The following is a 55198-nucleotide window of genomic DNA, read 5'->3' on the forward strand; positions in this document are numbered from 1 at the left end:
CTGCTCCGACCCTGATACCGGACATCAATTCGATAAATTTATTTACGTTTACCCAACAACCAGAACTCGACAAAAAGGAAAAAGCCACGGTTATTGTGGCTCTTAAAGACTTGAAAAGTAATCGCCCTGTCAAGGTATCCGGTACTTTTCACCCTGCCACTTTTCCACGAACGGCAGGCTCCACTTTTGACACCGCCGAGGAATTCGTTCGCGTTGCATTGTCGAAGTTGATCGCAAGCGATGCCTTTTCCAGTTTGAAAACCAAGTATCACTTACCCTCCGACGCTCTTGTCAGTGTCGATGAACACGCTGTTCTCTGGGTACTGAAGGACGGAATCTGGATTGACCTGACTCACGACGGCGAATCATCTGCTCTGCAAGATGAACTGCAAATGCTCGCCGAATGCACGCTACAGACAGGCGGCTGTGTTTTTTCGGGGCCGGTCATCGGTGTTGAACAATGGCTGCGTTATCACCAGTTCGATATACCAGTCACCGATGATGAGACGCAAAGCCTGATCGATTTCCTGGAGTTCGAAATGCCTTCCGCCCCTGCGACCGGGGACTATCACGAATTATTGATGGAACCCCCGGAGTCTGCGTTTCATCTGTCGACTGCAGACCGGCAAACCATCCGCGACGTGATTGACGAAACAACCCACGGACAGACAAGCCTGCTGCATTACATTGCCCTGAAGAACTTCAGTGCATTCCCCGACGCTGTCAGACGTGAGCGTGCCGGTGGCTATCTGAAAGACTTTCTGAAAAGGCCGAATGTCAGGGCACTGGGCGAAATGTTGCACAAACGTTTGGAATGGCACCTGGATACCGACCATCCTGACGTCGCCACGCGCCAGCTCGATTACCTGGTGGTCACTGCCCTGATTCTGGACCTGGTATCGGACGTCGACAAACCCGGCAAAGCCGTTGCCGGTCTCGCGCTGTACCAGCCTGCCAATGCCTCGCGCACCGCATCCGACATTGTACTGGAGGTGGAACAGCACCTCGTCGCCAACACGTTACTGGAACCGCACAATGCTTCGTTGGCAGCGCATCTGCTGCTGTCGGGGGTGGCTCCCGAATTTCTCGTGCAAGGCGTGCCTGATGAACTGACCATCGACAAACCGGGCTGGGTGGTGCTCACCCAGGCTGTAGCGCTGATCGAAGCGGCTGCACCGGGTACATCCCGGTTGATGAAGTACAGCGACATCATGGCATTCTCCGATCTGGCGCCTGTCAGCAAGGCGCAGCGCCTTCTTCACGAGGTGACGGCCATTCGACCGATCATCCACTGGGCCATGCTCAACGAACTGATTCCTTATATTGCCGATACGGACTACGACGTCGCGACTTTCAATACCGCTGCCTCTTACTTCACCCAATACGCCGAAGCGTTGAACCAAATGGAATCCGGTCTATCGGTCACTCCACCCAATAGACGCAAGTTGGCGCTGGAGGCCTTGAAGCGCGTCATGCCGGGAGGAGACTATCTCGAACAGCGTGTTTACAAGATCAGATACGTTGCATCTTTAAAAGAGCGAAACTTTCTGGATCTGGTGCTCACGCAGATCCCGTTAAATATTCCCAATATTGTGGAGTCACTGGCTCATGAAACTGGAGTGGACAGCCTTGTTTTCTCTAGAGTATTGAACCTTCGCGCTTCGATTCTCGATCTATACATGTCTGACGATCTCGAAGTTGGCGGGCAATTCAATAATAGCTTTGTGGCCACTACCAATCTCAAACTTCCGAAAGGGGCTTTTTCAAGATTGAGCAAACTTGAGTCCGTGGATGAATTGTTCGATGCGGCATTTGATCAGTACTATCCGACGCTGCAAAACGGCCTCGCCTCTGTCATAAAAATGGCAATCACCCAGTTGCCCGAGGAAGACAGAAAGTTCCTGATCAATGGTTCCACCACTCTCTATACCGTGCGCAATGAAGTGAATCCGCTGAATGCATTTCAGGAGACTCAGCGCCAGCGCAATGCCGCCAAGGGACGCTACGGGATTATTCTGGGCAGTCGCAGCGATGGTGAATTCCGTTGTTATGAGTTGTTCCCACTTAAAGGACTGTGCCGCGCACGACCGGATCTGGCTACCTTGATTCAATCGCGCGGGGTGATCGACGACACCCCGGAATTATCTTACGTCGGTGCTGAGACGGACTTTCAGGACAAACGGTTCGAGCAGCCATGGCCGCTCGACTTTGCAGCCTATCTTGACGGCAGCGAGCCCAGGTCAGACGTCAGTTCCAGAGTCGTGGTGGAAAAGCTCTGGCACTTCACTTGCCAATCGAATGATGCGCGTCCCGTGCCTTTATTCTTCTCCGTTGCACTCGATGCCTTGGCGGAAAGCGTTTTGAGCTGTCATCCAATGGCCACCCGCGAGGAACTGTACACGCTGCTGAACACCAGGACCGAGCTGCAACAGTTGCGTGACTACAACAATGCATTGGATACATCCCTCGTTAATGTTCTCGTGCCTTTCAAGAAGTGCATCGAAGACATCAACTCCGGCGATGCCGAGCGCGTCACCGAGGGCGTCGGTGGCTGTGTCCTGGATGGCCTGGCGCTACTGGGATTGATTATCGGCTTCGGCGCCTCGGTGGCCGGCATCGTTGCCAGAACGGCCTCGATGACCAGCAAGGTGCTGAAGATTGCCAAGGCCAGCGCCCATTTTGCCTTGTCACTGGTCAATCCATTGGACGGTTTGCCCACGCTGGTGTTGAAGGGTGCCCGTCTGACCAGACGCGGCGTCCTGTTGCTGACCGGTCACGCCATTGAAGCGGTGGAAACGGCCACCGGTCAATTGCGCCGACTGGCAGGTAGCGCGCAATCCTATGACTTGATCAAGGCCGCGCAAAAATCCGATCTGCTGCAAGGCACCTGGAAAGCCGTCGGTGACCTGGGTGAGTCGAAGAGCCTGATCGCCCTTGAGAGAAACAGCGACTGGCGTGCACTGAACCTCAGAACAGGTGGCCCATGGGGGCCTGCCCTGAAAAATTTCAAAGTGGCGGCAACCTCCCCTTTGCGCAAGCTATTCAACCTGATCAATCCGTTCAGCTATACCCGCACTTATGTGAGTAAAGCCATTCCACTTGCCAGAACCAAGCTCGACAACGCTATCGCGCTGCTGTCGAAGGCTCCCGACGATGACGTTCGATCGATTCTGAAGTATGTCTTCGGCAGTGATTCCGATGAGGCCCTGAATTACTTGCTCGCGAATCTGAAAGTCATGCGCAAGGATCTGGACTCGGTCACCCTGGCCAATATGTCCTTCAAGCGCGGTTCGGAAGCGGCAGCGGCATTACGTACCAATGCCTATAAACGATGGAAAACCAGTGTGCTGGCCGGCGGCACCGTCCAGGACAGCACCGAGCACTTTCTGGTGATTTACAAGGATGGCCTGGACGATCTCTACAGAATCTCCCGCTACGACGAAGCACGGATTGCCGATGCGCTGATCCATGAAATGTCCCACGGTGCGCCGCAGACCCTGGATTTCTACTATGGCTATCCAATAACTTCGGGCTCCGGAGCCGCCCCCATCGATGCGGCGGGCCTGATCGACTTTGCGAAGGACGCCAAAAGCGCCCATCCCGATAATCTCGTCAATCCGCACTTCAGCTCAGCTCAGCCACCTTCATTTACCGAGTTCCAGGCAAGTATCAACAGTCAGCCCGATATCGTTCGCCAGCATCCGGCGCTTCGCAATGCCGACTCCTATTCGTTGGCGGTGTCCCTGCTGGATCAGAGTCGAAGCAACCCCCGCGAGCTGATGTTCAATCTGGCCTATATAAAGGGCTCACTGGAGGCAGCCGATAAAACGAAATACAAGTTCATTCAGGGAACACTGCCGATTCAACTCGCCAGACCCAAACCCTAAGAACGACAAACCGGGCACTGCCCGGTTTGTGCTTTAATGCGCGCCCTGTTTTTTTCATGTTTCAAGGAATCGCCCTCATGTCCCAGCCCGAAACCAACGTCCTGGTCATAGGCTATGTCTGGCCGGAACCCCGCTCTTCGGCGGCAAGCGGACACGTGATGCAGATTCTCGAGACGTTTCTTGAACAGGGCTGGCAGATTACCTTCGCCAGTCCAGCAGGCCCCGGTGAACACCGCGCCGATCTGACTTCAATGGGCGTCCGCGAAGTCCCTATCGAACTGAACAACAGCAGTTTCGATGTGTTTATCAGCGAACTTGCACCGGACATTGTGTTGTTCGACCAGTTCATGATGGAAGAACAGTTCGGTTGGCGCGTTGAAAAGCACTGCCCGAACGCCCTGCGCGTGCTGGAAACCTCAGACTTGCAAAGCCTGCGGCATGCGCGGCATCACCGCCTCAAGGAGCGCCTGAAAGCCGACGCCGATCAGAACGACTTCCGCCAGTTGTATGTTCCGGCGTTGCGTGAAGAGTTTGAATTGATGGCGTGTTCTGATCTGGCGAAACGGGAGATCGCATCCCTGTACCGCTGTGATTTGAATCTGATGATTTCCGAAGTCGAGATCGAGTTGCTGGTGTCTCAGTTCGGGCTGCCGCGACAATTGCTGCACTGGTGCCCGTTGATGGTCGAGATTCCAGACGCGGTCTTCCGTCCGTTTGATGAGCGCGCGCATTTCCTCAGCATCGGCAACTTCCGTCACGCTCCCAACTGGGACGCGGTGCTGTGGATGAAGACCACGGTCTGGCCGCTGATTCGCGCTCGATTGCCAGAAGCCCAATTGCATGTCTACGGTGCTTACACACCGCCCAAAGCCACGGCACTGCACAACGCGGCCCAAGGTTTCCATGTCATGAACTGGGCGGAAGATGCGTTACAGGTGATGTCTCAGGCCCGCGTGTGTCTGGCGCCGCTACGCTTTGGTGCCGGCATCAAAGGCAAACTGGTTGACGCCATGCTGTGTGGCACGCCCAGCGTCACGACACCGATTGGCGCCGAGGGGATGCACGGCGAACAGGCCTGGCCTGGGACCATCGATGCAACCGCCGAAAGTCTCGCCAATGCGGCGGTGGCTCTTTACCAGGACGAATCTTTGTGGAAACAGGCCCAAGTCCAGGGACGCACTCTACTCAGTGATCGATATTCAAAACGGGTACATGGTCCAGCGCTGATCGAAAGACTGCTGAGCTGCCAGAAAAATCTGCAACTTTCAAGAAACACTAACTTCATCGGAAGCATGCTTCGCCATCATGCACACAAAAGCACGCAGTATATGTCGCAATGGATAGAGGCCAAAAAACAGATCAAATAAATCCGATGTTGAAAACTTTAAACACATCAACCAATAACTTGCATCAGACCAAAATTAGACAACCAACCAATTAACCATTATAAAAATCCCTGCAAATGCCGAACAAACAATTTCACACTTCGGCATCACCATAAAACTTCAATGCAGGACTCAACCGTGAACAATATTGACAACAACTTTGAAACTCGTACCTGGATGGCAGCCACACCTGCCATCAATATGCTTTCGATCAGCGAACTGACACTCCCGGGCACTCATAATGCGGGCAGTGACTGGCTTGCCTCCTATCCGTTTTACGTGCCACGGCATTACGTGGCATGTCAGCATGCCTCCTTTTACTCCCAGCTTCTCAATGGTGCCCGGGCACTCGACCTGCGTTTGATCTACGATGCAAAAGCCGAGGGTGCCCGAAAGTTTCAAGCGCATCACGGTGGAGTTCGAAGTTCCCGCACTCTTCATGATCTGATCATTGATATAGAATCGTTTTTACAGTTGTGTCCCGATGAATTCATCGTTCTGGACTTTCACGAACTCGACGGCAATAACTTCGATTACGAGCAATTCAATAAAACAATGATTCAATTGCTGGGGCATCGTCTCATCCCCAGCAAGAACCTTCCCCTCGGTCTCCATCAACTTAAACAAGCCAGCTCTCAACAACGCGTATTTGCAGCCGCCAAATCACACTGGCAGCTGGATTACCATGTATTTAACAATTACATCAGCCATAAATGGTCGGGCATTGACAGAACCGACCCCGATGAGTTGAAACAATTCATCGAACGTGTCATGCAGGTACCACCAGGCAGCTGGGCACCATGGTCGTTGTCTGCAACCAGTTACACGGCGCGGAGGGGGCCGGCCAGAATCCCACAAGAACTCAACGCCTGGTTTGATCCGGCCAAAAGTGACTGGGCGATGAAGTGCAACATCATCAACGTCGACTTTATTGAAGACAGCCGGATCGTTTCCTATTGCCGAACGGTAAACCTGGAAAAGGCTCGCCGAAAGGTTGCCCGCACCACCGAACAGAGCATGGTGGCGTAACAGGCGTGGAAAAAGGCATGATCGGTCGGCTATAACAAGAAAAGTGCCCTGCCATGACCCGCACAGCCCGCGTAACCGACCCCTCCTACGAACTGATGGATGACCATAACGGGTTGTCCATCATCTATCGTCAGCACGGCTTCCCCTGCCCGCTGGTGCGCTGGCATTTCCACAAGGAATACGAGCTGCACCTGATCGTCGCCAGTTCGGGCAAGGTATTCATCGGCGATTACATCGGCAATTTCTATCCGCAGACCCTGTTTCTCACTGGCCCCAATCTGCCGCACAACTGGATCAGCCAGGTGGCCGAAGACGAAGTGGTCGAGAAGCGTGACATGCTGGTCAACTTCACCGATGAGCTGTTTGAAAGCGGCCATCAGGTATTCGCCGAACTCAAGACCCTGGCGCCGCTGCTCGAACGTGCGCAATACGGCATCGAGTTCCGCTCCCCGCAGACAATCCGTCAGGCCATGACCCTGATGCAACGTATCGCCGATTCAAACGGCATCACCCGTCTCGGGCACTTTTTCATCCTGATGGAGTTGTTGGCGGCCTGCGACGACTACCAGTTGCTGTCCGGCGCGACCACCCCGCAACTGGCCGACGAGCACAACATCGACCGCACCAACCGCGCAGTGGATTACATCTTCGCCCACTACGCCCGCGAGTTGCCGCTGGAGGAAGTCGCCGAGCACCTGGGCATGAAACCCACCTATTTCAGCCGGGTGTTCAAGCAGGCCACCGGGCGCAACTTCATCGAATTCGTCAATCGCCTGCGCATCAGCAAGTCCTGCGAACTGCTGGCAGACGGCGACAAACCGGTGACCGAGGTGTGTTTCGAGTCGGGTTTCAACAACATTTCCAATTTCAATCGGCGCTTTCAGCAGCTCAAAGGCATGACGCCTTCGCATTATCGGCGGTTGGTGGTGCAACGCCTGACCGAGCAAAATCACGGTTGAGCGCGCAAAACCTGTACGGTTTCATGCCTGCCGCCGTTCTGAAACGCCCTTCCCTGCGTTTGCCGCACCAATCCCGAGTGCAAAAAAGTATCGATTCAAGTGCTAGGGATGATTTGTCAGCCCTGCGTCAGAAGGCTGTAATCAGTGCACATTCTTCCCCCGCTGGAAGAACACAAAAACAATAACTGTCCTTCTGCCCCCGCCGGGTGCAGAAAAGGAGTGCACGATGCAACCCACTGCAAAAGCTCTGCTGGCCCTCACCTGCATGACCCTCAGCAGCGTCAGCCTTGGCGCCCAGACCCTGACCATCGCCACCGTCAATAACAGCGACATGATCCGCATGCAAAAGCTCTCGAAAACCTTCGAGACCGAGCATCCGGACATCAAGCTCAATTGGGTGGTGCTGGAAGAAAACGTCCTGCGTCAGCGCCTGACCACCGACATCGCCACTCAGGGCGGGCAGTTCGACGTATTGACCATCGGCATGTACGAAGCCGCACTCTGGGGTGCAAAAGGCTGGCTTGAACCGATGAAGGATCTGCCGGCCAGCTACGCCCTCGACGATGTGTTCCCGTCGGTGCGCGAAGGCCTGTCAGTCAAAGGTTCGCTGTACGCCCTGCCGTTCTACGCCGAAAGCTCGATCACCTACTACCGCACCGACCTGTTCAAGGACGCCGGCCTGACCATGCCCGAGCGTCCGACCTGGGAACAGATCGCTGGCTTCGCCGAAAAACTCACCCACAAGGACAAGGAACAGTACGGCATCTGCCTGCGCGGCAAGGCCGGCTGGGGTGAAAACATCGCGTTGATCACCACCATCGCCAACGCCTACGGCGCACGCTGGTTCGATGAGCAGTGGAAACCCGAATTCAGCGGTCCGGAGTGGAAAAACGCGCTGAACTTCTACGTCGACACCATGAAGAAATCCGGCCCGCCGGGTGCCTCCAGCAATGGTTTCAACGAAAACCTCGCGCTGTTCAACAGCGGCAAGTGCGCAATGTGGGTCGATGCCAGCGTCGCCGGTTCGTTCGTTACCGACAAGACTCAAAGCAAGGTCGCCGATCACGTCGGCTTTACCTACGCGCCGCATCAGGTCACTGACAAAGGCTCGGCGTGGCTGTACTCGTGGGCGCTGGCGATCCCTACCAGCTCCAAGGCCAAGGATGCCGCCAAGGAATTCAGCGCCTGGGCCACCTCAAAAGAGTACGGCGCACTGGTCGCCAAGACCGACGGCATCGCCAACGTACCGCCGGGCACTCGCGCCTCGACCTACAGTGACGCTTACATGAGCGCCGCGCCGTTTGCCAAGGTCACGCTGGAATCGCTGAAAGCGGCTGATCCGAGCAAACCGACCCTCAAGCCTGTGCCGTACATCGGCATCCAGCTGGTGACCATTCCTGAATTCCAGGGTGTAGGCACCCAGGTCGGCAAGCTGTTCTCGGCGGCGCTGATCGGCCAGACCACGGTCGACCAGGCACTGACCGCCGCGCAGCAAACCACCGAACGCGAGATGAAGCGCGCGGGTTATCCGAAGTAATCCTGCGCATTTCCATGTGGGAGCGAGCCTGCTCGCGATAGCGGTAATCCGGTCTCAAAAATGTGGCGGATGGGCCACCCTCATCGCGAGCAGGCTCGCTCCCACAGTGGATCGAGTCTGCCTTTTAAAACGGTTGTGATCACCATGAATACTTCAACTGCCAAAGCCCACATCGACCTGTCGCAGCCCCGGCGCAAAAGCCGCGTGGCCAATCCCGGCTGGTTTCTGGTCAGCCCTTCGGTGGCCCTGTTGCTGCTGTGGATGATCGTGCCGCTGGGCATGACCGTCTATTTCTCGATGATCCGCTACAACCTGCTCGACCCGGGCACCAACGAGTTCGTCGGGCTGGAAAACTTCACCTACTTCCTGACCGACTCCGGCTTCATGCCCGGCGCCACCAACACGTTGCTGCTGGTAGGCAGCGTGCTGCTGATCAGCGTGGTGTTCGGCGTGTTGATCAGTGCGCTGCTGGAGGCCAGCGAATTCTTCGGTCGCGGCATCGTGCGGGTGATGCTGATTTCGCCGTTCTTCATCATGCCCACCGTCGGTGCGCTGATCTGGAAGAACCTGATTTTCCATCCGGTGTCCGGGATCCTCGCCTACCTCTGGAAACTGTTCGGCGCGCAACCGGTGGACTGGCTGGCTCACTACCCGCTGCTGTCGATCATCATCATTGTCTCGTGGCAATGGCTACCCTTCGCGATCCTGATCCTGATGACCGCCATGCAGTCCCTCGACCAGGAACAGAAAGAAGCCGCCCGCCTCGATGGTGCCGGCCCGATCGCGATCTTCTGGCACCTGACTTTGCCGCACCTGGCGCGGCCGATTGCCGTGGTCGTGATGATTGAAACCATCTTCCTGCTGTCGGTGTTCGCCGAAATCTTCACCACCACCAATGGCGGCCCCGGCTACGCGTCGACCAACCTCGCCTACCTGATCTACAACCAGGCGCTGGTGCAGTTCGACGTCGGCATGGCCTCGGCCGGCGGCCTGATCGCCGTGGTCATCGCCAACATCGCCGCGATCATTCTGGTGCGGATGATCGGCAAAAACCTGACTGACAAAGCCTGAGGCCTGCCATGACTCTTCAACAATCCCGCCGGCTGCAAAGCCTGCTGCTCGGCACGCTGGCCTGGGCCATCGCGATCATCATTTTCTTCCCGATCTTCTGGATGGTGCTGACCAGTTTCAAGACCGAAATCGACGCTTTCGCCACGCCGCCGCAGTTCATCTTCACGCCGACGCTGGAGAATTACCTGCACATCAACGAGCGCAGCGATTACTTCAGTTTTGCCTGGAACTCGGTGGTGATTTCCTTCAGCGCCACGGCTCTTTGCCTGCTGATCGCGGTGCCGGCGGCCTACTCGATGGCGTTCTACGAAACCCAGCGCACCAAGGGCACGCTGCTGTGGATGCTCTCCACCAAGATGCTGCCGCCGGTGGGCGTGCTGATGCCGATCTACCTGCTGGCCAAGAGTTTCGGCCTGCTCGACACGCGCATCGCGCTGATCGTGATCTACACGCTGATCAACCTGCCGATCGTGGTCTGGATGGTTTACACCTACTTCAAGGACATCCCCAAAGACATCCTCGAAGCCGCCCGCCTCGACGGTGCCACCCTGGCTCAGGAAATGCTCCGCGTGCTGCTGCCGATCGCCAAGGGCGGCCTCGCGTCGACCGTGCTGCTGTCGCTGATCCTGTGCTGGAACGAGGCGTTCTGGTCGCTGAACCTGACCTCGTCCAAAGCCGCGCCGCTGACCGCGTTGATCGCTTCCTACTCAAGCCCCGAAGGCTTGTTCTGGGCCAAGTTGTCGGCCGTCTCGACCCTGGCCTGCGCGCCGATCCTGATCTTCGGCTGGATCAGCCAGAAACAACTGGTGCGCGGCCTGTCGTTCGGTGCCGTGAAATAAGAATTCGCATGAGGAGCGCCACCATGGCCAACCTGAAAATCAAGAATCTGCAAAAAGGCTTCGAAGGTTTTTCCATCATCAAGGGCATCGACCTTGAGGTGAACGACAAGGAATTCGTGGTGTTCGTCGGCCCGTCTGGCTGCGGCAAATCCACCCTGCTGCGCCTGATCGCCGGCCTTGAAGAAGTCAGTGGCGGCACCATCGAACTGGATGGGCGCGACATCACCGAAGTCAGCCCGGCCAAGCGCGATCTGGCGATGGTGTTTCAGACCTACGCGCTGTACCCGCACATGACCGTGAAGAAAAACATGTCGTTCGCCCTCGACCTGGCCGGCGTACCGAAAGCCGAAGTCGAGAAGAAAGTCGGCGAAGCGGCGCGCATTCTGGAACTGGGCCCGATGCTGGAACGCAAGCCGAAACAACTGTCCGGCGGCCAGCGTCAGCGCGTGGCCATCGGCCGGGCGATCGTGCGCAACCCGAAAATCTTCCTGTTCGACGAGCCGCTGTCCAACCTCGACGCCGCCCTGCGGGTGCAGATGCGCCTGGAACTGCTGCGCCTGCACAAGGACCTCAAAGCCACGATGATCTACGTGACCCACGATCAGGTCGAAGCCATGACCATGGCCGACAAGGTGGTGGTGCTCAATGGCGGCAAGATCGAACAGGTCGGCTCGCCGCTGGAGCTGTATCACAACCCCGCCAACCTGTTCGTCGCCGGTTTCCTCGGCACACCGAAAATGGGCTTTCTCAAAGGCCAGATCGCGCGTATCGACGGCGCGAGCTGCGAAGTGTCGCTGGACGCCGGCACCCGCATCACCCTGCCGTTCAACGCGGCGAACCTGAGTGTCGGCAGCGCCGTGACCCTGGGCATTCGCCCGGAACATCTGGAGCTGGCACAAGCGGGCGACTGCACTCTGCAAGTCATCGCCGACGTCAGCGAGCGGCTGGGCAGCGACACCTTCTGCCACGTCAAGACCAACGCCGGCGAAGCCCTGACCATGCGTGTGCGCGGTGATCTGGCGAGCCGTTACGGCGAACAACTGAACCTGCACCTGGACGCTTCCCACTGCCATCTGTTCGATGCCGACGGCGTGGCGCTGACCCGCCCGTTGCGCGCGGCCGCCTGATTTCGAGACTGACCCGATGAAACTGAACAAGCAAAACCTCAACCGCCTGGCCGCCGAAGTGAAACTGCCGGCCTACAGCCTCAGCGACACCCGCCAAGGCATCGCCCACATTGGCGTCGGCGGTTTCCATCGCGCGCATCAGGCGTATTACACCGACGCGCTGATGAACACCGGCGAAGCGCTGGACTGGGCGATCTGCGGCGTCGGCCTGCGCGCCGAAGACCGCCGCGCCCGCGACGATCTCAAGGAGCAGGACTACCTGTTCACCCTGTTCGAACTGGGCGACAGCGACGACACCGAAGTCCGGGTCATCGGCGCGATCCGCGACATGCTGCTGGCCGAGGACAGCGCCCAGGCGCTGATCGACAAACTCGCCGAACCGCAGATCCGCATCGTCTCGCTGACCATCACCGAGGGCGGTTACTGCATCGACGACAGCAACGGCGAATTCATGGCGCACCTGCCGCAGATTCAGCACGATCTGACGAACCCGCAACAGCCGAAAACCGTGTTCGGTTTCCTCTGTGCGGCGTTGGCCAAGCGGCGTGCGGCGGGCACTCCGGCGTTCACGGTGATGTCGTGCGATAACCTGCCGCACAACGGCGCGGTGACCCGCAAGGCGCTGCTGGCCTTCGCCGCGCTGCTCGATCCGGACCTGCGTGGCTGGATCGACGCCAACGTCAGTTTCCCCAACGCCATGGTCGACCGCATCACGCCGATGACCAGCACCGCGCATCGCCTGCAACTGGCGGACAAACACGCCGTTGACGACGCCTGGCCGGTGGTCTGCGAGCCGTTCGTGCAATGGGTGCTGGAAGACAAGTTCGTCAACGGCCGACCGGCCTGGGAAAAGGTCGGCGTGCAGTTCACCGATGATGTCTCGCCCTATGAAGAGATGAAGATCAAACTGCTCAACGGCAGCCATCTGGCACTGACTTATCTGGGCTTTTTGAAGGGTTACCGCTTCGTTCACGAAACCATGAACGACCCGCTGTTTGTGCGCTACATGCGCGCCTATATGGACCTGGACGTGACCCCGCAACTGGCGCCGGTGCCGGGCATCGACCTGACCGAGTACAAGGACACGCTGGTGGCGCGGTTTTCCAATCAGGCGATTGCCGATCAGTTGGAGCGGGTTTGCTCCGATGGCTCTTCGAAGTTTCCCAAGTTCACCATTCCGACGATCAATCGGATGATTGCCGATGGGCGCGAGACCAAACGCGCGGCTTTGGTGGTGGCGGCTTGGGCACTTTACTTGAAGGGCGTGGACGAGAATGGCGACACTTACTCGATTCCGGATCCTCGGGCGGCGTTCTGTCAGGGGTTGGTGGCGGAGGATGCTTTGATCACTGAGCGGTTGTTGGGGGTTGAAGAAATCTTCGGTACGGCGATACCGCGTTCGAAGGAGTTTGTGGCAGCGTTTGAGTGGTGCCTGAACAGCTTGCGAGAAGAAGGCGTCACTCGGACTCTCGAGCGTATTCTGGCCTGAAAAGCCCCTCACCCCAGCCCTCTCCCAGAGGGAGAGGGAGCCGACCGAGGTGTTTATCCGAGGTACATCGACCTGAAAGTCCGGAGCCGAACTCAGGAATTGAAACCTACACAAATCTGCTCCCTTTCCCCCTCTCCCCTCTGGGGAGAGGGTTGGGGTGAGAGGTGGCTTTAGAAGTCGCCAAAAAACCAACAGGTTCACACCATGCACAAACAACGACTATTCCTCGGCATCGACTGCGGCACCCAAGGCACCAAAGCGATCATCCTCGACGCTGTCAGCGGTCAGGTTCTCGGCCAGGGCGCCGCCGCGCACACGATGATCAGCGGCGCCAATGGCCGTCGCGAGCAAGACACCGCGCAATGGCTGGAAGCCTTCGCCCTCGCCACCCGCCGCGCTTTATTGGCGGCGAATGTCGACGGTCAGTCAATCCAGGGCATCGGCGTTTCCGGCCAGCAACACGGCCTGGTGTTGCTCGACGATCAAGGCCAGGTCCTGCGCCCGGCCAAGCTCTGGTGCGACACCGAAACCACGCCTGAAAACGATCGCCTGCTGACTCATTTGGGCGGTGAACAAGGTTCGCTGGAACGCCTCGGCGTGGTCATCGCGCCGGGTTACACCGTCTCCAAATTGTTGTGGACCAAGGAGCAACATCCGGATGTGTTCTCCCACATCGCACGGATCCTGCTGCCCCATGACTACCTGAATTTCTGGCTCACCGGCCGTGCGTGCAGCGAATACGGCGATGCATCCGGCACCGGCTATTTCAATGTGCGCACCCGCCAATGGGATTTGCAGCTGCTGCGCGACATCGACGCCAGCGGTCGTCTGCAAGCCGCGCTGCCGGAACTGATCGACGCCCATCAAGCGGTCGGCACGATCCTTCCCGCCATTGCCGAACAGCTGGGCATCAACCCCAACGCGATGGTGTCCAGCGGTGGCGGCGATAACATGATGGGCGCTATCGGCACCGGCAATATTCAGCCGGGGGCGATCACCATGAGCCTCGGTTCTTCCGGCACGGTGTACGCCTACGCCGAGGCACCGAAGGTCAGCCCGGATGCGTCGGTCGCAACCTTCTGTTCCTCGAGCGGCGGCTGGCTGCCATTGATCTGCACCATGAACCTGACCAACGCCACCGGTGCGATCCGCGAACTGTTCAACCTCGATCTCGACGCGTTCAATGCCTTGGTGGCCCAAGCTCCGATCGGCGCCGAGGGCGTGAGCATGTTGCCATTCCTCAACGGCGAACGCGTGCCGCCCCTGCCCCACGCCACCGGCAGCCTGCACGGCCTGACCATCGATAACCTGACCCAGGCCAATCTGTGCCGCGCCGCCGTCGAAGGCACCACCTTCGGCTTGCGTTATGGACTGGATCTGTTGCGCCAGAATGGTTTACAAAGCCGCAGCATTTGCCTGATCGGCGGCGGCTCGAAAAGTGCGGTGTGGCGGCAGATCGTCGCCGACATCATGAACACCCCGGTGATCTGCACCGAGCAGAGCGAAGCCGCAGCCCTCGGCGCGGCGATTCAGGCGGCGTGGTGCAAATCGTGGTCGAACGGCCACGAAGACACTCTGGCCGATCTGTGCCAGCGCTGCGTGAAGCTCGACCTGAACAGTGAAACCCTGCCGGTTGCCGCCAATGTCGCGGCGTTCCAGCAGGCCTATGAACGCTATCGACTGCATGTCGCAACCTTATAAAGAGCAAACAACTATGTACCTGGTGTGTGGCGAAGCACTGTTCGATTTCTTCAGCGAAGACGATGCCGGCGGGCAGGCATCGAAAGTCAATTTCAAGGCGATTGCCGGTGGCTCGCCGTTCAACGTGGCGGTGGGTTTGCGCCGTTTGGGTGTGGATTCGGCGCTGTTTGGCGGGCTGTCCACCGATTACCTCGGCCGGCGTTTGCAGCAAGTGTTGCAGGATGAAGGCGTACGCCCGGACTATCTGGTGGATTTCGCTGCGCCGACCACCCTGGCGATGGTCGCGGTGGGTGCCAACGGCTCGCCGCATTACAGCCTCCGGGGTGAAGGCTGCGCCGACCGTCAGCTGAGCCTGACCCATCTGCCATCGCTGGGCCCGGAAGTGCGCGGCTTGCACTTCGGTTCGTTCTCGCTGGTGGTGCAACCGGTTGCCGATACCTTGCTTGCGCTGGTGCAACGCGAAAGCGGTAAACGCCTGATCAGCCTCGACCCGAACGTGCGCCTCAACCCCGAGCCGAACATCAACCTGTGGCGCGAGCGGATCGCCACGCTGGTGCCGTTGGTGGACCTGATCAAAGTCAGCGACGAGGATTTGAACCTGCTGTACCCCGAGCAGGATCCACAGCGGGTCATCGAAGGTTGGCTGCAGCATCGCTGCCAGGTGGTGTTTCTGACCCGTGGCGGTGAAGGTGCAACAGTCTTCAGCCGCGCTCACGGCTCATGGTCGGTGCCGGCCTCTTCGGTGAAGATCGCTGACACCGTCGGTGCCGGCGATACCTTTCAGGCCGCTTTGATCACCTGGCTGACCGAACATGAACTGGACTCGGTGGAAGGTGTTCAGCACCTTAACCGCGAGCAGATCGGCGGCATGCTCAGATTTGCCGTACAGGCCGCCGCCCTTACATGCAGTAAAACAGGTCCGGATTTGCCTTATCGCCACCAGTTGACCTGACCGCGTAGACTGGCGCCCTTTTTTGCACGACGGGATGACGGCTTTTGAATTCGCGGCGCACGGTTGGACTGTTGGTATTGGCGGCAATGTTGACCGGTTGCGGAACATCGCCACCGCGTTCGCCGGAAAACCTCTGCGAGATTTTTCGGGAAAAAAGTGATTGGTACGACGCGGCGCAAGTCACGCAAAAGCGCTGGGGCGTGCCGATCCAGGTGCCGTTCGCGATCATGTATCAGGAGTCCGGCTACCGCTACGACGCCAAGACGCCGCGCAAATACTTGCTTTGGGTGATTCCATGGGGCCGGGTTTCGACGGCTTCCGGCTATGCCCAGGCCAAGGATGAAGTCTGGTCTGACTACCAGAAAAGCACCGGCCGATATGGCGCCGATCGCGAAGACTTCGACGACGCCATCGACTTCGTCGGCTGGTACATGGACAAAACCACCTCGATCAACGGCGTGTACAAGTACGACGCCTACAATCAGTACCTCAACTACCACGAAGGCTGGGGCGGTTTTCGCCAGAAGACCTATGCCAGCAAGGCGTGGCTGATGCCGGTGGCGCGCAAGGTGCAGAACCGCTCGGACATGTACGGCCAGCAATACGCGGCGTGCAAGGATGATTTGAATCGCGGGTTCTGGAGCCGGTTCTGGCATTGGCTCTGACCTTCGGTGCCCTTTAGGACGCCACTGGCCCAAGGGTTACAACACCGAAAAGTTGTAACTCACAATCAACCGGGTCTCATCCACATCCCGAGCAAACTTCTCGTAGTTGGCGCGATAAGTCGCATTACGCAAACGCAGGCTGACATCCTTGAACGTCCCGGTCTGAATCACGTATTTCAACTCGCTGTCGCGCTCCCACTCTTTGCCTTCCTGATCGCTGCCCGGCACCTTGATGTGATCGCCATTCACGTAGCGGGTCAGGAAACTCAAACCGTTGATGCCGATCGCCTTGAAGTCATAGTCATAACGCAGCTGCCACGAACGCTCCTGGGCGGCGGCGAAGTCGTTGACCTGCACGTAGTTCACCAGATACGGGTTGCTGCCATCCAGATACGGCATTGAATTGTCGCCGTTCATTCGTTGCCAACCGGCGCTGAAGGTGTGGCCGCTGATGCCGTAGGACAGCATGCCGCTCAGCGCCCGGTTGTCGATGGAACCGGCTTTGGCATCGCCGCTGTCCGCGCTTTTCAGCAAACGCAGATCGGCTTTCAGCACGCCGTCACCCAGCGGCTGATTGGCCAACAAACCCACGAAATGCTGGCGATAGATGTCTTCCAGCTCGGCGTAGTGGTACTGCGCGGTCAGGCGATCGTTGATCTTGTAGTCGAAGCCGTACATGTCGAAATGATCGGCGGTGGTGTTGCAGGCATAGCGCTTGTTCTTGCAGTGCACGCGGATGTCTTGCGAATCGCTCGAATCCCGGGCGGTGTACTTGTCCAGCCTCGCGGCCATGAAGGTCAGGTCCTTCACCTCTTTGGAAGTCAGCATCGCACCGTTGAACATGGTCGGCAGCAGGCGGCCGTCGTTGTACTTGAGCAGCGGCAGATCCGGCAGCAGCGCGCCATATTTCAGCACCGTATCCGAGACTTTGACCTTGGCGGTCAGGCCCATTTTTGCGTACTGACCTTTCGAGCCGCGCGGGTTTTCACCGCTGGACGGCAACAGGCCGCTGTTGCTGCGGTCTGGACTGGAATCGAGCTGGAAACCCGCCATGCCCAGCGCATCGATCCCGAAACCGATAGTGCCTTCGGTGTAGCCCGATTGCAGATTGAGAATAAAGCCCTGCGCCGACTCTTCGCGCTTGGACGCGCCCTGATCACTGGAGGTATGCCCGTCACGGAAATCGCGGTTGAAGTACACCGTGCGCGATTCGATCTTCGCCGTGGTGTCTTCGAAAAAACCGCTGGCCTGGACCTGCGCGGTAAAACCGGCGCACAGCACAAAGGCTCCGAAGCCAAGCGACTGGCGCGGGGTGATGAGGGGAAATGGGGGACGCATTGAAAACTCCAACAGAACAACGATTGCGCAGAGGCGCAAACAACCAGAAATAGCTCCCGTCCCGGACCAGTGAAGAACCGGGAGGCAGTGAACACGCGGGGGTGAACGGCAATGATGGCAGATGGCTTTGACGTGCTACAGGCGACTTTAGTCTGAAACTGACTGGTTGTTCCGCTGACATCCGTGCGCAGGATTTTCCGATTGTGCGAAATGCGTGAACCCCGCTACATTTGTTTCTTGCTTATTCAAGGATGGAATTCAAAGCATGCTGGACGCCAATGCTACTCACATCAGGTTTGCCATTGATGGCGCTTCCGCCGACCTGCAAGTCCTCAGCTTCACCGGTCGCGAAGCCCTCAACGAACCGTTCCGTTTCGACCTCGAACTGGTCAGCGCCCGTCCCGATCTCAACCTTGAAGAACTCCTGCACAAGCCTGGCTGCCTGACCTTCGGCGCCACTGGCGAGGGCAAGATTCATGGTCTGGTGTATCGCATCGAGCAAGGCGATTCCGGCAAGACCCTGACCCGTTACAGCCTCAGCCTGGTGCCGCAACTGGCCTACCTGCGGCACAACCATGACCAGCAGATCTTCCAGCAACTGACGGTGCCGAAGATCATCGCCCGCGTTCTGGAAGATCGCGGCATCCTGGCCGATGCCTACAGCTTCCAGCTCGGCGCCGAATACCCGGAACGCGACTACTGCGTGCAGTACGACGAGTCCGACCTGCATTTCATCCAGCGCCTTTGCGAAGAGGAAGGCATTCACTTCCACTTCCAGCACAGCAGCAGCGGCCACAAACTGGTGTTCGGCGACGACCAGACCGTGTTCCGCAAACTGAAACCGGTCAACTACCAGCAAGACTCCGGCATGACCGCCGACAAACCGGTGATCAAGCGCTTCAACCTGCGCCTGGAAACCCGCACCAGCCGCGTCAGCCGCCGCGATTACGATTTCGAAAAGCCGAAGATCCTGCCCGAAAGCGCGGTCAAGTCCGCGTTCATGCCGGACCTGGAAGACTACGACTACCCCGGCCGCTTCACCACGCGCGAGCGCGGCAAGTTCCTCTCGACCCGCGCGCTGGAACGCCATCGCAGCGACTACAAACTCGCCGAAGGCAAAGGTGACGAGCCGACCCTGACCAGCGGCCACTTCATGACCCTGGCCGAACACCCGCGCGCCGAGTGGAACGATTTGTGGCTGCTGCTGGAAGTCTTCCACGAAGGCAAACAGCCGCAAGTGCTGGGCGAAAACGTCACCAGCGACGTCACCGACAACAAGAGCGATTTCCACCAGGGCTACCGCAACAGCTTCGTGGCCACCCCGTGGGACGCCCACTACCGCCCTGCCCTCGAACACCCGAAACCGAAAGTCCTCGGCAGCCAGACCGCCATCGTCACCGGCCCCGCCGGCGAAGAAATCCACTGCGACCAGTACGGCCGCGTGAAGGTGCAATTCCACTGGGACCGCGACGGCCAGGCCGACGACAAGACCACCTGCTGGCTGCGCGTCGCCAGCGGCTGGGCCGGCGCAGCGTACGGCGGCATCGCCATCCCACGCATCGGCATGGAAGTGCTGGTGACCTTCCTCGAAGGCGACCCCGACCAGCCGCTGGTGACCGGCTGCCTGTACCACAAGGAAAACGTCGTCCCTTACGACCTGCCGGCGAACAAGACCCGCAGCACCTTCAAGACCCTGAGTTCACCCGGCGGCAAGGGCTACAACGAATTTCGCATCGAAGACAAGAAAGGCGCGGAACAGATCTATATCCACGCCCAGCGCGACTGGGACGAGAACATCGAGCACGACCAGAAGATCCGCGTCGGCAATGAACGGCATGACACCGTTGAAGCCAATGTTTTAAGTGAACTCAAGGTCGAGGAACACCGCATCACCCACCTGGATCGCAAGAGCGAAATGCGCGCCAACGATCACCTGACTGTCGGCGTGACTCAGCATGTGAAGGTCGGCACCGGGCAGTTCGTTGAGGCGGGCACGGAGATTCACTACCACGCCGGCGACAAGGTCGTGATCGAGGGTGGCATGGAACTCACGGCCAAGGCTGGCGGCAGTTTCGTCAAGGTCGACGCGGGTGGTGTGACCATCAGTGGTGCCGAGGTGAAGGCCAATACCGGCGGTGCGCCGGGTGTGGGTTCCGGAGTTGCGATTCTGGCGCCATTGATTCCTTTACCGGCCTCCAGCGATAAAAGCGGAAACCTGCTCGCCCGCAAGGAAGTATTGGAAGCCATCGAATACGACATGGATTTCATCATCACGGATCAGAACAGCGGTCTGCCCTTGCGCAACTTTCCCTATGTGATCAAAACCACTTCGGGTCAGAACCTCGTCGGGCGAACGGATGAGCATGGCAAGACGCGCAAGATCAGCAGCCTCGAAGCCGAGACCGCGACAATCGAAGTCTATGATGACGTACCTCCCCTCAATCCACACTGGGATGCCTGACGTGGCAAAGAACCAACCGCTGGCCACCAGCAAAGCCGTGCTGACGCCCACGACCGTGCAAAAGTCTGCTGCGCTGCCGGTGGACGACAGTGCACGCCTGAAAGAGATCCGGGCACTGGTCGCCAAGAACAATCAATCGTCGATCGATGACGACACCATCATTTGCCAGATTTACATGGAGTCTCGTTTTGATGCCAAAGCCGAATCAAGCGAAAGCACGGCGCGGGGACTGATGCAGTTATTGAAGGGGGCTGTTCGGGAGTTGTACAGAATAGAAGATCTGAGCAAGCCCAGAGCAGAGCGTTCGCCGGAAACAAAACTGTATCTTGAGGCCGACAAATTCCATGACAGCCCCGGTTTTCTGGATGAAGCCACCAACATTCGTGCTGGCACCCGATATCTGGAATTGCTGATTCAACGCCAGAAAAAAAACGGCGCAGCCGATCCGATTGCTGAAGCGTACAAAAAGTATCGCGGCAGGACTGACGGCCGGTACTACACCAAAATCAAGGCCTGTGCAGACAAGCTGCGTGCAGCGCCCAATTCAATGCAGGTATTGAGAGATATGGCCAAGTGAAGGGTCTTGTTACAGGCTTGATTATCGGACTGGTGAGTCTGCAGGTGTCGGCTGCCGAGCTCAAATTTTCCACCGTAACCCGCTGCGATCTCTCCAGTGCTGAAAGTGCGGTTTCGCTACTCAGTGGCCATCCCATTCTCGACTCGCATGTTTACAAGATCCGCCAGTCACAGAAAACGAACTATCTGTACGAAGACTCGGACGCTTCCAGAGGCAGCAACGTTCATTGGCAATGCGTCAATCTGACAAAAGATGTGAACGCACTCCTGATTTCGGGAGAGTTCACCTCGAACTACCTGCAAGGTGCGCTGTTTTACTTCGATGGACACAGCGCGCAGGTAGAACGCCTGAACTTTGCCGAGAGAAATCGGCCCGGCTGGATCCTGCTGACTCAGCAAGGGCCTCAGGTCATTTTCGAGAACAAGGGGAACGAAAGCTCTCACAAGTTCTTGAGCTACGGTAGAAATGACGCTTTTCTGGAAATCGACGAGCTTCCGGTGCCCGACCCTGCCAAGGGAGAAACGCTGACAGAACTTGAGCCCTGATGCTTCGGTACAAGTCGGGCTGTCTGGACTGATCCGATGGGTGAGTCGACTCTGACGGCCCCGATTTCACTGAGTCAAATGCCCGTTCTAAGGGAATACCCTACGCCCCTGAAGGGCATTTGCGGGTTGTACGAGCCCGGCTAATCCTGCACCATCCGTCCCTTGCTTATTCAATGGACGGAAATAAAGGCATGCTGGACGCCAACGCTACCCACATTACCCTCACGCTCGAAGGCGCTTCGGCCGACCTGCAAGTCCTCAGCTTCACCGGTCGCGAAGCCCTCAACGAGCCGTTCCGTTTCGACCTCGAACTGGTCAGCGCCCGTCCCGATCTCAACCTTGAAGAACTCCTACACAAGCCTGGCTGCCTGACCTTCGGCACCACTGGCGAGGGCAAGATTCATGGTCTGGTGTATCGCATCGAGCAAGGCGATTCCGGCAAGACCCTGACCCGCTACAGCCTGAGCCTGGTGCCGCAACTGGCCTACCTGCGGCACAACCATGATCAGCAGATCTTCCAGCAACTGACGGTGCCGAAGATCATCGCCCGCGTTCTGGAAGATCGCGGGATCCTGGCCAACGCCTACAGCTTCCAGCTCGGCGCCGAATACCCGGAACGCGACTACTGCGTGCAGTACGACGAATCCGACCTGCATTTCATCCAGCGCCTGTGCGAAGAGGAAGGCATTCACTTTCACTTCCAGCACAGCAGCAGCGGCCACAAACTGGTGTTCGGCGACGACCAGACCGTGTTCCGCAAACTGAAACCGGTCAACTACCAGCAAGACTCCGGCATGACCGCCGACAAACCGGTGATCAAGCGCTTCAACCTGCGCCTGGAAACCCGCACCAGCCGCGTCAGCCGCCGCGATTACGATTTCGAAAAGCCGAAGATCCTGCCCGAAAGCGCGGTCAAGTCCGCGTTCATGCCGGACCTGGAAGACTACGACTACCCCGGCCGCTTCACCACGCGCGAGCGCGGCAAGTTCCTCTCGACCCGCGCGCTGGAACGCCATCGCAGCGACTACAAACTCGCCGAAGGCAAAGGTGACGAGCCGACGCTCACGACCGGCCACTTCATGACCCTGGCCGAACACCCGCGCGCCGAGTGGAACGATTTGTGGCTGCTGCTGGAAGTCTTCCACGAAGGCAAACAGCCGCAAGTGCTGGGCGAAAACGTCACCAGCGACGTCACCGACAACAAGAGCGATTTCCACCAGGGCTACCGCAACAGCTTCGTGGCCACCCCGTGGGACGCCCACTACCGCCCTGCCCTCGAACACCCGAAACCGAAAGTCCTCGGCAGCCAGACCGCCATCGTCACCGGCCCCGCCGGCGAAGAAATCCACTGCGACCAGTACGGCCGCGTGAAAGTGCAATTCCACTGGGACCGCGAAGGCCAGGCCGACGACAAGACCACCTGCTGGCTGCGCGTCGCCAGCGGCTGGGCCGGCGCAGCCTACGGCGGCATCGCGATCCCGCGCATCGGCATGGAAGTGCTGGTGACCTTCCTCGAAGGCGACCCCGACCAGCCATTGGTGACCGGCTGCCTGTACCACAAGGAAAACGTCGTCCCCTACGACTTGCCGGCGAACAAGACCCGCAGCACCTTCAAGACCCTGAGCTCACCCGGCGGCAAGGGCTACAACGAATTCCGCATCGAAGACAAGAAAGGCGCGGAACAGATCTATATCCACGCCCAGCGCGACTGGGACGAAAACATCGAGCACGACCAGAAGATCCGCGTCGGCAACGAACGGCATGACACCGTCGAGGCCAATGTTTTAAGTGAATTCAAAGTCGAGGAACACCGCATCACCCACCTGGATCGCAAGAGCGAAATGCGCGCCAACGATCACCTGACCGTGGGCGTGACACAGCATGTGAAGGTCGGCACCGGGCAGTTCGTGGAAGCGGGCACGGAGATTCACTACCACGCTGGTGAAAAAGTCGTGATCGAAGGCGGGATGGAACTGACGGCGAAGGCTGGCGGCAGTTTCATCAAGGTCGATGCGGGTGGTGTGACCATCAGCGGTGCGGAAGTGAAGGCCAACACCGGCGGTGCGCCGGGGGTGGGTTCCGGTATTCAGATCCTCGTGCCTTTCATCCCTGGCCTGGCAGCCCTCGACAAGGCCGGACGCTTGATGCAAACCCGGCTGAATCAAAAGATCGAGGCTGAATCGCTGGCCGTAGTGCCAAAGCTGAAGGCGCCGAAAGGCATCTGCGTTGAGTGCCTGAAGAAAGCCATGCGGGAAAAACTGGCCCTGCAATCGGGAGCCAATTGATGACGAAGGACGACGCAGCGAAAGCCTGGGCAGAGGCGCATAAAAACGCACAGTCGCGATTCGCAATCGTTGAAACGGGCCTGCTCTCCGAGCCGGCTCGTCAGCAATTCCTCAAATCCGATCCGTCACGCCGCCCCTTGATGCTTCAACCGGAGTTCGCCGAACTGCGCAACTTCGGCCCATGGCTCGTGGACGTCAGCGACATGGAATTCGAGGTCTTTCTCGCCCACGAATACTTTACCGGCTGCACTGCCATGGCCAGCTGGATCCGCACCGACTGCCCCGCCGACAAACTCGCGGCGCACCTGAGCGACGCCTTGCTGGCAAAAAACGAAGCCGGCGAAGTCCTGATGATCCGCAGCTACGCCCCCGAAGTACTGCCGATGCTCCACGCCCGCGACGATCTATCCTGGCATGCCTGGCTTTTCGGGCCCTTGCAGGAATGGTGGGTGCCAGCGGCGGATGATGAGTGGCAATGCTTCAAAGGGCTCAACCTGGAACAGCCGGGCAAGTACCAGCCGATTTTCCTCGACGCCAGGTTATGGAAGGACATGGAGGTCGACCCCCTGCCCTACAACCTGACCACCGAACTGGAAAAAGACGCGCCAGAGGTATTCACCAGTAGCTGCCATGGCGACCGGTTGAACCAGGTCAAGCAGGCGCTGGAGGCAGGACGCGCAGAAGGCTTGTCGGACCCGGAAGACGTCAGCCTGTTTGCCAGCCTGCAATTGATGGATCCCGAGTTTCCGGCGAATTGGCCGATGTGGAACAAAGCCAAAGAGCGGGCTGTTGGGGAGAAGTTGCCGCTTGGGGTTGTGATGAGCGAGTTGTCGGAGTGAGTCGACAATTTAATAACCACAAAGGGAAATATCGAAGTTCAGCAATCGGCATCCTGACTCTTTCCTTCCTTGTTCTGGCCTTGTTCGTTTACAACAGCACCCGAACGCCAGGTGCGGCGTTGACGTCCCATAACTACATGAACAGGCCCGTCGGCAGCTACTGGGTCAATGATCACTGGGGCGGAAATGGCGGTGTGACTTGTTGCTGGGACCTGTCCGGTGACCAGGCAAAAATAGTCTGGATCCTGAGCCTGTCAAAATCTCAGGAGGAACAGGGCATGACGATAGAGCGGCACGAAGCGTTATTGCCCATGCCCGAGCGAAAAGCAGGAGACGATACATTGCACGTCTACTTTCTCCCTGAAAACAGCATCGAACTTGTTTGGTCCTCAACAACACTGGACACAAAACACGCACCGAACGAAGCAGCCTCTTCTCAAGTAAAAGACGAAAAAGGAAGTTCCTCAAAGCGACTTCCGACTGAGCAATATCCAACATCAGGAAGGAATCTAGCAGTATGACTGTGGCTATGAACATGAAGCGGCAAAAAATCTGGCGTCGCCGCAACCTGGTCATTGGGGTGCTTGTTTTACTGCTGCCTTTCCTGGGTTCGTACCTTTACAACCAGTTTCGTACGCCTGGGGCGATGTTGACATCTGCAAACTATATGGATCGCCCGATTTTTAGTTTCTGGGCGAATGACTTTTGGGGTGGAAACTTGATGGCAATGGGAGGCGGCGGGATTATGTGCTGCACCCGATTTGAAGGAAAAACCATTAAAATAAAATGGATTCTGGACATGACCCGTCAGCAGCAATTGAGTGGAGCGGTAGAAGAGCATCACGAAATTGAACTTCCACTGCCCGAGCGTGGGCCAACTGATCAATATCTTCACGTTCAATTCGAACCGGGCAACAAGGTTAGGCTGGGATGGAGTCCCGACCTCACAAGACCTTTCCCATCTCCCTTTGCCAAGCAAAAATCTATTGAACAAGGACGTATCCCATGAGCACACCTCAGCATCTAGATCGTGCAGAAGCTATCAGCACAAAAACGAACTCTTGCACCTCTGCTGAGAAAAATCCTGTTCTGCCTTGTGAGGCGACGCTGCGAGTTGGATTCTTCTTCGATGGTTTTGGCCGAAACATGAAGAGCGACTTGCAAGAGGACCGACTCAGTAATGTTGCCAGACTTTTCATGGCGTACCCGGATGCTGACCTATCCGATGCATCAGATTCATTTGCGGGAAATAAACGATTTTACTTGTCGGGTTTGGCCACTGAGTTTGATAAAACACTCGGAGGTGGAGAGACCGTAAGCGGCGCAGGCATTGATGGCGCCGCAAGCAGGGCGAAAGACAGCATAGTAAAGTCTCCTGAAGACACTATTTCGAATAGCCCACTTGATTCCGCAAAGGACGTCATTACCGGTAAAAAATGGTGGGAAAGCATCTATAACAATATAAAGCCTGGAAACATTATTACCTCAGCAATCAAAGCAGCAGCGCCAGCATCTCTGGACATGTTTGACTTTACTCGTGACAACGAACTAATAACGAACTTTTTCAAAACAGGTGTAGATACGCGATTGGAGGCGGCGGTTAGCGCCTTGGAGAAGGCTTTAGAAGACGCTAACAAGAACAGCAAAGCTCCGGTTAAAAAAATATCCGTGTCAATATTTGGCTTCGATTTCGGCGCAAGCCTTGCAAGAGCATTTGCTCATAAAATCTTTGAAGAGTGCGACCCGGCCACCACCATATTTAAGAAAACAAATCTTGAAATTACGTTCATGGGCCTTTTTGATGCGGTAGATCGTAGTGGCGAGGATTCAATTATTTTTGAATATCTGCTGCCTTTCGAGAACAAAGTCGATGACGGTGAATGCCTTCCTGGTCCTGTAAAAAACGCATTGCATTTAATTGCAGCACATGAGTGCCAGGAATCTCGCCGATCTCGATTGATTGGTACCGGTCCATCGACACCTCGCTGGGAAGAGCGCCTCGTACCTGGAACCAGCTACGACGTAGGAGGAGGCTTGGCTAAAACTGATGCTCCTCATAGTCGTGAACTCCACATGGTCAGTCTGCATGAAATGTATAACGCTGCTTATCGTGCAGGCGTTCCGCTTTACCCCATGCAAACACTTCCTGACAAAGCGGTCTTGGTATCGAAATACTTCCAATTGAATGACCACATCAACGGTGCAAGCGCCATTGAAGTTAGTAAAAAATACCTAAGTCTTGCAGGCAATCAGAAGGTCTCCCCCGAAGCATTCCTTGCTCACCGACGTTTGTATATTCAGAGGCTGCGCGGATTGTGGGAGATCTATCGCGAACAGCATAAGGCGTATGACGAACAGGAAGACCGTCTCGCACGTCCAATCCTTGGTAAGCAAGGGTCAATGGCTAAATTTTTTGGCATGGGAAATGAAACAAGCGCCCAGGCTGCAAAGCGAGATCAGGCGATCAAGCAGAACCAACAAGACAAGGCTGCCTTACGCAATGATCTAGGTTGGCTTGAAGATGTGGACCGTGAGGCATGGCGACTGAACACCGCTTTTGCTTCAGCGCCCGTTAAAACTTTATTGAAGGATTGGTTCAATCCTGAAGTAAAAAGTTTGAACTTTGATATCGAGGACTTGCTTGAGTTTTATGTTAATGATCGATACATGATCCAGCAGATGCCACCGACCCAGAATCCTCCGCTACCCAAATATTTTCGCGTGCGAGACTTCGACATACCGAGTCTGAATAAGACAAAAGGTATGGCACCGGATTATCTGGAGCAGACGATGCGTAAGCCATCGACACAATCGTCAGGCGCATCGACCTGAAGCAAGGATAAATCTACTGCGGGGCTCACTCCGACAATCTCAATATACGAAATGGATTTCATTGATTTGATAGATGTTTCTGCAGATGCGCGCCGCCGACGGACCTGGCGGCGGAGACAAATAGCGCTGGGTGTGTTGGCTTTGGTGCTTTCATACGCTGCCCCGAAAATCTATAGTCTGCTCCGCACGCCCGGCGCGATGTTGACTTCGGAGAATCACACCGATCGCCCGATTACATTTTTTTGGGTGAATGATTTGGGTGGTGGAAATCTGTTCGCAATGGGGAGCGGCGGTGTTATCTGCTGCCAGAGAATTGAGGGAGAGACGGTGCGTGTCTCGTGGATTCTCGGCCGGACAGGCGAGCAGCTCAGGAATGGAGTGCAGAAAGAAAATCATGAGGCGATTTTGCCGCTCCCTCGCCGAGAGCGTGGTGATGACTTTCTACATGTTCGATTTTTGCCCGGAAATATTGTCGAGTTGAAATGGAGCCCCAACTTGATCAGCCCGTTTGATCCAGTTCCGGATGAAGAGCCAAAAGCCTCCAACAGCATTACGGGCAGATAATGCTTCTGCCCGTGAATACCAGGCCGCTTTTCAAACCATCAAACCGGCGCCTGCCAGTTCAACATTTTCTGCTGGGCAACCTGAAGTAAATCACTGCCATCCTGCGTCAGCAGGTACAGCGCATGGGTGATGTGGGGAATGTCTTGGACGTCGGCGTGTTTGAAGCACAGACAGTGCAGGGTTTCGAGCAGGTCGGTTGCGGCGCGGATGCGTTGCACGGCGGCTTCGAAGAGGTCTTTCGGGTTGGCGTGGGTGTCGATGACCAGTGGTGCGCTGTCGGTGACGCCGCTGTTGAGCGGGAGGTAGCGAGCGGAGCTTGGTTTCAGGATTGGCATTGTCATTACTCGATAGGCTTCAATGACCCGCCGACACCGTGACCAAACGATGGGAGGCGGACTGTATGCAAGGCTTGGTCAACTGAGAAACCCGATCAGCTCGCCCGAAGGCGCCCCTGCACACAGCCGCCACAGCAATGTACTCCGAAGACATGAGTGTCCGCGGCGCGAATCATGGCACAGATGTGTCGAGTTTTTCAGGTGACCAAACCTAAGTCGCTGATTTTGCAGCGACGCCAAACCATAACCGCCCCACTCCAGCCCCCGAAAGCAGACAAGGCATCCACCCTTGTAGGAATCCGCCGAGACTCCCCCACGAAACAATCCCCGCCCAGACAGCCGGCGTTCAGCCCGGTTAACCATCGCTTAACGCCGCGGTCAAAAACTCTACTGAACCGCACACCCTCAGCCCCTGGCTGACGCCGAGTGCGGCAGGTTTGGCTGGCAATCCGCCAAACTCCATTTCCGTCGCACCGGAGTCCATCATGAACATTCGTCCGTTCCTGCTCACCACCGCCCTCGCCTGCACCGCGTTTGCCGGGCTGGCCCAGGCCAATGACACCTCCAAGGCTGTTCCCTATGAATACGGCATGCCGCTGCATGTCGCCAAAGTGGTTTCCCTGACCGAGCCGCAGACGCAGGAGTGCAAGGTCATCACCGCCGACATGAAATACCTCGACAACACCGGTAAACCGGAAGAAATCAGTTACCGGAAATTATCTGACGCGTGCAGCTTCCAGAACTGACAGAAAGCTCTGCTTTGCGGCATTGCGGTAGGCGAGCACGGGTCTCGAAGGGTATGCTCGGGGCCCTCCTCACTGCCGCAAGGATTCGCCATGCAGTTGTCGTTTCGCACGTTGTCGACCCTCACCTTCTGTCTGTGTTTTCTGCTTTCTCTGGCCTGGGGTCTGGCTCCACAAATATTGCTGGCGATCTGGAGCATCGAGTATTCAGAGGCAGCCGGATTCGTCGCACGGCGCAGCGCGGTGCTGTTTGCAGCGTTGGGACTGATGTTTTATCTGGTGCGCAACGCGCCGGTGTCGATCGCGCGCAATGCGCTGAGCAACGGCTTTATCGTCGGCTGTTTTGGCCTGGCGGTGCTGGGGTTTGCTGAATGGCTCAACGGCCACGCCGGCCCCGGGATTCTGCTTGCGGTGCTGGTCGAGTTCGCGCTGGGCCTTGGCTTCTTGCAGGCCCGGCGCGTGACGGTCGAACTGGGTGAAACAGTCGGTTAGACGACTCGGGATCGCGGCACTGAATGATGGGTTGCCGTTTGTTGCGCAAGATCCGAGCGCAACCCGGCGATCAGGCCGTTGATTTCGCGACAGCTGTTCAAATGACTGGCATCGATGCCACTCACCTGCAGCTCAACCTGATCGGTCTGGTGATCGCCATACACCTTGACGGTCATCGACAGATCCGGGGACAGCGTGCACTGGCAGCGTTTCGGTAGAAAGCTGCTTTCAATGATGTTGCGGAGTTCCAAGGCAGACAGAAACATGGCGAAACCTCTCCTTACTGTGAGACTGCCAATCAAGTATTCACGTCGACCGTTGCCACGGTTCCCACGGGTGTGTCCCCGCTGAATCCTTGGGTTGTGACAAGCGGCTGTACTGCGAAATGCCCATTGGAGTGTAGGCGCCCGAACTCGGTGCGCTGCACCAAATCAACGCATAAAACGTGCCTTTCATCAGGTTGCAATCACCTCCTTGCAAATCAATGACTTGGCCAAAGTGCAGGCAACTAGCCAGTTGCAAAATGCAAGATTCACTCGTGCAGGCACTGCAATTTGCAAGCGGCTGGCGGTTTGCATTCATCGCCTGCGACAGTGAGAATGCCCGTCAACCAACGTACACCCGGCAGGAGGCTTCAATGGGAAATTTCACCGTCCGCGCGACGGCCGGCCTGATGCTCGCCAGCCTGTCCACCCTCACCCACGCCGCCAAACTTGAGGACACCGCGCCTTATCCTAAGGCCGAAGCGGGCTTCACGCGCCAGGTCATCCACCTGCCGCAACAGGCCCAGGAAGAAAACTTCAAAGTCGAAATCCTTGCCGGCAAGACCCTCGAAGTCGACTGCAACCGCCAGCGCCTGGGCGGCACCCTCGAAGAGAAAAACCTCGAAGGCTGGGGCTATCCGTTCTATCGCCTGGAAAAAGTCAGCGGCCCGATGAGCACGCTGATGGCCTGCCCACCCGGCACCCAGAAAAAACGCGCGTTCGTGCCGGTGATCGGCGATGGCTTTACCGTGCGCTATAACAGCAAGCTGCCGATCGTGGTTTACGCACCGCAGGACGTTGAAGTGCGTTTCCGTATCTGGTCGGCTGCGGACAAGGTTGGCGTGGCAATACCCGAATAATCTGCAAAGGAGCCGCAGCCTTGATTACCTGCCACGTCAGATACGTGATTGACCCCTATCAGTTGGACGCATTCGAGGCCTACGCCAAGACCTGGCTCGGCATCGTCGAACGGCTGGGAGGAACGCATCATGGTTACTTCCTGCCCTCGGAAGGCGCGAGCAATATCGCGTATTGCCTGTTCAGTTTCCCGTCGCTGGCAGATTACGAAAGTTATCGCCACATCGCTCTGACCGACCCGGAAAGCACGGCGCTGGTGGCCGATCTGGTCGAAAAGAAGTTCATCATCAGCTACGAGCGCAGCTTTCTGCGCCCGTTGTTGCCCTGAGTCCTTTCACGCTGAAACACCGCACGCCGCCGCTCGCTCCGCGACATGACGCAGGCTGTCGAAGTTTATATTGGCGCCAGAATCGATGGCGATGAACGTCTGACTCCGTGCGCCGGTTTGCGCCACGTACTGTTTGATGCCCGCGACCGCCAAAGCACCGGAAGGCTCGGTGATCGAGCGGGTATCGTCGTAGATATTCTTGATCGCCGCGCAGAGTTCGTCGTTGCTGACGGTGATGACCTCATCCACGCAGAAGCGGCAAACCTCGAACCCGTAGGCGCCGATCTGCGCCACCGCCACGCCATCGGCGAATGTACCCACGTTGGGCAGCACCACTCGCTCATCCGCTAGCATGGCAGCCTTCAGGCAGGCCGAGTGCTCCGACTCGACGCCGATGATCCGTACTTCAGGTCGCAGGTATTTCACATACGCCGCGATGCCCGCGATCAACCCGCCACCGCCCACCGGGACGAAGATCGCATCCAGTGCGCCCTGATGCTCGCGCAGGATTTCCATCGCAACCGTGCCCTGGCCAGCGATCACATCTGGATCGTCGAAAGGCGAAACGAACGTTCGCCCAGTCTGCTCAGCCAGTTGCAGCGCGTGAGCCAGGGCAAACGGAAAGCTTTCGCCATGCAATAGCGCCTCGGCCCCACGACTGCTGACGCCCAGCACTTTCAGCTCCGGGGTGGTTGCCGGCATGACAATGCTCGCGGCAATGCCCAGTTCCCGCGCCGCCAGCGCTACGCCTTGCGCATGATTGCCCGCCGAAGCCGTGATCACCCCGCGCGCCTTCTGCTCATCACTCAATTGCACCAGTTTGTTGTAGGCACCACGGATCTTGAAGGAGAACGTCGGTTGCAGGTCTTCGCGCTTAAGCAGGATCCGGTTGCCCAGCGCTTCAGACAGCGCCGACGCCGGTTGCAGCGGCGTGCGCACCGCCAGTTCGTACACCGGCGCGGCGAGGATCTTTTTCACGTACTGCTCAAGCAGGGCTTGCTGGGCGGGGCTGTAGCGCATGGTCGTCTCCTGACGTTTGATTCGTAACCCCGGAGACAGAAAGTAAAAACCCGCCTCTAGGGCGGGTTGGGTGCTGCAGTCGTGAGCTAGCCCGCCAAATGAGGAATGGCGGTAATAATGCTTGGCTGGCAGCGCAATACGGTGGAAGTCATGGCCCCGAAATTAGCCCGGGTGCTGCGGGCAAGTCAATGGCGAATTTTACGCCGGGTCTGTAGGCTGGCCTCTCGCTCATCTGCCCAAGGAAGGAATACCTGATGTCCATCGCCCTGCCCCTCACCGCTTTGATCGCCTTTGGCGGCTATACCGTTTCCGTGATGCTTCAGGCCGAACAGTCGCTGATCGACTTCGGCATCAGCCTGATGTCGCGGCCCGACACCGCGCAGGTGGTGATCGATCTCTATCTGCTGGCAACCTTGGCGGGCGTCTGGATGTACAAGGATGCGCGCAAGCGCGGGCAGTCGGGCTGGTCGGTGGTGCCGTATCTGTTGCTGACGGCGGTGTTTATTTCAGTCGGGCCGTTGTTGTACCTGATGGTACGGGGCCTGCAGGATCGCAAACGTCCGGCCGCCGTCATTTCGCCAGACGCCTGAGCCCGAACAGCATCCCACCCGCTCCCACAAGCATCGCCGCGAGAAATAACGGGTACGACACCCACCACGGCGTGCCGGCGGTCATCATGCTGAATTCCGACATGCCTCCAATGCTCGCGATCAGGTTGAGCGGCAGGAATACCACGTTGATCAGCGTCAGTTTGCGCAGCAGATTGTTCATGCTGTTGTTCATCAGGTTGCCCCGGGCGTCGATCAGCCCGGAGAACACCGTCGAATAGATTTCCGCCTGCTTGTAGCACTGGTTGTTTTCGATGATCAGGTCGTCGATCAGGCCGATGGCTTCGCTGCCGAAGTGCTGCTTTTCCGCGTGATTGCGCAGCCGCGTGAGCACCGCGCCGTTGCTGTGCAAGGCATTGATGTAATAGATCAGGCTTTCGCTGAGGTTGAACATCTGCACCAGATGCTGGTTCTGCATCGAGGCGTTGAATTTCTGCTGCAATTCCCGGGCGACCAGTTTGATCACCTTCAGATGCCCGAGGTAGTGATGGATGTTGTTGAACAGCAAATCCAGCAACACATCCAGCGGCGTGTTCAATGGCTGGCGGGTGCCGACACCGTGCAGCGGCGTGTCGTCGGTTGCGATGACCAACAACTGGCCCGGCGAGAACAGCAAACCGCAGGACGACACCTCGAATGCCAGGCTGCCGCCTCCGGAATAGTTCTCGGGGCGTTTCCAGATCAGGAACAAGTGATCGGGGTGAAACTCGATCCGTGACACCTCGTCCGGGTCGAGCGCCGAGGCCAGCGCGTGTTCATCGAGTTTGAAGTGACTGTGGAGCAAGTCGCGCTCGGCGGCGTCCGGGTCGCTGAACAGCATCACCTCGGCGTCCAGCCGCTCGACCCGCTGCAAGGCGCCGTGATTGAGTACAAAGCTGTTGATCATCGGCCGGTCACCAGGCCTGGCCGCGGCGTTTGAGTTCGAGACGCCGCACGAACTCTTCCAGTACCAGCGAATACAGATCGTCTTGCAGGTAGGCGTCTTCGATGCCGGCGTCGAGGTTCGGGTTGTCGTTGACCTCGATCACCACCACTTTGTCGCCGGCCTGTTTCAGATCGACGCCATACAAGCCGTCGCCGATCAGGTTGGCGGTCTTCACCGCCAGTTCCACCACCGCGCGCGGCGCTTCGTGGATCGCCAGCGTGCGGCATTCGCCGTTGACGTCCTGACCCTTGGCCTTGTGGTTGTAGATCTGCCAATGGCCCTTGGACATGAAGTACTGGCAGGCAAAAATCGGTTTGCGGTTGAGCACGCCGATGCGCCAGTCGTACTCGGTGTAGAAGAATTCCTGGGCCAATAACAGCACCGAATGTTCGAATAGCTCGGCGGTGGCTTCCAGCAGGGCCTCTTGGCTCTCGACCTTGATCACGCCACGGGAGAAACAGCCATCCGGGATCTTCAGCACCAACGGAAAACCGAGGCGTTCGCCGACCCGTTCGAAGTCTTCGGGTCGCTCCTTGTAGAGAATTTCCGTGGCGGGCATGCCCAGTTGATGGCTGTTGAGCAAGTCGGTTAGGTAGACCTTGTTGGTGCAGCGCAGGATCGACGTCGGGTCGTCCATCACCACCAGCCCTTCACTTTCGGCTTTCTTGGCGAAGCGATAAGTGTGGTTGTCGACGCTGGTGGTCTCGCGGATCAGCAGGCCGTCGTACTCGGCCAGCCTTGCGTAGTCCTTGCGTTCGATCAGCTCGACATCGATGCCCATGCTTTTGCCGACCCGCACGAAGTTTTCCAGTGCGCGGGCGTTGGATGGCGGCAAGGCTTCCTGCGGATCATGCAGGATCGCCAGGTCATATCGCGCCACTTGCGGCGAACGCGGTACACGCCAGATCTTGCGACTGAAGCCGTCCAGCGCATTGGCGAACTGATCTTCCTGATCGTCGCGCAACTTGTGCAAGGCGCCAGACTTTATACCTTCGATGTGCCAGCCGTTAGTTCGACGAAACTCAACTAACAGAATCGGACACGGGAATACTTCAAACAATTGCCGGGCCAGATCCTGCAACGGCTCTATATGCGTTCTGCCGAAATAAAGTGTCAGCGTAAAACCTTCAGTGTCGCTGTAGAGATGATGGCTGAGGGCTTTTTCCAGGGTTTTATCCAGGTCATCCAGCGCCAGACCGTAAAGGGATTTTCGGGTCAGTTCGCTGATGGTGCGTACCGACGGAATCACCTTGTGCCCTCGAGCCTCCGCCAGCAGAGAGCAATAGTAGCCGTGGCCCAGGTACTTGTAGCTGCGGCACAGATTGATCACCTGCACCCGTTTTCCCGGCTCGCTGTCGGGCGGTTGTTCGAGATATTCCTGGGCCGTCAGGATGTCTTCGCTGGGAAAGTACGAGGCCCAGTCTTCCTTGCGTTCGACGATGATCAACACTTGACTGGACGTTCTGATCTGCGGTTTTAAATAAGTTGCCGGTGGCAAACTTTGACTGGATACTTCGCGCCAATGACCCTGTACCGCTGACATAGAAATTGATCCGTTGGAGAACAAGACCTTTTCTATTAAGCACGAAGTTTTTCGAAAGTCCCGTTTCGTTACGCAACTTTTACGGTGGTCATATGAATGCTGTTTTTCGCCTGGCGGTCGTTGATGATTTGCCAGCGTTGCTCACGCTGGAGATGCACTGCTTCACCACGGACCGGCTCACACGCCGCAGTTTCCAATGGATGATCACCCGGGCCCACGGGCAATTGTGGGTGGCCGAACGCGAGGGTCAACTGGCCGGTTATGCGCTGGTGCTGTTTCATCGCGGCACCTCGCTGGCCCGTCTGTATTCCATTGCGATTGCTCCCGAGGCGCGCGGCGGTGGTCTGGGCAAGCAATTGCTGCAACGGATCGAGGCCTGTGCGCTTGAGCACGACTGCGCCTATCTGCGGCTGGAAGTGCGCACCGACAACCCCGCCGCCATCGCCCTGTACGAGCGTAACGGCTACCGGCGCTTTGCACTGATCCATGACTACTACGAGGATCACGCCGACGCGCTGCGTCTGGAGAAACGCATTCTCCAGCATCGCGACTCACGCAATATCAAGGTCCCCTATTACCGACAAACCACCGATTTCACCTGCGGCCCGGCCTGCTTGCTGATGGCCATGGGCGCGTTGCAGGCCGATCGTTTGCTGGAGCGGCGCGAGGAATTGCAGTTGTGGCGCGAAGCAACCACGGTGTTCATGACGGCCGGCCATGGCGGTTGCAGCCCGCAAGGCTTGGCTCTGGCGGCCTGGCGCCGGGGTTTCAGAGTGCGATTGCAACTGAGCATGACCGGGCCGCTGTTTCTCGACGGCGTGCGCGATGCGCATAAAAAAGACGTCATGCGCCTGGTCCATGACGAGTTCATGGCGCAACTGAACGACACCGATGTCGATCAGGTCATCGGCGTAACGCTGGATTTACCCACACTGCTGGCCAACGGTGGACAACCCCTGGTGCTGATCAGCAGTTATCGGCTAACCCGTTCCAAGTCGCCGCACTGGGTGATCGTCACCGACTGCGACGAAGACTTCGTCTACCTGCACGACCCGGATGTCGACCACAGCCAGCATCGCCAGCCCATGGACTGCCAGCACGTGCCGGTCAGCCATGGGGAGTTCGAGAAGATGTGCCGCTTCGGTCGTGGCAAGTTGCGGGCGGCGGTGGTGCTCTACGCTCGCTCACCCGCGTGAAGGGTTCATTTGAGTCCGATCTTGTACAGCGAACCGTCGGACTCATCGGTCAGCACATACAGGTAACCATCCGGCCCTTGGCGCACATCACGGATCCGCTGTTTCAATTCGCCGAGCAAGCGTTCTTCATGCACCACTTTGTCGCCGTCGAACTGCAAGCGGATCAGCTCCTGCGTCACCAGCGCACCGATGAACAGATTGTGCTGCCACGGCTTGAAGCGATCGGCGTCGTAGAACGCCATGCCGGTGACGCCCGGGGATTTTTCCCAGACATGGTGCGGCCCGACCGTGCCTTCGGCGGTCTTGCCCTTGGCTTCCGGGATCGGTTGCATGGAGTAGTTGATGCCGTGGGTCGCCAGCGGCCAGCCGTAGTTCTTGCCGCGTTCGATGATGTTCACCTCGTCGCCACCGCGTGGGCCGTGTTCGTTTTCCCACACCGTTCCGGTCCATGGATTGAGCGCGGCGCCCTGGGGATTGCGGTGGCCGTAGGACCAGATCTCCGGGCGCACGCCGGACTGGCCGACAAAGGGATTGTCGTCCGGCACCTTGCCGTTGGGGTAGATCCTCACGACCTTGCCTTGCAACTTGTCCAGGTCCTGCGCGGTCGGGCGGTCGTTGTTTTCGCCCAGGGTGATGAACAGATAACCGTCCCGGTCGAACACCAGCCGCGAGCCGAAGTGATTGCCGACCGACAGTTTCGGTTCCTGACGGAAAATCACGTTGAAGTCCTTCAGGGTTTTCAGGTCATCCGACAGGCGTCCGCGCCCGACCGCCGTTCCGGCCTTGTCACCCGCTCCGCCGCCCTCGGCATAGGACAGGTACACGAGGCGATCCTGTTTGAAATCCGGTGACAGCACCACATCGAGCAATCCGCCCTGCCCCTTGGCCCAGACGTCTGGCACACCGGTGATCGGCGCAGACAGCTTGCCGTCGGCATCCACCACGCGCAGGTTGCCGGGACGTTCGGTCACCAGCATGCCCTGGCGATCAGGAAGGAAGGCCAGAGCCCATGGGTGCTCGAGGCCCTGGGTAATCGTTGTGACTTCAAGGGTGCCCTGCTCGCTTTGCAGCTCTTTGGGAGCGGCGGCGAACGCCGGGGCGGCGATCAGTGCACTGGCACACAGGCCGGCCAGAAGGGTTTTACGCAACATGCACGATTCCTTTTGTTCGTTTGAAGGGCTGACAGAAGCGGTTATGCCATTCAACGGTTGCTCCCGCTGTCACGGGCTGGAGGGTTGGGGATGAAGGTGGGTGGCGTGCTCGGCACGGAGCGCAGCGGCTGACCATTGCCGATACCGCGATTTTCCAGGGTCGGCGGCCGTGGCACCGGCACCGTGTTCGGCCCGCGAACGGGCGGAGTGCCGGGCTGGGTGCCCTGCATGCTGTTGGGGTTCGCCCGGCGGATCGGGCTGTTGTAGGGGTTGTTGCTGTTGCCGGTCGGACTTTGTGCCAGCAACAGCGATGTATGGCTTATTGCGCCATCGGCGTGAACCAGCCCGCCACTGAGGGCGAGCAACGCAATGCCAAGCAGGAAACGGTTCATGAACGGCCTCTTTCGGTGCGCAGGGACTAGAGCCTTCGAGTCCACGCTACGCCGTGGGTTCGCATTTGTTAACCCGTCACCGCTAAACAAGATGTAACACGGCTTGACCTGACGTTTAGCGGCACCCAGCAAACAACGGAAACTTTTACGCAGGGCCACGGGTCACCCGAACATCACTCGGAGAACAGCACATGGCTCGGGCAATCTGGAAAGGCGCAATCAGTTTCGGTCTGGTCCACATCCCCGTGGCGCTGGTCTCGGCGACGTCATCCCAAGGCGTCGACTTCGACTGGCTCGACAGCCGCAGCATGGACCCGGTCGGCTATAAACGGGTCAACAAGGTCACCGGCAAGGAAGTCACCAAAGAGCACATCGTCAAAGGTGTTCAGTTCGAAAAAGGCCGCTATGTGGTGCTCAGCGAAGAAGAGATCCGCTCGGCACACCCGGTTTCGACCCAGACCATCGATATCTTCGCCTTTGTCGACAGTGAACAGATCCCGCTGCAGAACATCGACACGCCCTATTACCTGGCTCCGGACAAGCGTGGCGGCAAGGTCTATGCCTTGCTGCGTGAAACCCTGAGCAAAACCCGGAAGGTCGCCCTCGCCCGAGTGGTTTTACATACGCGCCAATACCTGGCGGCGCTGATGCCTCTGGAGTCGGCGCTGGTGCTGGTGAAGTTGCGCTGGCCGCAGGAAGTGCGCAGCCTGGACGAACTTGAGCTGGGCAGCGAAGTGACCAAGCCGCAACTGGCCAAGGGCGAGCTGGACATGGCCAAACGGCTGGTGGAAGACATGACAGCGGACTGGACGCCCGAGGATTACAACGACGAGTTCGAAGACAAGATCATGGCGCTGGTGGACAAGAAGGCCCATGAAGGCAAGATCGAAGACGTTGAAACCGTTTCCGCTGAAGAAGAGCGCAAATCGGCAGATGTTATCGACCTGACCGAACTGCTCAAGCGCAGCCTCGGCGGGAAAGCCCCGGCCAAACCGGCGAAGAAGACCGCCAGCAAGACCACAGCGGCGAAGAAGACTAAAAAAGCGTCGTGAAAATGAAATCGGGCGACTGTCTTTCAACAGTCGCCCGATTCGTCAGATCAGAATGAAGATCGCCAGCAGACCGCCGAAGATCGCCCACTTTTCCATGTAGTAGAGCTTGCGATTGCGTTTTTTCAACTCTTTGCCGCGCAGGCGAATCTTGTAGATCCTAGTAAACAAGCGGTTGATCCCACCGGTGCGGTCACCCGCATCGTTCGGTGCACCGGCCGCCGACATCACGGTGCGGCTGAACCAGCCGTTGAACGCCGCTGCCCAGCGAAACTTCATCGGTCGTTCAACGTCACAGAACAGGATGATGCGGTTCTGGTCGGTGGTGTTTTCCGCGTAATGAATGAACGTCTCGTCGAACATCACCGCTTCACCATCACGCCAGTGATAATTCTCGCCATCGACGTTGATGTAGCAACCGGCGTCGTTCGGCGTTTCCAGGCCAAGGTGATAGCGGTACGAACCGGCGTACGGATCGCGGTGACGCACCAGTTTCGAGCCCGGTGGCAATTCTGCAAACATCGCAGCCTTGATTGAGCCGATGCTCTGCACCAACTCAGTGGTGCGCGGGCACAGTTGAAGCGCCGACGGGTGGCTGTCGCCGTACCACTTCAGGTAGAAACGCTTCCAGCCAGTCTTGAAGAACGAGTTGAAACCGACGTCGTCGTACTGGTTCGAGCGCTTGATCTCGCCGGCACGCAGCAGGTTACGACCTTCTTCACGGATTTCTTCCCAGTGGGTCTGCAACGGAGTCAGATCGGGAAAGTCCTTTGGATCAAGGTAAGGCGTGTTGGGCTTTTTCGAGAACAGATAAAGGAAGCAGTTGATCGGTGCCAGGAACGAGGAGTGATCGCTCAGTTGACGACCGAGTTTGTGGCGTACGCGACCGCGCAGGTGAACATACGCAATGGAAATGACATATACAGCGGCAATGATGAGTTTCACGGAAATCGTCACACGTCAGAAGTGAACAAACTGCGCGCCTTTCGGGCTGTGGCCCAAGGTCTGTGGCAGTGGTCTGAAATCAAAAAAAACGTCCCGGTGGCGCATCCTTGAGCCCATGCCGGACAAGGCATTGGGTGAATGGATGGCATTTTAGCCACAGTTTGTAACCAATAGTGAACCTTCATCTGTGAAAAACTGTCTCGCGATTGCGCCAAACGGCAATCGGAATGTCACCGCCCTATCGTTTAAAGAGCCAGACCAGTACAATCGCCGCCAAACTTTACGCGCCCCCCTTGGTTGATGACGGGATTGCCCCGCCTCAGCGCACTTCGACTCGGGCCAAGCGCTCCGGCTGCACCCTCGCTACTCAGCACGCTTCGCAGGAAAAACCTTTGATTTCTACAGCTAACATCACCATGCAGTTCGGCGCCAAGCCGCTGTTTGAAAACGTTTCGGTCAAATTCAACGGCGGCAACCGCTACGGCCTGATCGGCGCCAACGGTTGCGGCAAGTCGACCTTCATGAAGATCCTCGGCGGCGACCTCGAGCCGTCCGGCGGCCAGGTCATGCTGGAGCCGAATGTACGCCTGGGTAAATTGCGCCAGGATCAGTTCGCCTACGAAGAATTCACCGTGATCGACACGGTGATCATGGGTCACGAAGAGCTGTGGAAGGTCAAGGCCGAGCGCGACCGCATCTACTCGCTGCCGGAAATGAGCGAAGAAGACGGCATGGCCGTGGCCGAGCTGGAAACCGAGTTCGCCGAGATGGACGGCTATACGGCCGAATCCCGCGCCGGTGAACTGCTGCTGGGTCTGGGTATTCCGCTGGAACAGCATTTCGGCCCGATGACCGAAGTCGCGCCGGGCTGGAAACTCCGCGTTCTGTTGGCTCAGGCACTGTTCTCCGATCCGGAAGTGCTGCTGCTCGACGAACCGACCAACCACCTGGACATCAACACCATCCGCTGGCTGGAAACGATTTTGACGGCGCGTAACAGCACCATGATCATCATTTCCCACGACCGTCACTTCCTGAACAGCGTCTGCACCCACATGGCCGACCTGGACTACGGCGAGCTGCGTCTGTTCCCGGGCAACTACGACGAGTACATGACCGCGGCGACTCAGTCCCGCGAGCAACTGCTGTCGGACAACGCCAAGAAGAAAGCCCAGATTGCCGAACTGCAGACGTTCGTCAGCCGCTTCTCGGCCAACGCCTCGAAAGCCAAGCAGGCCACTTCCCGCGCCAAGCAGATCGACAAGATCCAGCTGGCCGAAGTCAAGCCATCGAGCCGCGTGAGCCCGTTCATCCGTTTCGAACAGACCAAGAAGCTGCACCGCCAGGCCGTGACCATCGAGCAGATGTCCAAGGGCTTCGACGGCAAGACCCTGTTCAAGAACTTCAGTTTCACCGTTGAAGCCGGCGAGCGCGTAGCCATCATCGGCCCGAACGGTATCGGCAAGACCACCCTGCTGCGCACGCTGATGGGCGAACTGACCCCGGACGCAGGTTCCGTGAAGTGGACCGAAAGCGCGGAGCTGGGCTACTACGCTCAGGACCACGCCCACGATTTCGAAGACGACGTCAGCCTGTTCGACTGGATGGGTCAGTGGACTCAGGGCGAGCAAGTGATCCGTGGCACCCTGGGTCGCATGCTGTTCTCCAACGACGAGATCCTCAAGTCGGTGAAGGTGATTTCCGGTGGTGAGCAAGGCCGCATGCTGTTCGGCAAGCTGATCCTGCAAAAGCCGAACGTGCTGGTAATGGACGAACCGACCAACCACCTGGACATGGAATCGATCGAGGCGCTGAACCTGGCGCTGGAAAACTACCCGGGCACGTTGATTTTCGTCAGCCACGACCGTGAGTTCGTATCGTCCCTGGCCACCCGCATCATCGAGCTGAGCCCGAACGGTGTGACCGACTTCAGCGGCACCTACGACGACTACCTGCGCAGCCAAGGCGTGGTGTTCTAAGTCGAATCGAGCGGTAAACAGAAAGCCCTGTCCTTGTGACAGGGCTTTTTTTTCGTCGAGGAAAAGATCGTTAGCCTGCTTCCTTTTAATCCAGCGCCACGCCATGATGCGGACTCTCCCACCGCCGCCCGCGAACGAGTCCTCATGTCTGCGCAGCAACAGCCACCGCAAAGCTCCCTGGCGATCACCCTGCAGATCGTCTCCATCGTTTTCTATACCTTTATTGCCTTCCTCTGCATCGGCCTGCCGATTGCGGTGCTGCCCGGCTACGTGCACGAGCAATTGGGTTTCAGTGCCGTGATCGCGGGGCTGGTGATCGGTTCGCAATACCTGGCCACCCTGCTCAGCCGGCCAATGGCCGGGCGCATGTCGGACACCATCGGCACCAAACGGGCGATTGTTTATGGTTTGTCGGGGATTGTGCTCAGCGGTGTGCTGACGCTGGTTTCGACGTTGCTGCAGAGCTTGCCGCTGTTGAGCCTGTCGATCCTGATTGTCGGTCGCCTGTTGCTGGGGATTGCCCAGGGCCTGATCGGCGTCGGCACCATCAGTTGGTGCATGGGCCAGGTCGGTGCCGAACACACCGCGCGCTCGATTTCGTGGAACGGCATCGCGTCCTATGGCGCGATTGCCATTGGCGCGCCGTTGGGCGTGGTGATGGTCGCCGACTATGGCTTCGAAAGCCTTGGCATTGCGCTGTCGCTACTCGCGGCCGGCGCCTTGCTGCTGATCCGCAATAAGCCCTCGGTGCCGGTGGTACGCGGTGAACGCCTGCCGTTCTGGGCGGTGTTCGGACGGATTGCTCCGTTCGGCGCCAGTCTGAGCCTGGCGTCGATTGGCTATGGCACGCTGACCACCTTCATCACCCTGTATTACCTCAATCGCGGCTGGAGCGGCGCTGCGTATTGCCTGACGGTGTTCGGTGTGTGTTTCATCCTTTCGCGGCTGCTGTTCATTTCCGCCATCGGCCGTTTTGGCGGATTCACCTCGGCGATTGCCTGCATGACCATCGAAACCGTCGGCCTGGTCATGCTGTGGCTGGCGCCCTCGACCGCGTATGCCTTGGTCGGCGCCGGTCTGGCCGGGTTCGGCCTGTCGCTGGTATACCCCGCGCTGGGCGTCGAGGCGATCAAGCAGGTGCCCAACTCCAGTCGTGGTGCCGGGTTGAGTGCTTATGCGGTGTTTTTCGATCTGGCGCTGGCGATTGCCGGCCCGATGATGGGCGCGGTGGCGTTGAACCTGGGCTATTCGTGGATTTTCTTCAGTGCGGCCGTGCTGTCCGTGACCGGACTGGCGTTGACCTTGCTGCTCAAGCGCCGGGCCATGGCGTAAACGCTCACTGATCCGCCGTCTGCATCCCCGCGCGTGTCGGCCTGCCCAAGGCATGGGAGAAGAATCGCCCGGCCTCGGAAATCAGGTTGCGGTGGATGTCTTCGCGGTCCACGCCATCGGCATCGGTGCACAAGGCGGGCATCGCACGAATCTGCTCTTCATTGCATGGCGCCATGAACACGAAGTGCCCTGCCCCGGCCAGCAATTTGAAGTCGGGTGCGGTCGGCAGCTTGCGCGCCAGGGCCGCAGCGTTTTTATCGAAGGCCACCAGTTTGTCGCCATCACCGCTGTAGAGCAGCACCGGCACATGCACATCAGCCAAAGTGTGACGACCAAACTTCAGGCTCAGCGGCGCCATCAGCAGCAACGCATGCACGCGCGGATCGGCTACCGGTTGCAGATCGTCGCGGTCGACAATCAGCTCGCCCTGGGTGTTGCAGGCGTCGCGGTCGTCCGGGCGCTCCTGGCAGTAACGGCGCAGGCGATCCAGATCCGGCTGCGCGCCGGACAGAATCAACGCCGTTTCGCCGCCCGCCGAATAGCCGATCACGCCAACCTGCTCGGCGTTCACGTACGGCGCGAGCATGCGGTCGCCCAGCGTGGCGGTAATGGCTTCGGAAATCTGGATCGGCCGGCCGTAGAGATTGCTCAACGTGCCGAGGCGGCTGTGATCCTTGGAGTTATCGCCGGGGTGAATCACCGCCACCACCACGAACCCCTTGCGTGCCAGTGACGTAGCCAGGTCGTGCAGCGCCAGCGGCGTGCCGGTGTTGCCGTGAGAGAGCATAAGCATCGGGAAACGGCCGATGGCGACTTTGGTGTCTTCGCCGGCCTCGACCGAATAGCCTTCGAGCAGGCTCAGGTGTTCGCGGTCGCTGGAGGGATAGAACGCGATGGCGCGCATCGGTTGCAGGTCGAGCGGATCGAGGAATGTCATCTCGTGATAGCCGACGCTCCAGCGCGGGTGCTGCCCGGGCGCAGCGTGCACTGAATTCAGGCTGCCGAGCAGGCAAATCAGTAACGCTGCACAAAGACGCATCATGGGATGCCCCACCCTGTTGTTACTCAATCGAAAGATCCGTTGTGTTCGACGCCCGAAATTCCGAAATTCGGTACCCCGGCGCGGCGTTGCACTCAGACGTTGATCATCAGACTGCATAACCCGGGCCAGATTATGTAACAGTCAGAAACAAAAAACTCCGTATCTGGCCCTTGCGGAACCAGAATACAGAGTTTTTTGGAATTTGCCTGAACAGGAGCTGTTCTTTACGCAAGCCTTACGCGGCGGCGAACAGCTGCTCGCTGATCTTCGCTTGCGCGGCGCTCATGGCGTTGTTGCGCACTTCTTCGCCGTAGGCCAGGCCTTCGGCACGCACGACTTCGATGTCGGTGATGCCGAGGAAGCCAAAGACCAGTTTCAGGTAGTCTTCGTGTGCCACGCCCGAAGCTTGACCGGCGTGGATGCCGCCAGCGGTGGAAACGATCACTACTTTCTTGCCGCCGCACAGGCCTTCAGGGCCGGCTTCGGTGTAACGGAAGGTCTGGCCGGCGACGGCGATGCGGTCGATCCAGGCTTTGAGCTGGGTCGGCACGGTGAAGTTGTACATCGGTGCAGCGACGACGATGGCGTCAGCGGCGATGAATTCGGCCAGGGTGGTGGCGCTCAGTTCGGCTTCGTGCTGTTGTGCGGCGTTGCGCAGTTCAGCGGTGGTGCCGGCGGCAATCAGGGTGGTCGACGAGAAGTGGCTGATGGCGTCAGCGGCCAGATCGCGGTAGGTCACGACAGCGCTTGGCTCGGCGGCTTGCCAGGCTTTAGTGACTTGACTGCTCAGCTGACGGGAAGCGGAGTTGTCGCCCAGAATGCTCGAATCGATGTGCAGCAGTTTCATGTGGAATCTCCTGGAATGAATCGCCGGTGGCGACGGAATGGAGACAATCCTACCGACGAAACCAATAGCTGATTAGACGGCAACAATGCGATAGTTTGTCCCACTGATAGAACAGTCGGTTTTCCCCATGCAAGACCTCAACGATCTCTACTATTTCGCCAAAGTGGTCGAGGCTGGCGGTTTCGCCGCCGCCGGCCGCTTGCTCGGCATTCCCAAGTCACGCCTGTCGCGGCGCATCGCCGAGCTGGAAGAACGCCTTGGCGCACGTTTGCTGCAACGCACCACCCGCCAATTGAAGCTGACGGCGGTCGGCGAACGCTATCTGCGTCACTGTCAGGCCATGCTGCTGGAAGCGGAAATGGCCGATGAAACAGTGGCCAGCATGTCCAGCGAGCCTCGCGGACGCTTGCGGGTTTCCAGTCCCACGGGGCTGGCCCATGAAATGCTCCCGGTGGTGATCAGCAATTTCCTTGGCAAATACCCTCAGGTGCAGCTGGAAGTCACCCTGATCAATCGACGGGTCGACCTGATCACCGAAGGCATCGACGTGGCCCTGCGCGTGCGCGAACACGGCGATGAAGAACCGATGCTGGTGACCCGCCGCCTGCGTCAGGCGCAGATGGTGGTGGTCGCAAGCCCTTCCTTTATGCAGGGCGTGGCAATCAATCATCCGCAGGACCTGAAGAACCTGCCGGTGCTGGGCGCTCTGGAAGCCGATCGCATGGTGCATGTGCGCCTGCTCGATCAGCACGGCAAGAGTTGCGATCTGGCGCTGGAAGCCCGGCTGGGCATCGACGACTTCATCGTGCGCAAGGCCTGTGTGCTGGCCGGCCAGGGTTTCACCCTGTTGCCGATGATGTATTGCGAAACGGAACTGAACAACGGCACGCTGGTGCAGTTGTTGCCGGACTGGTCACTGCCCGGCGGCTGGCTGCAAGCGGTGTATCCGCATCGGCGCGGGGTGATGCCGGCGGTGCGCGCGTGGATCGATCATCTGGTCGAATCGTTCAATGCCTGTGGAGAACGGCTGTTATGAAACAAGGAAAGATGAGCGAACAGGATGTCGCGGACTTCTGCCTGGCCCTGCCCGGTGCCAGGGAAGACTACAAATGGGGTGGCGTGCGAGTGTTTTCGATTGCCGGCAACAAGATGTTCGCCTTGCAGGGGCTGCGCGGTGATTCGCTGGCGTTCAAGGTCGACAAGGACCTGTTTCTCGGTCATTGCGACCGGCCGGGCATTCACCCGGCGCCGTACCTTGCCCGGGCGCAATGGATCATCATGCACCCGCCCTACCCGCTGGGCGCCGAGGAACTGCAAGGCTTGCTGCAGCGTTCCCACCAACTGGTGGTCAGCAAGCTGCCCAAGCGCTTGCAGGTCGGGCTGCTGCTTTAGAACAACGCCAGGAGGTTCGAACCGAGAAACAACTGATCGATCCAGAACACCTGATGCAAAGCCACAATCATCCAGAACAACACCTGAAACGACACCTTGCGCGTCTTGTGCCGGAAGACCTGCTGGGCGATCAACGCGCCCGGCCAGCCACCGGCCAGTTCCACCGCGTGCAGGATGTTTTCCGGTGTGCGCCAAGCGTCGGCGCGGGCCTTGCGCTTGTCCGCCCAGTACAGGAAAAACGCCAGCACGCTGACCAGCCCGTAGGCCGTCAGCGGCACCAGGGAAATCCCGCGCAGCCACATCGACAATGAGCCGAACAGTGGCAGCGCGCAGACGATCAGCAGCACCACCAGTTTCAATTTCAAGTGCTGGATATTGCCACCGGAAGGACCGCGATCCGGGCGGCGTGCGCGGGAATCACTCATGGCTTGGCTGCCGTCCAGTCGACCCAGCCGAACTGCCACGTTGCCAGAATCACCAGACCGAAGACAATCCGGTACCAGGCAAACGCCGCGTAGCTATGGCTGCCGATGAACTTGAGCAGGCCGCGCACCGCGATCATGGCGAAGATAAACGCGGTGACGAAACCGATGGCGAATACCGGGAAGTCCGCCGGTACGAACAGGTCGCGATACTTGTAGCCCGAATACACCGCCGCACCGACCATGGTCGGCATCGCCAGGAAGAACGAGAACTCGGTGGCGGTCTTGCGCGACAGGCCGAACAACAGGCCGCCGATGATGGTCGAGCCGGAGCGCGAAGTGCCGGGGATCATCGCCAGGCACTGGGCGAAGCCGATCTTCAGCGCATCCGTCCAGCGAATCTCGTCGACCGTTTCGGCGTGCACTTCATGCTGACGCTGCTCGGCCCACAACATCACGATGCCGCCCACCACCAGCGCGGCGGCCACGGTGATCGGATTGAACAGGTAGTGGTGAATCAAGTCGGCGAAGACCACTCCCAGCACCACGGCGGGCAGGAAGGCGATCAGCAGGTTGGCGGTGAAGCGCCGCGCACTTGGCTGGGTCGGCAGGCCAATGACCACGTCGAGAATCTTGCGTCGGAATTCCCAGACCACCGCGAGAATCGCACCAAGCTGGATGATGATGTTGAACGCCATGGCCCGCTCGCCTCCGAAATCGAGCAAGTCGGCAACAATGATCTGGTGTCCGGTACTGGAAATGGGCAAAAACTCCGTCAGCCCCTCTACAACTCCTAGAATCAGTGCCTGCAAGGCCGTCCAAAGATCCATCAATCCCCCAGAGAGCGATGCACAGAGGCATGCCCCGATAGTATTTTTACGTTCACTGCGTTCAGCGTAGCTGGTTAAAGCTGTACCGATTCCGCGCGCACAGGATCCACACGAAACAGTCAAAATTCCGTGAAAAATCAATTTCGATTCAGGTTTTCACGCGCGGGGCCGAAATCCTAACAGACAAGCCGTAATAGCGCTGCCGCGTTCTACGACTTGGGTCGCGTATGCCCGGTCACCGAAACGTGGTTGGATGCTGGCGGTGGTTTATTACAAGAAAAAGAATCCGGAGTGACAGCGTTATGAACAGCTTGCGCAGTGTGTCGATCAGCCGACGCTTGTGGCTCATCTTGATTGTGGCCGTGGTCATGCTGTTGACGTTGGGCGTGTTGATGCTCAAGCAGATCCATGATGACCTCTACCACGCCAAGGCCCAGAAAACCCAGCATGTGGTGCAGACCGCCAGCGGTTTGCTGACTTACTACCAAGGCCTCGAAGCCGCAGGAACCCTGACCCGCGATGTGGCACAGAAACAGGCGCTGACCGCGATCCGTGGCCTGCGCTATGACCAGAACGACTATTTCTGGATCAACGACCTCACGCCCGTGATGGTCATGCACCCGACCAATCCCAAACTCGAAGGCCAGAACCTCTCGACGATCCGCGACCCGGACGGCTTTGCGGTGTTCAATGAAATGGTCGCCATCGCCAAGGCCAAGGGCGCCGGCATGGTCGACTATCGCTGGCCCAAGCCCGGTGCCAGTGAACCGGTGGCCAAGACCTCTTACGTGAAATTGTTCGAGCCATGGGGCTGGGTCATCGGTTCGGGCGTGTACGTCGACGACGTGCAGGCCGAGTTCCAGGACCAGGTGATCAAGGCATCCGTGGTCGGACTGGTCATCGCGGTGATCATGGCGCTGCTGGTGATTCTGATTGCCCGCAGCATCGTTCGTCCGTTGCAGGAAACCGTGAACGCCATGGCCAACATCGCCAGCGGCGAAAGCGATCTGACCCGCAGCCTCGACACCCACGGCCAGGACGAAGTCACTCAGTTGGCGCATCACTTCAATGCCTTCACCGCCAAACTGCGCCGGGTGATCGGGGACTTGCAGCTATCCGCCAGTGCATTGGGCCAATCGTCCAGCGAGCTGGGCAACGATGCTGCGCAGGCCCAGCAACGCAGCCAGCAGCAGTCGCAGCAGATGGAGCTGGTAGCCACTGCCGTCAACGAAGTGACCTACGGCGTACAGGACGTGGCGAAGAACGCCGAACACGCCGCCAGCGAAATGCGTGACGCCGAAGCCCAGGCCCAGCAGGGCCAGATCAACATCGACGGCAGCCTGCAACAGATCGACAAGCTCTCCGGCACCATCGATCAAGCGGTGGAAGTCATCCGCACGCTGGCGACTGAAAGCACACAGATCGGCAGCGTGCTGGAGGTGATCCGCTCGATCGCCGAGCAGACCAACCTGCTGGCCCTCAACGCCGCGATTGAAGCGGCTCGGGCCGGCGAACAGGGTCGCGGTTTTGCGGTGGTGGCCGACGAAGTGCGTTTGCTGGCGCAGCGCACGCAGAAGTCCACGGCGGAAATCCAGACGATGATCGAACGCCTGCAAAACCACTCCGAAGCCGCCGTAAAGGTGATCGGCGACAGCAGCAAGGCTTCGCAACTGACCATCGAACAGGCGGGTCTGGCCAGCGCCAGCCTGAACGCGATCGGCCAGGCCCTGCGTAACCTCAACGGCTTGAACGCCTCGATTGCCAGCGCAACGCTGCAGCAGGCGCACGTGGTCGAAGACATCAATCAGAACGTCACCCAAGCGGCGGGCCTGTCCCACAGCACCGCGCTGGCGGCCGAGCAGTCGAGCGTGGCGAGTGTGAAACTCGGCCAGCTCAGCGAACAACTGAACGGGCTGCTGCGCCAGTTCCGCGTCTGATCCCTGCAACAGGTGGGAACTCGTTTCCCACCTGTTTTTCGGTACAATCCGCTCCCTTCCCAACTCCCCCAAGGATCCTGCATGTCCGGGCTAGAACTGTTTGCCGCCGCCCTCGGCGTGATCGCCGTGTGGCTCACGGTCAAACAGAATCCGTGGTGCTGGCCGATCGGACTGGTCATGGTGTCGCTCTACACCTGGGTTTTCCTCGAGGTGAAACTGTATTCGGACATGCTGCTGCAGGTCGTGTATGCCGGGCTGCAAATCTATGGCTGGTGGCAATGGACGCGGGCCGGGACGATGCATGACGGGCGCGAAGTCAGCCGGCTCGACAATCGCTCGATTGCGCAGGGCCTGGCCATCGGTGCGGTCGGCAGTCTGCTGCTGGGCGCGGCCATGGCCCATTGGACCGACGCGGCGCAACCGTGGTTCGACGCAGCGCTGACCGGTTTCAGCCTGGTCGCGCAATTCTGGATGGCCCACAAACGCCTGCAATGCTGGGCGCTGTGGTTCGTGCTGGATGTGATCTTCGTCGGACTGTTCCTCTATAAAGGGCTGTACCTCACGGCGGCGCTGTATGCCCTGTTCACCCTGATCGCGGTGCAAGGCTGGCGCGAATGGCGTGCCGATCCGGCGTTGCAACGATGAAAGTGATTGTCCTGACCGGTCCCGAGTCTACGGGCAAGAGCTGGCTGGCGGCCGGGATTCAACAGCAGTTCGGCGGTTTGCGGGTGGACGAATATGTGCGCTGGTTCATCGAGCAGAACCCTCGGGATACCTGCCTGGCCGACATCCCCGAGATCGCGCGCGGCCAGTTGCAATGGGAAGACGCAGCACGCGCGCAGCAGCCGCGCCTGTTGATTCTCGACACGCATCTGCTGAGCAACATGCTGTGGAGCCAGACGTTATTCGGCGAGTGCCCGCCCTGGCTGGAAACCGAGTTGCTGGCCCGTCATTACGACCTGCACCTGCTCCTGTCCCCGGAGCAGATCGAATGGACGGACGACGGTCAGCGCTGCCAGCCCGACTTGAGCGAACGACTCGCGTTCTATCAGGCGACCCGCACATGGCTGGAAAACCATCACCAACCCTTGCAGATCATCAAGGGCGACTGGGCCGAACGCCAGCAGCGGGCCTTCGATGCGGTGCACACCTTGCTCGCGAACTGACCCGATTTGCGGGGCGTATGACCCGCCGTATCCCCCTGCTTTGGGGGAAAAGTGTCCATTCCTGAAACACTCCTTCAGGTGCAAAGTGCCCGTCTCAAGGCCCTTCATCCCTTTGTCATCCGACTTGTTACGCCACTGAAACACCTGCGCGCAAACCCTTGGTCCAGAGCTTTGCACTGTCTTTAACGGGTTGCGCAGGCAGTGTTTTGTTTCATCGATGAAACAGCTGTTGTATCAGCCCCACGCTCAATCCACTCAACACATTGAAACTCAAAGACATTTCAAAAGCGGCACAGCTTTCGCTCTCTCCTTCACAACGCTGACCAGGCCCAGCCCACTGAAGAAGGAATTGCCGCCGTGGGGAATATCAAAAAAGCCTTTACCTGCCTTCTGCTGATCGGATCAGCCGCCAGCCCGTTTCTCAGTTTCAACGTTCAGGCCGAAGGCAACGGCGTGATCGTGCTCAATCGTGATGTCCAGCCGATCCCGATCGGTCGCAGCGGTGGCAAAGACCCCTATCCGACCACTGTCAATGCCAACCCGTCTGCCCGCATCAATTCGACGCTCAGCAATACCGAACTCAGTGATGGTGACTTTGCCCGTATAGCCAGCGGCTCTTCCATCCGCGGCAACATCAACACCCCCAGCTCAAACCTGCCCGGCATGAACAACCTGACCAACCAGAACGGCCTGCCCGGCATGAGCGGCGGTCATGGCGGCGGTGCCGGCAGCTCGATTTCCAATACCGTAAACCGCGCGATGAGTTCCGGTCTCGCTCCGTTGACCCGCATGGCTGGAGGCCAGTGACATGAATCGTTCCCTGCTCCTGCTTGCCCTGCTCGGTTGCTCCAGTGTGATGGCCGATCCCAGCGCTGTGAACAACGCGAACATTCAAGACTCCGGTGCTCAGTACCGCGGCAACTTCAACGTCAACCAGGCCGCTGGCGATCAGATGCAGCAGGCCAACGTCAAGGCGATTGCCATTGGCACCGAGTCCCACGCCAGGACCAGCGTGCAGCAGAAAATCGACACCCCCGCCGACCGCTCGATCAACGCGAGCGCCAACATCGGCGGCACCTCTTTCAGTAACGGCAACGGGATCCTTGGCGTGAACCAAGGCGCCGGGGCCAACAACCAGATGGCCAACGTCACGCGCGTCAGCATCAGTGCTGGCCCGCAGGCCGTTGACGATAGCGCCCTTTCCCAACAGAACGTGGCGTTGTTACCGAGCTCAGGAGCAACTGGCACCTCACCCGGCAGTCGCCAGGTCACGACAAGTGATCAGGCCTTCACCGGCAGCCGAGGGGTAATCCAGGTGAACCAGAGTGCCGGGGTGGGGAACCGAATGGCTAACACCCTGAGCATCCGGGTCGCTGACTGACCCAAACAACAAAAGCAGTGCAATTAGAAAGTACCAACACTTAACCAACTAATAAGCACGGAGAAACACCATGAAACCTACAATGGCCCTCAAACCACTGGTTTTCGCACTCGCAGCAGTGATGGCAATCGCAGCACAGGCAGGCGGTCGTGATGATAATCACGGTCATGGTAACGGGCATGGCAACCATGAACCAAAAGGCCCAACCCTGGAACAACTGCTGCAAATCGGCGCTGGCGCCGGGGCGGCAGTGCTCGACACGCAAAGCAGCTCTGGCAATCTGGTCGGCAACCAAGGCACCAAAAATGATGCCTCCGTCCGCGACTCGGCCAATGGCACCAACGGCAACGTTGGCATGAACAACACCGCCGGCGATGGCAACCAGCAAGACAATGCCGCCGCTCTGGCAACTGCCGACGAAAGTTTCATCTTCGGCTCTGCGGTGTCGGTCTCCAGCGCAACTCAAGTCAACGCCAACAACGCCGTTGCGAACTACTCCACCACAAACAACGCCAACCTCAACAACGTGGGTAACGGCGGTTCCGGCAACATTGGCGTGAACAACAGTGCCGGCAACTTCAACCAACAGAAAAACAACCTGGCAATTGCTGTATCGGGTGGTCGTGTAGCTAACGCCGCTGCTGCTGCGAACCAAACCTCCACTGGCCTGACCGTAGCCAACAACGGCACTCAAACCTACAAAAAAGATACCCTCACCGGTACTTTCGCCGGGGCTGGCGCGTTCTACGCGAAGGGCACTGCAAAAATCGAAGACGACGATCACGGTCATGGCGGATATGGCAATAACGACAGAGGCCATGGTGGCGACAAAGATCAAAAAGCCAAATTCGAAGCAGTGGGCGTCTTTGGCCTGGCAGGTGTGACCACTCAACAAGTGATGACCCCTGATGGCTGGAAAAACCCTGTGACCAACAACGCTTCCATCTCCAATGTTGGTAACAACTTCTCGGGTAACGCTGGTTACAACAACGCCGCTGGTGTTGGTAACCAACAAAGCAACTCGCTGTCCATCGCCGCAGGTTGCAAAGCCTGCATGTAATCGCGATCGAAACGAAAGCCCCGGAAACGGGGCTTTTCCTCAGTCCGCAAAGGCGTATCGATCATGCGTAAGACTGCCCTCCTCGCTCTGCTTTGCTTCTGCGGCCTGACCCAGGCTGCCCAGATGCCCGTTGCCGCCCTGCCTGGCGGCACACTCGTCTACAAGAACGTGCAAAGCATTCGTGAGCGCAAGTTTGCCGACATCGTCGAACAGAAAACCGACTTCAGTTGCGGCGCCGCCGCTCTGGCGACGGTATTGCGCCAGGCCTATTGGCTCGACGTCGATGAAGAGCACATCATCAAAGGCATGCTGGTCAACGCTGACCAGGACCTTGTCCGTACTCAAGGTTTCTCCATGCTCGACATGAAGCGCTACATAGAAAGCATCGGCATGCGCGCCAGGGGCTACAAGATTCCACCGGAAAAACTCGACGCAGTCACGATCCCGGTGGTGGTACTGATGGAAATTCGCGGCTACAAGCATTTCGTGGTGATGCAGCGGGCGGACAAGGATTGGGTTTACATCGGAGACCCGGTTTTAGGACACAAACGCTACTCCCATGATGACTTTGTCAAAGGTTGGAACGGCATTGTCTTTGCCATCGTCGGCCCCGGATATGACAAGGCCAATGCCTTGCGCAGCCCTCCGGTACCGGTGACGGCCAAAAACAAGCTGGATGCCTTCAACCCGGTCAAAGATGCTGAATTGATGGACTTCGGGTTCATACAGAGCGACTTCTTTTAATCGCCGATTACAAGAGTGGGGCTGGATGTCCCGGGAGCAGCAGATGAAAACCTCATACTGGCTGGCCGCCGCCTGCCTGGCAGCAAGCGCGTCAGGCTATGCCAATGCAGGATTCAAACCCATCGAAATCAAGGACCAGGAGCTCGCAGAGCTGCGCGGTCGTTATGTCATGCCGGGCCGGATCATCAGCTTCGGTGTCGTCATGAGCAGTACCTGGCGCAACGCCAGTGGAGATCTGATCGGGGCATCGGCCTCGATGCAATTGCAGGCCGCTTCGGTCAAACCTGAATTCTACGTCTCGACCATCAAGGAACACGGCAATGGCAGTACCCCGGAACTGGGGACTGGCTCGGTCGTGGGTGGCGCGGCACTCAACTCAAGCCAGGGCGTGACGCAGAGTGTGCGCGCCGCTGGCGACGGCAACTCCGCCTACAACAACGTTGCGATCAACGTCAAAGAAGCCAGCCAGGCACCTGCGCTGATGCCTGCCCAGGGCCAGGCCTTGATGGCCGGCCAGACCATTTCCGGCAGCAATGGCGCCGGCAGTGTCGCTGTTTCAGCCACGAATGGCGGTGTGCAAATGGCCATTCAGGCCTCCGGCAATCAGGGGACAGCCTTGCAACAAGTCGCCCAGGGCGGACTGCTGCAAAACACCCGTTTGCTCGGTAACGCAAACGTAGTCAACAACCTGACCCAACTCAACGTTGTCCTGAACAATAACGGCATGACTGCCGGCGCACTGGACTGCAACCTGACTCAACTCAGGGCACTACGCAATATCGGATATTGAACTACGCTGAGTCTCGATCATTGGGCTTAAAGGGACGGCTTATTCATGTATCGATCAGTATCACTGCGTGCTGCTGTATGTTTGAGTACTCTTCTACCCGCGGCGATGCTGCAAGCAGCACCCGACGCCGATGTAGAAGCCCTGAAACAGGAACTTCTGGAGCTTAAGCAACGATACGAAGTACAACAGAAAGCCCTGGCGGTACTCGAACAACGGGTCCGCCAGGTTGAAGAACAACCCGCCTCTCCGCCCCCAAAACGCCTGGCCAAATCGCCTTCGGACATGAAAGGCAACCGGGTGGCTGCAGGGGCCGGGGCTGCAGCCACCCGGTTGCCTTTCATGTCCG

54 protein-coding genes and 1 pseudogene (1 of these 55 only partly in view) are annotated in these 55198 nt (G+C 58.3%); 41 read left to right on the forward strand and 14 right to left on the reverse strand.

Going from position 1 to position 55198, the window contains the following annotated elements:
- From L6D74_RS06660 to L6D74_RS06715, 12 genes are all read left to right on the forward strand, one after another.
- Nucleotides 1-3887, forward strand: partial view of a hypothetical protein gene (locus L6D74_RS06660; protein ID WP_236188346.1) — the 3' portion only. The gene continues 7 nt to the left of window position 1, outside the view; only the last 3887 of its 3894 coding nucleotides appear in the window; the start codon falls outside the window, past its left edge; the stop codon is at nt 3885-3887.
- 77 nt (nt 3888-3964) lie between these two features.
- Nucleotides 3965-5254 carry a glycosyltransferase gene (locus L6D74_RS06665; protein ID WP_236188347.1) on the forward strand — a complete coding sequence of 430 codons (1290 nt, stop codon included), beginning with the start codon at nt 3965-3967 and terminating at the stop codon, nt 5252-5254.
- 195 nt (nt 5255-5449) lie between these two features.
- Nucleotides 5450-6301, forward strand: a complete 852-nt coding sequence (locus L6D74_RS06670) for a PI-PLC domain-containing protein (RefSeq protein ID WP_373874456.1) — start codon at nt 5450-5452, stop codon at nt 6299-6301.
- Between the two features lie 53 nt (nt 6302-6354).
- Nucleotides 6355-7260, forward strand: coding sequence for an AraC family transcriptional regulator (locus L6D74_RS06675; protein ID WP_085610235.1), 906 nt, complete (start codon nt 6355-6357; stop codon nt 7258-7260).
- 226 nt (nt 7261-7486) lie between these two features.
- Nucleotides 7487-8797 (forward strand): ABC transporter substrate-binding protein, encoded by a 1311-nt coding sequence (locus L6D74_RS06680; RefSeq protein WP_085610234.1) that lies wholly within the window; start codon nt 7487-7489, stop codon nt 8795-8797.
- Nucleotides 8798-8941: 144 nt separating this feature from the next.
- Complete coding sequence (locus L6D74_RS06685; protein ID WP_011334053.1) at nt 8942-9868, forward strand: carbohydrate ABC transporter permease; 927 nt, start codon at nt 8942-8944, stop codon at nt 9866-9868.
- 8 nt (nt 9869-9876) lie between these two features.
- Nucleotides 9877-10707 (forward strand): carbohydrate ABC transporter permease, encoded by an 831-nt coding sequence (locus tag L6D74_RS06690; RefSeq protein ID WP_007957423.1) that lies wholly within the window; start codon nt 9877-9879, stop codon nt 10705-10707.
- 23 nt (nt 10708-10730) lie between these two features.
- Complete coding sequence (locus L6D74_RS06695) at nt 10731-11834, forward strand: ABC transporter ATP-binding protein (RefSeq protein WP_085610232.1); 1104 nt, start codon at nt 10731-10733, stop codon at nt 11832-11834.
- A gap of 16 nt (nt 11835-11850) precedes the next feature.
- Entirely contained in the window at nt 11851-13323 is a 1473-nt protein-coding gene (locus L6D74_RS06700) for a mannitol dehydrogenase family protein (protein WP_236188351.1), read from the forward strand.
- 204 nt (nt 13324-13527) lie between these two features.
- The gene (gene xylB, locus L6D74_RS06705; protein ID WP_236188353.1) at nt 13528-15024 is read left to right on the forward strand and encodes a xylulokinase; all 1497 of its coding nucleotides are present in this window, start codon (nt 13528-13530) and stop codon (nt 15022-15024) included.
- Between the two features lie 13 nt (nt 15025-15037).
- Nucleotides 15038-15976, forward strand: coding sequence for a carbohydrate kinase family protein (locus L6D74_RS06710; protein WP_236188355.1), 939 nt, complete (start codon nt 15038-15040; stop codon nt 15974-15976).
- 44 nt (nt 15977-16020) lie between these two features.
- The gene (locus L6D74_RS06715) at nt 16021-16641 is read left to right on the forward strand and encodes a transglycosylase SLT domain-containing protein (RefSeq protein WP_236188357.1); all 621 of its coding nucleotides are present in this window, start codon (nt 16021-16023) and stop codon (nt 16639-16641) included.
- Between the two features lie 36 nt (nt 16642-16677).
- Here the strand turns inward: L6D74_RS06715 and L6D74_RS06720 are convergent, their stop codons facing one another.
- Nucleotides 16678-17979, reverse strand: coding sequence for an OprD family porin (locus tag L6D74_RS06720; protein WP_236188359.1), 1302 nt, complete (start codon nt 17977-17979; stop codon nt 16678-16680).
- Nucleotides 17980-18244: 265 nt separating this feature from the next.
- On the opposite strand from L6D74_RS06720, the gene L6D74_RS06725 reads away from it, so the two are divergent.
- The 9 genes from L6D74_RS06725 (at nt 18245) to L6D74_RS06765 (ending at nt 28082) form a co-directional block, all read left to right on the forward strand.
- Nucleotides 18245-20440 (forward strand): type VI secretion system Vgr family protein, encoded by a 2196-nt coding sequence (locus L6D74_RS06725; RefSeq protein ID WP_236188360.1) that lies wholly within the window; start codon nt 18245-18247, stop codon nt 20438-20440.
- Nucleotides 20433-21017 (forward strand): lytic transglycosylase domain-containing protein, encoded by a 585-nt coding sequence (locus L6D74_RS06730; protein ID WP_236188427.1) that lies wholly within the window; start codon nt 20433-20435, stop codon nt 21015-21017. The genes L6D74_RS06725 and L6D74_RS06730 overlap by 8 nt, the downstream gene beginning before the upstream one ends.
- Nucleotides 21014-21562, forward strand: a complete 549-nt coding sequence (locus L6D74_RS06735; protein ID WP_236188363.1) for a hypothetical protein — start codon at nt 21014-21016, stop codon at nt 21560-21562. The genes L6D74_RS06730 and L6D74_RS06735 overlap by 4 nt, the downstream gene beginning before the upstream one ends.
- Nucleotides 21563-21753: 191 nt before the next feature.
- Entirely contained in the window at nt 21754-23847 is a 2094-nt protein-coding gene (locus L6D74_RS06740; protein WP_236188365.1) for a type VI secretion system Vgr family protein, read from the forward strand.
- On the forward strand, nt 23847-24686 hold the full coding sequence (locus tag L6D74_RS06745; protein WP_236188367.1) for a DUF4123 domain-containing protein: 840 nt from the start codon (nt 23847-23849) through the stop codon (nt 24684-24686). The genes L6D74_RS06740 and L6D74_RS06745 overlap by 1 nt, the downstream gene beginning before the upstream one ends.
- Nucleotides 24683-25207: a DUF3304 domain-containing protein gene (locus L6D74_RS06750; protein WP_236188370.1), complete on the forward strand. Its 525-nt coding sequence runs from the start codon at nt 24683-24685 to the stop codon at nt 25205-25207. Before L6D74_RS06745 ends, L6D74_RS06750 begins: the two co-directional genes overlap by 4 nt.
- Nucleotides 25204-25695, forward strand: a complete 492-nt coding sequence (locus tag L6D74_RS06755; RefSeq protein WP_156669332.1) for a DUF3304 domain-containing protein — start codon at nt 25204-25206, stop codon at nt 25693-25695. The genes L6D74_RS06750 and L6D74_RS06755 overlap by 4 nt, the downstream gene beginning before the upstream one ends.
- Nucleotides 25692-27518 (forward strand): phospholipase effector Tle1 domain-containing protein, encoded by a 1827-nt coding sequence (locus tag L6D74_RS06760; RefSeq protein WP_064596413.1) that lies wholly within the window; start codon nt 25692-25694, stop codon nt 27516-27518. The genes L6D74_RS06755 and L6D74_RS06760 overlap by 4 nt, the downstream gene beginning before the upstream one ends.
- A gap of 51 nt (nt 27519-27569) precedes the next feature.
- Complete coding sequence (locus L6D74_RS06765; RefSeq protein WP_082934410.1) at nt 27570-28082, forward strand: DUF3304 domain-containing protein; 513 nt, start codon at nt 27570-27572, stop codon at nt 28080-28082.
- 38 nt (nt 28083-28120) lie between these two features.
- Here the strand turns inward: L6D74_RS06765 and L6D74_RS06770 are convergent, their stop codons facing one another.
- Together L6D74_RS06770 and L6D74_RS06775 are read right to left on the reverse strand one after the other, a co-directional pair.
- On the reverse strand, nt 28121-28417 hold the full coding sequence (locus L6D74_RS06770; RefSeq protein ID WP_064596411.1) for a hypothetical protein: 297 nt from the start codon (nt 28415-28417) through the stop codon (nt 28121-28123).
- 355 nt (nt 28418-28772) lie between these two features.
- The gene (locus L6D74_RS06775; RefSeq protein ID WP_156669331.1) at nt 28773-28910 is read right to left on the reverse strand and encodes a hypothetical protein; all 138 of its coding nucleotides are present in this window, start codon (nt 28908-28910) and stop codon (nt 28773-28775) included.
- Here L6D74_RS06775 and L6D74_RS06780 point away from each other — a divergent pair.
- On the forward strand, nt 28903-29163 hold the full coding sequence (locus L6D74_RS06780) for a DUF2790 domain-containing protein (protein ID WP_011334038.1): 261 nt from the start codon (nt 28903-28905) through the stop codon (nt 29161-29163). The genes L6D74_RS06775 and L6D74_RS06780 overlap by 8 nt on opposite strands.
- 90 nt (nt 29164-29253) lie before the next feature.
- On the forward strand, nt 29254-29652 hold the full coding sequence (locus L6D74_RS06785) for a hypothetical protein (RefSeq protein ID WP_236188371.1): 399 nt from the start codon (nt 29254-29256) through the stop codon (nt 29650-29652).
- On the opposite strand, the gene L6D74_RS06790 is transcribed toward L6D74_RS06785, so the two are convergent.
- Nucleotides 29649-29918 (reverse strand): DUF1652 domain-containing protein, encoded by a 270-nt coding sequence (locus L6D74_RS06790; RefSeq protein ID WP_039768222.1) that lies wholly within the window; start codon nt 29916-29918, stop codon nt 29649-29651. The genes L6D74_RS06785 and L6D74_RS06790 overlap by 4 nt on opposite strands.
- A 371-nt stretch (nt 29919-30289) precedes the next feature.
- Between L6D74_RS06790 and eco the strand changes: the two genes are divergently transcribed.
- Both eco and L6D74_RS06800 read left to right on the forward strand, forming a co-directional pair.
- Nucleotides 30290-30775, forward strand: a complete 486-nt coding sequence (gene eco / locus L6D74_RS06795; protein ID WP_236188376.1) for a serine protease inhibitor ecotin — start codon at nt 30290-30292, stop codon at nt 30773-30775.
- A gap of 20 nt (nt 30776-30795) precedes the next feature.
- Nucleotides 30796-31101, forward strand: coding sequence for an NIPSNAP family protein (locus L6D74_RS06800; protein ID WP_039768220.1), 306 nt, complete (start codon nt 30796-30798; stop codon nt 31099-31101).
- 30 nt (nt 31102-31131) lie between these two features.
- Here L6D74_RS06800 and ilvA read toward each other — a convergent pair.
- Nucleotides 31132-32121, reverse strand: a pseudogene (gene ilvA, locus L6D74_RS06805) (threonine ammonia-lyase, biosynthetic); the annotation flags it as partial.
- Nucleotides 32122-32372: 251 nt separating this feature from the next.
- Between ilvA and L6D74_RS06810 the strand changes: the two are divergent.
- The gene (locus L6D74_RS06810; RefSeq protein WP_236188431.1) at nt 32373-32711 is read left to right on the forward strand and encodes a DUF2834 domain-containing protein; all 339 of its coding nucleotides are present in this window, start codon (nt 32373-32375) and stop codon (nt 32709-32711) included.
- Here L6D74_RS06810 and L6D74_RS06815 read toward each other — a convergent pair.
- Together L6D74_RS06815 and L6D74_RS06820 are read right to left on the reverse strand one after the other, a co-directional pair.
- Entirely contained in the window at nt 32692-33615 is a 924-nt protein-coding gene (locus L6D74_RS06815) for a magnesium transporter CorA family protein (protein WP_236188378.1), read from the reverse strand. The genes L6D74_RS06810 and L6D74_RS06815 overlap by 20 nt on opposite strands.
- Nucleotides 33616-33622: 7 nt before the next feature.
- The gene (locus tag L6D74_RS06820) at nt 33623-35197 is read right to left on the reverse strand and encodes a RimK family protein (protein WP_236188379.1); all 1575 of its coding nucleotides are present in this window, start codon (nt 35195-35197) and stop codon (nt 33623-33625) included.
- Between the two features lie 92 nt (nt 35198-35289).
- On the opposite strand from L6D74_RS06820, the gene L6D74_RS06825 reads away from it, so the two are divergent.
- Nucleotides 35290-36393 (forward strand): GNAT family N-acetyltransferase/peptidase C39 family protein, encoded by a 1104-nt coding sequence (locus L6D74_RS06825; RefSeq protein ID WP_236188380.1) that lies wholly within the window; start codon nt 35290-35292, stop codon nt 36391-36393.
- 5 nt (nt 36394-36398) lie between these two features.
- Here the strand turns inward: L6D74_RS06825 and L6D74_RS06830 are convergent, their stop codons facing one another.
- Both L6D74_RS06830 and L6D74_RS06835 read right to left on the reverse strand, forming a co-directional pair.
- Entirely contained in the window at nt 36399-37544 is a 1146-nt protein-coding gene (locus L6D74_RS06830; protein WP_236188381.1) for a PQQ-dependent sugar dehydrogenase, read from the reverse strand.
- A 50-nt stretch (nt 37545-37594) separates the two neighbouring features.
- Nucleotides 37595-37936 (reverse strand): hypothetical protein, encoded by a 342-nt coding sequence (locus L6D74_RS06835; protein ID WP_085646495.1) that lies wholly within the window; start codon nt 37934-37936, stop codon nt 37595-37597.
- Nucleotides 37937-38127: 191 nt separating this feature from the next.
- Here L6D74_RS06835 and ku point away from each other — a divergent pair, with 191 nt between their 5' ends.
- Entirely contained in the window at nt 38128-38988 is an 861-nt protein-coding gene (gene ku / locus L6D74_RS06840; protein WP_085611670.1) for a non-homologous end joining protein Ku, read from the forward strand.
- Nucleotides 38989-39030: 42 nt separating this feature from the next.
- Here the strand turns inward: ku and lpxO are convergent, their stop codons facing one another.
- Nucleotides 39031-39930, reverse strand: a complete 900-nt coding sequence (gene lpxO / locus L6D74_RS06845) for a lipid A hydroxylase LpxO (RefSeq protein WP_236188387.1) — start codon at nt 39928-39930, stop codon at nt 39031-39033.
- A gap of 392 nt (nt 39931-40322) precedes the next feature.
- Between lpxO and L6D74_RS06850 the strand changes: the two genes are divergently transcribed.
- Both L6D74_RS06850 and L6D74_RS06855 read left to right on the forward strand, forming a co-directional pair.
- Complete coding sequence (locus L6D74_RS06850; protein ID WP_039768209.1) at nt 40323-41909, forward strand: ABC-F family ATPase; 1587 nt, start codon at nt 40323-40325, stop codon at nt 41907-41909.
- A 144-nt stretch (nt 41910-42053) separates the two neighbouring features.
- The gene (locus L6D74_RS06855) at nt 42054-43241 is read left to right on the forward strand and encodes an MFS transporter (RefSeq protein ID WP_236188388.1); all 1188 of its coding nucleotides are present in this window, start codon (nt 42054-42056) and stop codon (nt 43239-43241) included.
- A 4-nt stretch (nt 43242-43245) separates the two neighbouring features.
- Here L6D74_RS06855 and L6D74_RS06860 read toward each other — a convergent pair whose 3' ends face one another.
- Both L6D74_RS06860 and L6D74_RS06865 read right to left on the reverse strand, forming a co-directional pair.
- A complete protein-coding gene (locus tag L6D74_RS06860; RefSeq protein WP_011334022.1) occupies nt 43246-44283 on the reverse strand; it encodes an alpha/beta hydrolase family protein in 1038 nt (345 codons plus the stop codon).
- 235 nt (nt 44284-44518) lie between these two features.
- Complete coding sequence (locus tag L6D74_RS06865) at nt 44519-45130, reverse strand: FMN-dependent NADH-azoreductase (protein WP_236188389.1); 612 nt, start codon at nt 45128-45130, stop codon at nt 44519-44521.
- 127 nt (nt 45131-45257) lie between these two features.
- Between L6D74_RS06865 and L6D74_RS06870 the strand changes: the two genes are divergently transcribed.
- Together L6D74_RS06870 and L6D74_RS06875 are read left to right on the forward strand one after the other, a co-directional pair.
- Nucleotides 45258-46166: a LysR substrate-binding domain-containing protein gene (locus L6D74_RS06870; protein WP_236188391.1), complete on the forward strand. Its 909-nt coding sequence runs from the start codon at nt 45258-45260 to the stop codon at nt 46164-46166.
- The gene (locus tag L6D74_RS06875) at nt 46163-46522 is read left to right on the forward strand and encodes an MmcQ/YjbR family DNA-binding protein (protein ID WP_039768203.1); all 360 of its coding nucleotides are present in this window, start codon (nt 46163-46165) and stop codon (nt 46520-46522) included. The genes L6D74_RS06870 and L6D74_RS06875 overlap by 4 nt, the downstream gene beginning before the upstream one ends.
- On the opposite strand, the gene L6D74_RS06880 is transcribed toward L6D74_RS06875, so the two are convergent.
- Together L6D74_RS06880 and L6D74_RS06885 are read right to left on the reverse strand one after the other, a co-directional pair.
- The gene (locus L6D74_RS06880; protein ID WP_039768201.1) at nt 46519-46947 is read right to left on the reverse strand and encodes a DUF1294 domain-containing protein; all 429 of its coding nucleotides are present in this window, start codon (nt 46945-46947) and stop codon (nt 46519-46521) included. The two genes, L6D74_RS06875 and L6D74_RS06880, sit on opposite strands and share 4 nt — an antisense overlap.
- Nucleotides 46944-47774, reverse strand: coding sequence for an undecaprenyl-diphosphate phosphatase (locus tag L6D74_RS06885; protein ID WP_039768199.1), 831 nt, complete (start codon nt 47772-47774; stop codon nt 46944-46946). The genes L6D74_RS06880 and L6D74_RS06885 overlap by 4 nt, the downstream gene beginning before the upstream one ends.
- Nucleotides 47775-48076: 302 nt before the next feature.
- Here L6D74_RS06885 and L6D74_RS06890 point away from each other — a divergent pair, with 302 nt between their 5' ends.
- The 9 genes from L6D74_RS06890 to L6D74_RS06930 form a co-directional block, all read left to right on the forward strand.
- The gene (locus L6D74_RS06890) at nt 48077-49711 is read left to right on the forward strand and encodes a methyl-accepting chemotaxis protein (RefSeq protein ID WP_221399635.1); all 1635 of its coding nucleotides are present in this window, start codon (nt 48077-48079) and stop codon (nt 49709-49711) included.
- An 81-nt stretch (nt 49712-49792) separates the two neighbouring features.
- Nucleotides 49793-50356 carry a nicotinamide riboside transporter PnuC gene (pnuC, locus tag L6D74_RS06895; protein ID WP_236188393.1) on the forward strand — a complete coding sequence of 188 codons (564 nt, stop codon included), beginning with the start codon at nt 49793-49795 and terminating at the stop codon, nt 50354-50356.
- Nucleotides 50353-50877: an AAA family ATPase gene (locus L6D74_RS06900; protein ID WP_236188395.1), complete on the forward strand. Its 525-nt coding sequence runs from the start codon at nt 50353-50355 to the stop codon at nt 50875-50877. Before pnuC ends, L6D74_RS06900 begins: the two co-directional genes overlap by 4 nt.
- Nucleotides 50878-51234: 357 nt before the next feature.
- Nucleotides 51235-51684 carry a hypothetical protein gene (locus tag L6D74_RS06905; RefSeq protein ID WP_236188397.1) on the forward strand — a complete coding sequence of 150 codons (450 nt, stop codon included), beginning with the start codon at nt 51235-51237 and terminating at the stop codon, nt 51682-51684.
- Between the two features lies 1 nt (nt 51685).
- Nucleotides 51686-52258 (forward strand): hypothetical protein, encoded by a 573-nt coding sequence (locus tag L6D74_RS06910; protein ID WP_039768194.1) that lies wholly within the window; start codon nt 51686-51688, stop codon nt 52256-52258.
- Nucleotides 52259-52328: 70 nt separating this feature from the next.
- On the forward strand, nt 52329-53318 hold the full coding sequence (locus L6D74_RS06915; RefSeq protein ID WP_236188401.1) for a heme utilization protein: 990 nt from the start codon (nt 52329-52331) through the stop codon (nt 53316-53318).
- Between the two features lie 63 nt (nt 53319-53381).
- Entirely contained in the window at nt 53382-54062 is a 681-nt protein-coding gene (locus tag L6D74_RS06920; RefSeq protein ID WP_007957477.1) for a C39 family peptidase, read from the forward strand.
- Nucleotides 54063-54105: 43 nt separating this feature from the next.
- Entirely contained in the window at nt 54106-54852 is a 747-nt protein-coding gene (locus L6D74_RS06925; protein WP_236188402.1) for a hypothetical protein, read from the forward strand.
- 45 nt (nt 54853-54897) lie between these two features.
- The coding region (locus L6D74_RS06930) for a coiled-coil domain-containing protein (protein WP_476748350.1) at nt 54898-55198 on the forward strand (301 nt) is incomplete at its 3' end.

Source organism: Pseudomonas pharyngis, from assembly GCF_021602345.1.
GTDB lineage: Bacteria > Pseudomonadota > Gammaproteobacteria > Pseudomonadales > Pseudomonadaceae > Aquipseudomonas > Aquipseudomonas pharyngis.

What these genes read in the sequence shown, in the direction of transcription:
- L6D74_RS06665 (WP_236188347.1), top strand. Translation starts at nt 3,965, where the DNA reads ATGTCCCAGCCCGAAACCAACGTCCTGGTCATAGGCTATGTCTGGCCG.
- L6D74_RS06670 (WP_373874456.1), top strand. Translation starts at nt 5,450, where the DNA reads ATGGCAGCCACACCTGCCATCAATATGCTTTCGATCAGCGAACTGACA.
- L6D74_RS06675 (WP_085610235.1), top strand. Translation starts at nt 6,355, where the DNA reads ATGACCCGCACAGCCCGCGTAACCGACCCCTCCTACGAACTGATGGAT.
- L6D74_RS06680 (WP_085610234.1), top strand. Translation starts at nt 7,487, where the DNA reads ATGCAACCCACTGCAAAAGCTCTGCTGGCCCTCACCTGCATGACCCTC.
- L6D74_RS06685 (WP_011334053.1), top strand. Translation starts at nt 8,942, where the DNA reads ATGAATACTTCAACTGCCAAAGCCCACATCGACCTGTCGCAGCCCCGG.
- L6D74_RS06690 (WP_007957423.1), top strand. Translation starts at nt 9,877, where the DNA reads ATGACTCTTCAACAATCCCGCCGGCTGCAAAGCCTGCTGCTCGGCACG.
- L6D74_RS06695 (WP_085610232.1), top strand. Translation starts at nt 10,731, where the DNA reads ATGGCCAACCTGAAAATCAAGAATCTGCAAAAAGGCTTCGAAGGTTTT.
- L6D74_RS06700 (WP_236188351.1), top strand. Translation starts at nt 11,851, where the DNA reads ATGAAACTGAACAAGCAAAACCTCAACCGCCTGGCCGCCGAAGTGAAA.
- xylB (WP_236188353.1), top strand. Translation starts at nt 13,528, where the DNA reads ATGCACAAACAACGACTATTCCTCGGCATCGACTGCGGCACCCAAGGC.
- L6D74_RS06710 (WP_236188355.1), top strand. Translation starts at nt 15,038, where the DNA reads ATGTACCTGGTGTGTGGCGAAGCACTGTTCGATTTCTTCAGCGAAGAC.
- L6D74_RS06720 (WP_236188359.1), bottom strand. Translation starts at nt 17,979, where the DNA reads ATGCGTCCCCCATTTCCCCTCATCACCCCGCGCCAGTCGCTTGGCTTC.
- L6D74_RS06725 (WP_236188360.1), top strand. Translation starts at nt 18,245, where the DNA reads ATGCTGGACGCCAATGCTACTCACATCAGGTTTGCCATTGATGGCGCT.
- L6D74_RS06730 (WP_236188427.1), top strand. Translation starts at nt 20,433, where the DNA reads ATGCCTGACGTGGCAAAGAACCAACCGCTGGCCACCAGCAAAGCCGTG.
- L6D74_RS06740 (WP_236188365.1), top strand. Translation starts at nt 21,754, where the DNA reads ATGCTGGACGCCAACGCTACCCACATTACCCTCACGCTCGAAGGCGCT.
- L6D74_RS06745 (WP_236188367.1), top strand. Translation starts at nt 23,847, where the DNA reads ATGACGAAGGACGACGCAGCGAAAGCCTGGGCAGAGGCGCATAAAAAC.
- L6D74_RS06755 (WP_156669332.1), top strand. Translation starts at nt 25,204, where the DNA reads ATGACTGTGGCTATGAACATGAAGCGGCAAAAAATCTGGCGTCGCCGC.
- L6D74_RS06760 (WP_064596413.1), top strand. Translation starts at nt 25,692, where the DNA reads ATGAGCACACCTCAGCATCTAGATCGTGCAGAAGCTATCAGCACAAAA.
- L6D74_RS06765 (WP_082934410.1), top strand. Translation starts at nt 27,570, where the DNA reads ATGGATTTCATTGATTTGATAGATGTTTCTGCAGATGCGCGCCGCCGA.
- L6D74_RS06770 (WP_064596411.1), bottom strand. Translation starts at nt 28,417, where the DNA reads ATGCCAATCCTGAAACCAAGCTCCGCTCGCTACCTCCCGCTCAACAGC.
- L6D74_RS06780 (WP_011334038.1), top strand. Translation starts at nt 28,903, where the DNA reads ATGAACATTCGTCCGTTCCTGCTCACCACCGCCCTCGCCTGCACCGCG.
- L6D74_RS06775 (WP_156669331.1), bottom strand. Translation starts at nt 28,910, where the DNA reads ATGTTCATGATGGACTCCGGTGCGACGGAAATGGAGTTTGGCGGATTG.
- L6D74_RS06785 (WP_236188371.1), top strand. Translation starts at nt 29,254, where the DNA reads ATGCAGTTGTCGTTTCGCACGTTGTCGACCCTCACCTTCTGTCTGTGT.
- L6D74_RS06790 (WP_039768222.1), bottom strand. Translation starts at nt 29,918, where the DNA reads ATGTTTCTGTCTGCCTTGGAACTCCGCAACATCATTGAAAGCAGCTTT.
- eco (WP_236188376.1), top strand. Translation starts at nt 30,290, where the DNA reads ATGGGAAATTTCACCGTCCGCGCGACGGCCGGCCTGATGCTCGCCAGC.
- L6D74_RS06815 (WP_236188378.1), bottom strand. Translation starts at nt 33,615, where the DNA reads ATGATCAACAGCTTTGTACTCAATCACGGCGCCTTGCAGCGGGTCGAG.
- L6D74_RS06820 (WP_236188379.1), bottom strand. Translation starts at nt 35,197, where the DNA reads ATGTCAGCGGTACAGGGTCATTGGCGCGAAGTATCCAGTCAAAGTTTG.
- L6D74_RS06825 (WP_236188380.1), top strand. Translation starts at nt 35,290, where the DNA reads ATGAATGCTGTTTTTCGCCTGGCGGTCGTTGATGATTTGCCAGCGTTG.
- L6D74_RS06830 (WP_236188381.1), bottom strand. Translation starts at nt 37,544, where the DNA reads ATGTTGCGTAAAACCCTTCTGGCCGGCCTGTGTGCCAGTGCACTGATC.
- L6D74_RS06835 (WP_085646495.1), bottom strand. Translation starts at nt 37,936, where the DNA reads ATGAACCGTTTCCTGCTTGGCATTGCGTTGCTCGCCCTCAGTGGCGGG.
- ku (WP_085611670.1), top strand. Translation starts at nt 38,128, where the DNA reads ATGGCTCGGGCAATCTGGAAAGGCGCAATCAGTTTCGGTCTGGTCCAC.
- L6D74_RS06855 (WP_236188388.1), top strand. Translation starts at nt 42,054, where the DNA reads ATGTCTGCGCAGCAACAGCCACCGCAAAGCTCCCTGGCGATCACCCTG.
- L6D74_RS06860 (WP_011334022.1), bottom strand. Translation starts at nt 44,283, where the DNA reads ATGATGCGTCTTTGTGCAGCGTTACTGATTTGCCTGCTCGGCAGCCTG.
- L6D74_RS06865 (WP_236188389.1), bottom strand. Translation starts at nt 45,130, where the DNA reads ATGAAACTGCTGCACATCGATTCGAGCATTCTGGGCGACAACTCCGCT.
- L6D74_RS06870 (WP_236188391.1), top strand. Translation starts at nt 45,258, where the DNA reads ATGCAAGACCTCAACGATCTCTACTATTTCGCCAAAGTGGTCGAGGCT.
- L6D74_RS06875 (WP_039768203.1), top strand. Translation starts at nt 46,163, where the DNA reads ATGAAACAAGGAAAGATGAGCGAACAGGATGTCGCGGACTTCTGCCTG.
- L6D74_RS06880 (WP_039768201.1), bottom strand. Translation starts at nt 46,947, where the DNA reads ATGAGTGATTCCCGCGCACGCCGCCCGGATCGCGGTCCTTCCGGTGGC.
- L6D74_RS06885 (WP_039768199.1), bottom strand. Translation starts at nt 47,774, where the DNA reads ATGGATCTTTGGACGGCCTTGCAGGCACTGATTCTAGGAGTTGTAGAG.
- L6D74_RS06890 (WP_221399635.1), top strand. Translation starts at nt 48,077, where the DNA reads ATGAACAGCTTGCGCAGTGTGTCGATCAGCCGACGCTTGTGGCTCATC.
- pnuC (WP_236188393.1), top strand. Translation starts at nt 49,793, where the DNA reads ATGTCCGGGCTAGAACTGTTTGCCGCCGCCCTCGGCGTGATCGCCGTG.
- L6D74_RS06900 (WP_236188395.1), top strand. Translation starts at nt 50,353, where the DNA reads ATGAAAGTGATTGTCCTGACCGGTCCCGAGTCTACGGGCAAGAGCTGG.
- L6D74_RS06910 (WP_039768194.1), top strand. Translation starts at nt 51,686, where the DNA reads ATGAATCGTTCCCTGCTCCTGCTTGCCCTGCTCGGTTGCTCCAGTGTG.
- L6D74_RS06915 (WP_236188401.1), top strand. Translation starts at nt 52,329, where the DNA reads ATGAAACCTACAATGGCCCTCAAACCACTGGTTTTCGCACTCGCAGCA.
- L6D74_RS06920 (WP_007957477.1), top strand. Translation starts at nt 53,382, where the DNA reads ATGCGTAAGACTGCCCTCCTCGCTCTGCTTTGCTTCTGCGGCCTGACC.
- L6D74_RS06925 (WP_236188402.1), top strand. Translation starts at nt 54,106, where the DNA reads ATGAAAACCTCATACTGGCTGGCCGCCGCCTGCCTGGCAGCAAGCGCG.